46 protein-coding genes and 1 tRNA gene (1 of these 47 running past the window's edge) are annotated in these 57598 nt (G+C 73.1%); 25 read left to right on the top strand and 22 right to left on the bottom strand.

What is annotated here, in order from left to right; all coding sequences use genetic code 11:
- The 4 genes from AC5L34_RS26095 to AC5L34_RS26110 form a co-directional block, all read left to right on the top strand.
- Positions 1-429 carry the 3' portion of a nitroreductase family protein gene (locus AC5L34_RS26095; RefSeq protein ID WP_494827422.1) on the top strand. Its footprint begins 171 nt before the window's first position, so 429 of the gene's 600 nt are visible here — the last part of the coding sequence; its start codon lies beyond the left edge, outside the window; the stop codon is at positions 427-429.
- A gap of 230 nt (positions 430-659) precedes the next feature.
- Complete coding sequence (locus tag AC5L34_RS26100) at positions 660-1463, top strand: TIGR03084 family metal-binding protein (RefSeq protein WP_441177751.1); 804 nt, start codon at positions 660-662, stop codon at positions 1461-1463.
- Positions 1464-1740: 277 nt separating this feature from the next.
- Complete coding sequence (locus AC5L34_RS26105) at positions 1741-3318, top strand: GMC family oxidoreductase (RefSeq protein WP_357723136.1); 1578 nt, start codon at positions 1741-1743, stop codon at positions 3316-3318.
- 34 nt (positions 3319-3352) lie between these two features.
- Positions 3353-4537: an acyl-CoA dehydrogenase family protein gene (locus AC5L34_RS26110; protein WP_441177752.1), complete on the top strand. Its 1185-nt coding sequence runs from the start codon at positions 3353-3355 to the stop codon at positions 4535-4537.
- 516 nt (positions 4538-5053) lie between these two features.
- Here AC5L34_RS26110 and AC5L34_RS26115 read toward each other — a convergent pair.
- The 5 genes from AC5L34_RS26115 to AC5L34_RS26135 form a co-directional block, all read right to left on the bottom strand.
- The gene (locus AC5L34_RS26115; RefSeq protein WP_441177753.1) at positions 5054-6685 is read right to left on the bottom strand and encodes a DHA2 family efflux MFS transporter permease subunit; all 1632 of its coding nucleotides are present in this window, start codon (positions 6683-6685) and stop codon (positions 5054-5056) included.
- Positions 6669-7760 (bottom strand): carboxymuconolactone decarboxylase family protein, encoded by a 1092-nt coding sequence (locus tag AC5L34_RS26120; protein WP_494827424.1) that lies wholly within the window; start codon positions 7758-7760, stop codon positions 6669-6671. The genes AC5L34_RS26115 and AC5L34_RS26120 overlap by 17 nt, the downstream gene beginning before the upstream one ends.
- A gap of 255 nt (positions 7761-8015) precedes the next feature.
- The gene (locus tag AC5L34_RS26125; RefSeq protein ID WP_441177754.1) at positions 8016-9650 is read right to left on the bottom strand and encodes an FAD-dependent oxidoreductase; all 1635 of its coding nucleotides are present in this window, start codon (positions 9648-9650) and stop codon (positions 8016-8018) included.
- Positions 9647-10216 (bottom strand): DUF5987 family protein, encoded by a 570-nt coding sequence (locus tag AC5L34_RS26130; RefSeq protein ID WP_088999814.1) that lies wholly within the window; start codon positions 10214-10216, stop codon positions 9647-9649. The genes AC5L34_RS26125 and AC5L34_RS26130 overlap by 4 nt, the downstream gene beginning before the upstream one ends.
- A 323-nt stretch (positions 10217-10539) precedes the next feature.
- The gene (locus AC5L34_RS26135) at positions 10540-11601 is read right to left on the bottom strand and encodes an SDR family NAD(P)-dependent oxidoreductase (RefSeq protein WP_441177755.1); all 1062 of its coding nucleotides are present in this window, start codon (positions 11599-11601) and stop codon (positions 10540-10542) included.
- Between the two features lie 190 nt (positions 11602-11791).
- Here AC5L34_RS26135 and AC5L34_RS26140 point away from each other — a divergent pair, with 190 nt between their 5' ends.
- The 9 genes from AC5L34_RS26140 (at position 11792) to AC5L34_RS26180 (ending at position 24697) form a co-directional block, all read left to right on the top strand.
- Positions 11792-12865, top strand: a complete 1074-nt coding sequence (locus AC5L34_RS26140; RefSeq protein WP_494827393.1) for a carboxymuconolactone decarboxylase family protein — start codon at positions 11792-11794, stop codon at positions 12863-12865.
- A 112-nt stretch (positions 12866-12977) separates the two neighbouring features.
- On the top strand, positions 12978-13556 hold the full coding sequence (locus AC5L34_RS26145; protein WP_231926041.1) for a hypothetical protein: 579 nt from the start codon (positions 12978-12980) through the stop codon (positions 13554-13556).
- Positions 13553-14152 carry a copper resistance CopC family protein gene (locus AC5L34_RS26150; protein ID WP_494827395.1) on the top strand — a complete coding sequence of 200 codons (600 nt, stop codon included), beginning with the start codon at positions 13553-13555 and terminating at the stop codon, positions 14150-14152. Before AC5L34_RS26145 ends, AC5L34_RS26150 begins: the two co-directional genes overlap by 4 nt.
- A gap of 117 nt (positions 14153-14269) precedes the next feature.
- Positions 14270-15265 carry a DUF1702 family protein gene (locus AC5L34_RS26155; protein ID WP_494827397.1) on the top strand — a complete coding sequence of 332 codons (996 nt, stop codon included), beginning with the start codon at positions 14270-14272 and terminating at the stop codon, positions 15263-15265.
- Positions 15266-15482: 217 nt separating this feature from the next.
- A complete protein-coding gene (locus AC5L34_RS26160) occupies positions 15483-16445 on the top strand; it encodes a DUF1702 family protein (RefSeq protein WP_441177760.1) in 963 nt (320 codons plus the stop codon).
- A gap of 73 nt (positions 16446-16518) precedes the next feature.
- A complete protein-coding gene (locus AC5L34_RS26165) occupies positions 16519-22341 on the top strand; it encodes a type I polyketide synthase (RefSeq protein ID WP_494827399.1) in 5823 nt (1940 codons plus the stop codon).
- 3 nt (positions 22342-22344) lie between these two features.
- Positions 22345-22785 (top strand): acyl-CoA thioesterase, encoded by a 441-nt coding sequence (locus tag AC5L34_RS26170; RefSeq protein ID WP_088999821.1) that lies wholly within the window; start codon positions 22345-22347, stop codon positions 22783-22785.
- 20 nt (positions 22786-22805) lie between these two features.
- Positions 22806-23339 (top strand): flavin reductase family protein, encoded by a 534-nt coding sequence (locus AC5L34_RS26175; protein ID WP_441177762.1) that lies wholly within the window; start codon positions 22806-22808, stop codon positions 23337-23339.
- Positions 23336-24697 carry a cytochrome P450 gene (locus AC5L34_RS26180; protein WP_441177763.1) on the top strand — a complete coding sequence of 454 codons (1362 nt, stop codon included), beginning with the start codon at positions 23336-23338 and terminating at the stop codon, positions 24695-24697. The genes AC5L34_RS26175 and AC5L34_RS26180 overlap by 4 nt, the downstream gene beginning before the upstream one ends.
- Before the next feature lie 268 nt (positions 24698-24965).
- Here AC5L34_RS26180 and AC5L34_RS26185 read toward each other — a convergent pair whose 3' ends face one another.
- Positions 24966-25742 (bottom strand): helix-turn-helix domain-containing protein, encoded by a 777-nt coding sequence (locus AC5L34_RS26185; protein ID WP_363626466.1) that lies wholly within the window; start codon positions 25740-25742, stop codon positions 24966-24968.
- 400 nt (positions 25743-26142) lie between these two features.
- Here AC5L34_RS26185 and AC5L34_RS26190 point away from each other — a divergent pair, with 400 nt between their 5' ends.
- From AC5L34_RS26190 to AC5L34_RS26205, 4 genes are all read left to right on the top strand, one after another.
- Positions 26143-26838, top strand: a complete 696-nt coding sequence (locus tag AC5L34_RS26190) for a MerR family transcriptional regulator (RefSeq protein ID WP_284040366.1) — start codon at positions 26143-26145, stop codon at positions 26836-26838.
- A gap of 451 nt (positions 26839-27289) precedes the next feature.
- Entirely contained in the window at positions 27290-29194 is a 1905-nt protein-coding gene (locus AC5L34_RS26195; RefSeq protein WP_441177791.1) for a CRTAC1 family protein, read from the top strand.
- Entirely contained in the window at positions 29191-30246 is a 1056-nt protein-coding gene (locus AC5L34_RS26200; RefSeq protein ID WP_441177764.1) for an enediyne biosynthesis protein, read from the top strand. The genes AC5L34_RS26195 and AC5L34_RS26200 overlap by 4 nt, the downstream gene beginning before the upstream one ends.
- A gap of 95 nt (positions 30247-30341) precedes the next feature.
- Positions 30342-31283 (top strand): hypothetical protein, encoded by a 942-nt coding sequence (locus AC5L34_RS26205; protein WP_441177765.1) that lies wholly within the window; start codon positions 30342-30344, stop codon positions 31281-31283.
- Between the two features lie 46 nt (positions 31284-31329).
- Here the strand turns inward: AC5L34_RS26205 and AC5L34_RS26210 are convergent, their stop codons facing one another.
- From AC5L34_RS26210 to AC5L34_RS26240, 7 genes are all read right to left on the bottom strand, one after another.
- Positions 31330-32985 carry a CotH kinase family protein gene (locus tag AC5L34_RS26210; protein WP_441177766.1) on the bottom strand — a complete coding sequence of 552 codons (1656 nt, stop codon included), beginning with the start codon at positions 32983-32985 and terminating at the stop codon, positions 31330-31332.
- Positions 32985-33662 carry a DUF4956 domain-containing protein gene (locus AC5L34_RS26215; RefSeq protein ID WP_441177767.1) on the bottom strand — a complete coding sequence of 226 codons (678 nt, stop codon included), beginning with the start codon at positions 33660-33662 and terminating at the stop codon, positions 32985-32987. Before AC5L34_RS26215 ends, AC5L34_RS26210 begins: the two co-directional genes overlap by 1 nt.
- Positions 33663-33669: 7 nt before the next feature.
- Positions 33670-34590, bottom strand: a complete 921-nt coding sequence (locus AC5L34_RS26220; RefSeq protein ID WP_441177768.1) for a polyphosphate polymerase domain-containing protein — start codon at positions 34588-34590, stop codon at positions 33670-33672.
- Positions 34591-34755: 165 nt separating this feature from the next.
- Positions 34756-35424, bottom strand: a complete 669-nt coding sequence (locus tag AC5L34_RS26225) for a lysoplasmalogenase (RefSeq protein ID WP_441177769.1) — start codon at positions 35422-35424, stop codon at positions 34756-34758.
- A complete protein-coding gene (locus AC5L34_RS26230) occupies positions 35421-36272 on the bottom strand; it encodes a sterol desaturase family protein (protein WP_441177770.1) in 852 nt (283 codons plus the stop codon). Before AC5L34_RS26230 ends, AC5L34_RS26225 begins: the two co-directional genes overlap by 4 nt.
- A complete protein-coding gene (locus AC5L34_RS26235; protein ID WP_441177771.1) occupies positions 36269-36994 on the bottom strand; it encodes a FadR/GntR family transcriptional regulator in 726 nt (241 codons plus the stop codon). The genes AC5L34_RS26230 and AC5L34_RS26235 overlap by 4 nt, the downstream gene beginning before the upstream one ends.
- Positions 36995-37114: 120 nt before the next feature.
- A tRNA-Glu gene (locus AC5L34_RS26240) sits at positions 37115-37189 on the bottom strand.
- Positions 37190-37260: 71 nt separating this feature from the next.
- Here AC5L34_RS26240 and AC5L34_RS26245 point away from each other — a divergent pair.
- Both AC5L34_RS26245 and AC5L34_RS26250 read left to right on the top strand, forming a co-directional pair.
- The gene (locus tag AC5L34_RS26245) at positions 37261-37812 is read left to right on the top strand and encodes a PadR family transcriptional regulator (protein ID WP_441177772.1); all 552 of its coding nucleotides are present in this window, start codon (positions 37261-37263) and stop codon (positions 37810-37812) included.
- 26 nt (positions 37813-37838) lie between these two features.
- Positions 37839-39560 carry an acyl-CoA dehydrogenase family protein gene (locus AC5L34_RS26250; protein WP_441177773.1) on the top strand — a complete coding sequence of 574 codons (1722 nt, stop codon included), beginning with the start codon at positions 37839-37841 and terminating at the stop codon, positions 39558-39560.
- Positions 39561-39621: 61 nt separating this feature from the next.
- Here AC5L34_RS26250 and AC5L34_RS26255 read toward each other — a convergent pair whose 3' ends face one another.
- The 8 genes from AC5L34_RS26255 to AC5L34_RS26290 form a co-directional block, all read right to left on the bottom strand.
- On the bottom strand, positions 39622-41064 hold the full coding sequence (locus AC5L34_RS26255; protein ID WP_441177774.1) for a coiled-coil domain-containing protein: 1443 nt from the start codon (positions 41062-41064) through the stop codon (positions 39622-39624).
- A gap of 170 nt (positions 41065-41234) precedes the next feature.
- Positions 41235-42626 (bottom strand): pectate lyase, encoded by a 1392-nt coding sequence (locus AC5L34_RS26260; protein ID WP_494827406.1) that lies wholly within the window; start codon positions 42624-42626, stop codon positions 41235-41237.
- Positions 42627-42700: 74 nt separating this feature from the next.
- A complete protein-coding gene (locus tag AC5L34_RS26265) occupies positions 42701-44086 on the bottom strand; it encodes a pectate lyase family protein (protein WP_494827408.1) in 1386 nt (461 codons plus the stop codon).
- Between the two features lie 171 nt (positions 44087-44257).
- The gene (locus AC5L34_RS26270) at positions 44258-45502 is read right to left on the bottom strand and encodes a Gfo/Idh/MocA family protein (protein ID WP_441177777.1); all 1245 of its coding nucleotides are present in this window, start codon (positions 45500-45502) and stop codon (positions 44258-44260) included.
- Positions 45499-46989 carry a mannitol dehydrogenase family protein gene (locus tag AC5L34_RS26275; protein WP_494827410.1) on the bottom strand — a complete coding sequence of 497 codons (1491 nt, stop codon included), beginning with the start codon at positions 46987-46989 and terminating at the stop codon, positions 45499-45501. Before AC5L34_RS26275 ends, AC5L34_RS26270 begins: the two co-directional genes overlap by 4 nt.
- Positions 46980-48284 carry an enolase C-terminal domain-like protein gene (locus AC5L34_RS26280; protein ID WP_441177780.1) on the bottom strand — a complete coding sequence of 435 codons (1305 nt, stop codon included), beginning with the start codon at positions 48282-48284 and terminating at the stop codon, positions 46980-46982. The genes AC5L34_RS26275 and AC5L34_RS26280 overlap by 10 nt, the downstream gene beginning before the upstream one ends.
- Positions 48281-49705, bottom strand: coding sequence for a glucuronate isomerase (gene uxaC / locus AC5L34_RS26285; protein WP_494827412.1), 1425 nt, complete (start codon positions 49703-49705; stop codon positions 48281-48283). The genes AC5L34_RS26280 and uxaC overlap by 4 nt, the downstream gene beginning before the upstream one ends.
- A 30-nt stretch (positions 49706-49735) precedes the next feature.
- Positions 49736-51064, bottom strand: coding sequence for a Gfo/Idh/MocA family protein (locus tag AC5L34_RS26290; protein WP_494827414.1), 1329 nt, complete (start codon positions 51062-51064; stop codon positions 49736-49738).
- A 239-nt stretch (positions 51065-51303) separates the two neighbouring features.
- Here AC5L34_RS26290 and AC5L34_RS26295 point away from each other — a divergent pair, with 239 nt between their 5' ends.
- The 6 genes from AC5L34_RS26295 to AC5L34_RS26320 are packed head-to-tail and all read left to right on the top strand — an operon-like array spanning position 51304 to position 57205.
- Positions 51304-52431 (top strand): LacI family DNA-binding transcriptional regulator, encoded by a 1128-nt coding sequence (locus tag AC5L34_RS26295; RefSeq protein ID WP_441177783.1) that lies wholly within the window; start codon positions 51304-51306, stop codon positions 52429-52431.
- Positions 52432-52450: 19 nt separating this feature from the next.
- Positions 52451-53800 carry an ABC transporter substrate-binding protein gene (locus tag AC5L34_RS26300; protein ID WP_441177784.1) on the top strand — a complete coding sequence of 450 codons (1350 nt, stop codon included), beginning with the start codon at positions 52451-52453 and terminating at the stop codon, positions 53798-53800.
- A 27-nt stretch (positions 53801-53827) separates the two neighbouring features.
- Positions 53828-54808, top strand: a complete 981-nt coding sequence (locus tag AC5L34_RS26305; protein ID WP_441177785.1) for a carbohydrate ABC transporter permease — start codon at positions 53828-53830, stop codon at positions 54806-54808.
- Positions 54805-55701, top strand: a complete 897-nt coding sequence (locus tag AC5L34_RS26310) for a carbohydrate ABC transporter permease (protein WP_392567298.1) — start codon at positions 54805-54807, stop codon at positions 55699-55701. The genes AC5L34_RS26305 and AC5L34_RS26310 overlap by 4 nt, the downstream gene beginning before the upstream one ends.
- Complete coding sequence (locus AC5L34_RS26315; protein ID WP_441177786.1) at positions 55698-56336, top strand: hypothetical protein; 639 nt, start codon at positions 55698-55700, stop codon at positions 56334-56336. Before AC5L34_RS26310 ends, AC5L34_RS26315 begins: the two co-directional genes overlap by 4 nt.
- Complete coding sequence (locus tag AC5L34_RS26320; protein ID WP_441177787.1) at positions 56333-57205, top strand: DUF6807 domain-containing protein; 873 nt, start codon at positions 56333-56335, stop codon at positions 57203-57205. The genes AC5L34_RS26315 and AC5L34_RS26320 overlap by 4 nt, the downstream gene beginning before the upstream one ends.
- Before the next feature lie 170 nt (positions 57206-57375).
- On the opposite strand, the gene AC5L34_RS26325 is transcribed toward AC5L34_RS26320, so the two are convergent.
- Positions 57376-57598: hypothetical protein (locus tag AC5L34_RS26325; protein ID WP_494827418.1), on the bottom strand; the 223-nt coding region annotated here is incomplete at its 5' end.

Consider the following 57598-nt stretch of genomic DNA (forward strand, 5'->3'; position numbering starts at 1 on the left):
GCGGCCCGCAAGCGCCGGTTGCGGGAGGCCGCCGAGGCCGAGGAGCGCGAGTTCTACGCCCGGCGCGCGCCGGCGCAGTGGCTGGAGGCGCTCGCCCCGATCGGTACGGACTGGCACAAGCCCTTCCTGGAGGTGGCGCCGGTCGTGATCGTGGTGTTCGAGGTGCACCAGGGCCCCCGCACCCCGAAGCCCTACTACGTCAAGGAATCCGTGGGCATCGCGGTCGGCGTGCTGATCACGGCACTGCACCACGCCGGCCTGGCCACCCTGACGCACACGCCGAGCCCGATGCGCTTCCTCAACGAGGTGTGCGAACGGCCGCCGGAGGAACGTCCGTACCTGGTCATACCGGTCGGCTACCCGGCGCCCGACGCGACGGTGCCGGACCTGGTCCGCAAGCCGCTGCCGGAGGTGCTGATCCGGCGGTGACGGCCGGGCCCCGGGCCGGCGGCACCGCACGGCGGGAGAAGACGCCCGACGGACCCGGGCCACATAGTGGAGGCACGTCGCCGAACGGGCGTACGACGGCCCCGTGCCGGACCGGATGAGTGAGTCATCCGTCCCGAGCGGCGAGCGGACATCCACCGGCAGCCTGCGACCACCGTGGCGGCTCGCGGTGCCGCGCACTCCTCGTCTGGCCCCTCAGGAAGGACAGAGACGTGACCGCCTCCCAGAACGTGATAGCCGCCCTGACGGCGGACGGCGAAGAGCTCGACAGCCTGGTCGCCGGCCTCGACGCCGACGGCTGGGCGCTGCCGACGCCCGCCCCCGGCTGGACGATCAGCCACCAGGTGGCCCACCTCGCCGCCACGTTCCGCCTCGCCGGGCTCGCCGCCGGCGCCCCGGCCAGGTTCACCGCGATGCTCTCGCAGCTCGGCGCCGACTTCGACGCCAACGTGGAGCAGGCGTTGGCCGAGTTCCTGGCGGACCCGCCGGAGGTGCTGCTGACCCGGTGGCGGGCCGAGCGCGACAAGGCGATCGAGGCCCTGGCCGCCGTACCGCCGAAGCAGATGGTGCCCTGGCTGGTCAACCCGCTGCCGCCCGCGGTCCTCGCCAGCGCCGGGATGATGGAGCTGTTCGGGCACGGCCAGGACATCGCCGACACGCTGGGCGTACGCCGCCAGGTCACCGACCGGATCCGCCACCTCGTCGCGTTCGCCGTGCGGGTCTGGGACTTCGGTTACCTGGCCCGGGGCCTGACGCCGCCGGACGAGGAGTTCCGCTTCGAGCTGACCGCCCCGTCCGGAGCCCGGTGGGACTTCGGGCCGCTCGACGCCGAGCAGCGGATCACCGGCCCGGCCCACGACTTCTGCCTGCTGGTCACGCGGCGCCGGCACCGCGACGACCTCCGGCTCACCGCCTCCGGCGCGCTGGCCGACCACTGGCTGGACATCGCCCAGGCGTACCGGGGACCGGCCGGGGCCGGTCGTGCCCCGGGCCAGTTCGCCCTGGCCGGTCGCTGACCGCCTCCTGCCCCGGCAGCCCGCCGTCGTCGCCCCGGCCGTCCCGGTCCGGGGCGACGCACGCCCGACGCGTCCTCGACGACGCCCGTCGCGACGGCGACCGTTTGTCGTCGCCGTTGCCGAAATGGCCGTCCCGCCGCCTCCTTTCCCCATCGCGACAGGGCCGGAACAAACAATTCGGACGATCGGACGGACGTCCCGCAGGAAAGCATTCTCGGAGGCGAACTCGGCGGCCCGTCGGCTCATCCTTGACCCAGCGCATTCTAAGGAGGAGTGAATGTACGACTATGTCGTCGTCGGCGGAGGAACCGCCGGTTGTGTGCTCGCGGCGCGGTTGAGCGAGAATCCGGAGGTGACGGTCTGCCTCATCGAGGCGGGGCCGGCGGACAAGGCGCCGAACATTCACATCCCGGCCGCCTTCGGCAAGCTCTTCCGCACCCACCTCGACTGGGACTACGACACGCACGACGAGCCGTTCCTCGACCGCCGTCGCGTCTACCTCCCGCGCGGGCGGGTGCTCGGCGGCACCAGCTCGATCAACACGATGGTCTACATCCGGGGGAACCGGCTCGACTTCGACGGCTGGCGGCAGCCGGGCTGGAGCTTCGACGAGCTGCTGCCGTACTTCAAGCGCTCGGAGGACAACGAGCGGGGCGAGTCGACGTACCACGGGGTCGGCGGCCCCCTGGCCGTCTCCGAGGGCCGGGCGAACAACCCGATGTCGAAGGCGTTCGTGGAGGCCGCGGCCGAGGCCGGGCACGCCGTCAATCCGGACTTCAACGGCGCCGAGCAGGACGGGTTCGGGTTCTTCCAGGTCACCCAGCGGGACGGCCGCCGTGCGAGCGCCGCGACCGCGTTCCTGCACCCGGCGCTCGACCGGCCGAACCTGACGGTCGAGACGAACCTCCAGGTGCACCGGGTCCTGTTCGACCACGGGCGGGCCGTGGGGGTCGTCGGTCACCGCCTGGACGAGGAGATCACGGTCCGGGCGGACCGCGAGGTGATCCTCGCCGGCGGCGCCTACAACAGCCCGCACCTGCTGATGCACTCCGGCGTCGGCCCCGCCGACCTGCTGGGCGCGCTCGGCATGCCGGTCGTGCTCGACCAGCCGGCGGTGGGCCAGGGGCTCCAGGACCACGCCCTGGTGCCGCTGATCTTCACGCACTCCCACCCGATCAGCCTGCTCGTCGCCGGGGCACCGGCCAACGTGGAGCAGTTCATGGCGGAGGGCCGGGGACCGTTGACGTCCAACGGCCCGGAGTCCGGCGGGTTCGCCCGGACCCGGGACGACCTGCCGGCTCCCGACGTGGAGTACCTGGGCGCGCCCGTCATGTTCGCCGACAGCGGCCTCGGCACGCCGACCCACCACGCCTTCTCGTACGGTCCGTCGATCCTCACCCCGCGCAGCCGGGGCTACGTCACCCTGGCCTCCGACGACCCGACGGCGAAGCCGAAGATCGTGCACAACTACTTCGCGGACGAGGCCGACATGCAGGTCGCGATCGACGGGGTACGGATCGGTCTGGAGATCTCCCGGCAGAGCGCCCTGAAGCCCTACACGGAGGCGGCCTACCAGCCGCCGGCGTCGGAGTCGGACGACGACCTGCGCACCTACGTCCGCCAGTACGCGCACTCCATCTACCACCCGGCCGGCACCTGTGCCATGGGCACCGTCGTCGACGCCGAGCTGCGGGTACGCGGCGTGGACGGGCTGCGGGTGGTCGACGCCTCGGTCATGCCGACGCTGATCCGCGGCAACCCGAACGCCGCGGTGCTCGCCATCGCCGAGAAGGCGGCCGACCTGATCAGCGGGGCCCCGCCGCTGCCCGTGAGCACCGCCGCGCTCGCTGCCTGACCGTAACGACACGACTATCTCGAAGGAGGACCGGGTGGAGGTCACCCAAGCACCGTCCAGGACCGAACTGGTCAAGCGGGCCACCGAGCTGGTGCCGCTGCTACGCAAGCACGCCAGCTGGTCGGAGGAGAATCGACGCCTGCACGACGAGGTGGTCGACGCGATGGCGGAGGCCGGCTTCTTCAAGATGCGGGTGCCCACCCGGTACGGCGGATACGAGTCCGACACCCGTACGCAGGCGGAGGTCACGGCCGAACTGGCCCGTGGCGACGGCTCGGTCGGCTGGACCATGTCGGTCTGGACGATCCCCGGCTGGATGGTGGGCATGTTCCCGGACGCGGTCCAGGACGAGGTCCACGCCACGCCTGACGTCCGGGTGTGCGGCACGCTGAGCCCGTCCGCGATGGCCACCCCCAAGGAGGGCGGCCTGGTGGTCAACGGCCAGTGGGGCTTCATCAGCGGCGCCCAGCACAGCCACTGGCAGGAGATCATCGCCATGGCGCCGACGCCGGACGGCGCCGGGCTCTGGCCGGTGATGGCGCTGGTGCCCATGTCGGACCTGGAGATCGTCGACGACTGGTACACGGCGGGCATGCGCGGTTCGGGCAGCGTCACCACCGTCGCCCGGGACGTCTTCGTGCCCCAGGAGCGGGTGCTTCCGCTGCCGGCGGTCCTGCAGAACCAGTTCGCCTCCGTCCTGAACGCCGACCTGCCGATGTACCGCACGACGCTGCTCGGCGTGGCCGCCGCCTCCTCCGTGGGCACCGTGGTCGGGCTGGCCAGGGCGGCCCGGGAGGTCTTCTTCGAGCGGCTGCCCGGCCGGAAGATCACCTACACCGAGTACGACAGCCAGCGCGAGGCCCCGATCACCCATCTCCGGGTCGCCGAGGCCGTCATGAAGATCGACCAGGCGGAGTTCCACGCCCACCGGGTCACCGGGCTGGTCGACGACAAGGGCCTGTCCGGCGAGCCCCTGACGCTGGAGGAGCGGGCCCGTTCCCGGGCCGACGTCGGCGCCGTCTGCCAGCTCGGCAAGGAGGCCGTGGACATCTTCAACATGGCCAGCGGCGGCTCGTCCATCTACAACAGCGTGCCGATCCAGCGCATCGCCCGCGACACGCAGGTCGTGAACATGCACGCGCTGATGCTGCCGGAGACCAACTACGAGCTGTACGGCCGGGTCCTCTGCGGTCTGGAGCCCAACTCGCCGTACATCTGACGCACGGGCCCGACCGGTGCACGGCGCGGGCGCGGCGGACGACGAGGTCCGCCGCGCCCGCGCCGCTCGTGTCGGATCCGCCGCGGTGGCGCCCGCCGAACCCGTCGTCCGGGTCCGGCGGGCGCCCTTTCCGTGCGCCCTGGAAGCGTTAGAAGTGGCGGCCGGAGACCGCGCCTGCGGCCCTTTCCGGCTTCACGAACGACGGCTTCGCCTCACACGTGCGCGAATGCGGCGGGGATTCGTGTGAACGGGGTGGGGCTCGGCGGTTTCGCGCGACGGCGGACCGGACCCCGGAAACGCCGTCCGTGCGCCATTTCCGCGACGGCGATTCGTCGACCGCCGCGTCAGACAGCGCCACCGTGGAAGGGGATGGTGCGCGACGTCGTGCGCCTGGGGACGGCCACGCCTCCCGCCCCGCGCGCGCTCGACCTCACCACGGGAAGAACCGTCGGGCTCCCGGCCCGACGGTTCTCCCTGACAGTTTCCGGCCCGGCTGCGGCTCGCCGCGACCGGAGGTCACACCTCGTGAGATGGCGACCGTCGCAGGCGCAGCGCGAACAGGCTGCCGAGCAGCAGGACGCCCACCACCACGCCCAGCGCCGGCCGCACGGCCGGCAGGAAGGCGTCGGCGAAGGCGGCCTGCGCCGCCTCCCGGTACCGGTCGGCGAGCTCCGGCGGGGTCCCGGCCGGCACGACGAAGCCGCCGGCCTGGCCGGCGCCCAGCTTGACGCCCTCGCCGGCGGCCCCGCCGAATCCGTGCAGGAAGTCCGCCCGGGCCTCGGGAGGCAGCTGCGCCGCGCCCGCCCGGGCGGCCTCGGGCAGGGCGTCGGCCAACCGGTGTTGCAGGACGGCCCCGACGACCGCCGCGCCGAGCGCCCCGCCGACCTGGCGCGCCGTGTTGAGCACGCCCGCGGCGGCGCCGGCCAGGTGGGCGGGGACGTGGCGCATCGCCTCGGTGGTGGTCGGCGCGATGGACGCCCCCATGCCGACGCCGACGGCGATCAGCGGTACGACGAACGTGCCGGCCGTGGAGTGCGGCGTGACCAGCAGTGCCATGCCCAGCACGCCGAGCGCGTACACGGTGAGCCCGCCGGCGAGCAGCCGCCGGCCGCCGAGGCGGTCGGTGAGCCGCCCGGCGACCGGCGCGACGGCGCTGAGCACCACCGTCCAGGGCAGCGCGGCGAGGCCCGACTCCAGCGGGCTCATGCCGAGCAGCGCCTGCGTCTCGATGACGAAGACCAGCAGGAAGCCGTACAGCCCGAAGGAGCTGACGAGCGTGATCACCGTCGCCGGACCGAAGTTGGCGAGGCGGAACAGCGCGGGCGGGACGAGCGGCTCCCGCTGCCGGCGCTCGCGCAGCGCGAACACCACCGCGCACACCGCCGTGGCGACCAGGATCGCCGGGATGCCGACGGGCCCGTGTACCGTGCCCCAGTCGTGCCGTTCGCCCTCGATGAGGGCGTACATGAGGCCCACCAGCGCGGCCGTGGCCAGGAGCACGCCGACCACGTCGAGGTGACGCGGCCGGCGGGTACGCAGGTCGGGCACAAGCCACCAGGCCAGGGCGACGCCCGCCGCGCTGAGCGGCACGTTCAGATAGAAGATCCACTCCCAGCCGAGCTGGGTGATCACGAGGCCGCCGAGGGTGGGGCCGCTGACGGCGGCCACGCCGGCGACGGCGGTGAAGATCCCGAAGGCGGCGCCCCGCCGCGAAGCCGGGAAGATGCCGGAGATCAGGACCAGCGCCTGCGGCAGCAGCGCGGCGGCGCCCACGCCCTGCACCACCCGCGCGGCGATGAGCTGCTCCGGTGACTGGGCGGCGCCGCAGAGCACCGAGGCCACCGCGAACACCGCCATGCCGGCCATGAAGACGGTACGCGGACCGAACAGGTCGCCGAGGCGCCCGGCGACGATCAGCAACGACGCCAGCGCCAGCAGGTAGCCGTTGAGCACCCAGAGCATGCTGTCGATGCCGGTGTCGAGGGACCGCATCATGTCCGGCACGGCCGTGTTGACGATGCTCGTGTCGAGCAGGATCAGGAAGTTGCCGAGGCACAGCACCAGCAGGGCCGCCCACGGGTTGACGGGCCTCGCCCGCGGCGGCGTCACCGGGTCGACGGCCCGCCCCGGGTCACGCCTCGCCCGCACGCGAGGCCTCCTCCCCGACGGCGGCGTCGGCGCCCGGCCCGCCGGCCGGGGGTGGCCCGAGGCCGCCACCGGACAGCCGCGCCCCGATCCGGCGGGCCGCGGCCAGGCTCGCCCAGGCCGTGACCGCGACCAGCGCGGCGTCGTCGGCGCCGCCGTCGCGACAGGCGGCGATGTCGGCGTCGGTGACCCGGTACGGCGCGAGCGCGGTCAGCAGCGCCAACCGGGCGGCGGGTCGCTCGGGCGGCGACAGCTCGGCGACCACGGCGTCGAACCACCGCCCGCCCGGCTCCGGGGGCGGCGGGTCGGCCACGCAGGCCAGGACCCGCCGCCGGACGTGCTCCGGCAGGGCGGCCGCGCCGGCGTGACGAACGGCCTGGCCGGCCCGGGCGAAGGCGGCGGCCACGTGCGGCTGCCCGACGGCCCATGCCAGGTCGGCCTCCGGTGGCGCGGGCGGCAGCAGCTCCAGGGAACGACCGGGGGGCCGGCCGGAGCGGGCCAGCGCCCCCATGATGCGGGCGGCCGTGCGCCGGACGCCGGCGCGGACCCCGGCCGGCGTGGGCGGCAACGGGGAGTCCTGGAGGAAGACGCTCACCATCCGGTTCAGGTAGTGGAAGGCCACCGCCACGCCGATCAGTTCCGGTCCGTGCTCGGCGGGGAACGGCGGGGGCCGGCGGCGCGCGGGGCTGTCGTCCCCGCTGTGCCGGGCCCAGTCGGCCAGGGCCCGCAGCCGGGGGTCGCCGATCCCGCCGACCCCGGCCGTCAGCCACCCGCCCGCGTCGCCCAGCAGCCCGGCCGCCGTCGCGCCGTGCACCTCCACGCAGTACGGGCACCGGTTGCTCTCGGAGACGGCGGCGGCGACCACCTCCTTCGCGTCGCGGCCGACCAGCCCTTCGGCGAGCAGCGTCTCGCGCAGCATCAGCCAGCACGCGCGCAGCACGTCGGGGGAGGGGGAGTGCAGCAGCACCGGGGGCGCGAGGACGCCGAAGTCGTCGGCCATCTGCCCGTAGACCCGCGCGACGGGCCCGTCGGCGGCGTCCGGGGCGACCGGCGTCACGTGCCGGACGTGGGTCAGCATGGTGCGGCTCGTCACCCGAGCCAGTCGCCTGCCCATCGGTTTCCTTCCTGGTAGGGCGGGCCGGGGCCGGGGGCGGGGCGCGCCCCCGGCCCGTCGTGGACGTAGGGCGTGTGTCGAAGTCCCTGGCCGGCCTGCGGCGGGCCCAGGCGGCGCCCGGCGGCTTTGGAGATCGGTCCGGATACGACACCGGTATCCGGACCGATCTCCGCCTTGCCGGACGCCGCCTCGGCTCGACCGAGGACTTCGACACACGCCCTAACCGGGTACGACCTGGGGCACCGCGGTGACCGTCCCGTCGGGCAGCGAGCCGTGGTAGGTGACGTCTATGCCACGCTCCTGCGCCGCCCGGACGATGCCGGGCACGGCGCGTTCGGCCAGCGCGGCGATGGTGAGGGCCGGGTTGACGGTGAGCGCGCCCGGCACCGCCGAGCCGTCGGTGACGAAGATGCCGGGGTGCTGGCGCAGCTCGTGCCGGTCGTCGAGGGCCGACGTCGCCGGGTCGTCGCCGATCCGGCAGGACGACAGCGGGTGCACCGTGTACGCGCCGACCACGTCGTTGGTCCACGGCATCACCCGGGCCAGCCCGTCGCGCTCCAGGATGTCCCGGGCGTCCGCGTCGGCGGCGGCCCAGCCCCGCAGCGTGTTGGCGGTGGGCCGGTAGCGCAACGGACCCCGGCCCAGCATCTGCTGGGAGATGCGGTCCGCGTTGCCGGTCGCCGGCGGCGGCCCGAAGACGCCCTCGTTGTCGTCCTCCGACATCGTGAACAGCGTCAGCCACGACTGCCAGCGGCGCAGCATGTCCTTCTTGGCCAGGCCGAACCAGCTCGGGCCCTGCGCGTCGGGCACCTGGGCGAGGATCGTGCCCAGCCCCAGCGGGAAGAAGAGCTGTTCGAGCGAGTACCGCTCGTACTCGGGCAGGTCCGGGTCGAGCCGGTCCCACGTCGCCACCGTCGGCCCGCGGCCGATCTGGTTGGCGTCGTAGCCCCTGCCGTCGGGCCGGCTCAGGCCGAGCACCTCCCGGACCCGGTCGTCGTCGAAGACGGCCGTGTTGAGCCGCTCCCCGTTGCCGGAGAAGTACCGGCCGACGGCGGTGGGCATGGTGCCCAGGGTGGGCTCCGAGCGTTGCAGGATCACCGGGGTGGCCCCGGCCCCGGCGGCCACGATGACGATCTTGGCGTCGATCGTCCCGCTGTCGTGCAGGATCCGGTAGTCCTCCGCGTCGACGATGCGGTAGTGCACCCGGTACCCGCCGTCGTCGGTGCGGGAGAGGTGCTGCACCTCGTGCAGCGGCCGGATCTCGGCACCGTGCGCCAGGGCCGCCGGCAGGTAGTTGAGCAGCAGGGAGCGCTTCGCGTCGAAGCGGCACCCGGCCATCATCCAGTTGCAGTTGGTGCACTTGTCGACGTCCACCGCCGACGGCACCGGGTTGGCCGTGCGCCCGGCGTGCGCGCAGGCCGCCGCGAACAGGCCGCCGGCGTACGGCACCTTGTCCCAGCTCTGCATGGTCACCGGCAGCGACTCGCAGACCCGGTCGTACCAGGGGTCGAGCGTGGCGCGGGTGATGGCCGCCGGCCACATCCGGCGGCCGATGCTGCCCTGCCGCTCGAAGATGAACCGGGGCGCGCGCGGCATGGTGGCGAAGTACACGACGCTGCCGCCGCCGACGCAGTTGCCGCCGAGCACGCTCATCCCGTCGCCCACGGTGAAGTCGAAGATCCGGGTGTACGACGAGCCGAGCTTGAAGTCGTGGTCGAACTCCTCGCTGGACAGCCACGGGCCCCGCTCCAGGACCACCACGCGCGCCCCGCCCGCGGCCAGGTGGTAGGCGGGGATCGCCCCGCCGAAGCCGCTGCCGATCACCACGACGTCGGTGCTTGCGTTACTGGTCATGCCGGGCTCCCTGTGGGCGTGGTGTGCGGGTGCAGTCGCGACAGCGGGCGTCCGTACGAGTACTCGGGGAAGCGCCACAGCCCGTCGGCGTCGGGCTTGGTGATGCCGATCGCCAGCAGCCCCGGGTGCCCGGCGGCGAGGGCGTCGACGGTGTTCATGTGCGCGGCGCTGTCGTAGGCCATGTTGCTGAACAGGGCGAGCCCCACCCACATCTCCTTCTCCGGGTTGTCCGGGGCGAGCAGGTGGCTCAGCAGCGCGGTGCGGTGGTCGAACGCGAGCGCGACGAAGGGCGGCACGCTCGGATCGAGGGTCAGCCCGTTCGTCTCGGCGTACCCGCTCGCGTGGGCGTTGAGGGCCTCACTGAGCGTGCCCAGCATCAGCGACAGCCCGCCGGCCGGGTCCTCCATCAGGGCCAGCGCCCCGGACTCGACGGCGCCGCCGTCGGTCGAGACGCCCGCGATCGCCCGGTCGTCGGCGGACCGCTTCGCCCCGGGGATGATGGTGTCGGCGAACGCCTCCAGCGTCAGCACGCGCGCCTGCTGTTCCTCTGGTGTCTCCGGTTGCACGGCGGCTACCTCCTTTGGGGCGGGCGCGTCGGTTTCCGGTCCCGCCAAGACGTTTTTCGGGCAGCCTTGACCGCCGCCCGGTAAGCGACGGAATCAAGGAATGAAATGGTGGTCGCCCGGAGTTTTTCCGTGCGGTGTGGATGGTGCGTGAAGTTCTGCATCATCGTGGCGACCGACGCAGGTGGAACGCATCTTCCGTTTTGCTCAGGCCGAGGTCGCGATGGCCGCGGCGATTGGCGGAAAATTGCGCGCGGGAAGGGCGGGCTGCAATTTCCACGCGCGCGTCGTACGTGCGGCGGCCGGGCCGGGTTCCGGGCAGGGGGTCAGGCCGGTTCGGCGGCCCGGTGCGGCGCGGCGGCCGCCGGGAGCGCGGCGCGCCCGGCCTGGCGGCGGCTCAGCCGCCCCGTCCGGTGCAGCCAGCGCACGGTGTCGGCCAGCGTCTCGTCCAGCGACCGGCCCGCCGGCCCGAGCAGTTGCTCCGTCGGCGTGCCGTCCATCGGGCGGGCGGTGGCGCACAGGTAGATGGCGCCGTGCTCGGCGGGCAGGTGCACGGGCGACAGCCGCTGCGCCGCGCTGACCAGGTGCCCCATCGGCAGCAGGGCCCGCGCCGGCAGCCGCAGGGTGGGCAGGGCCCGCCCGGTGACCCGGCGCAGCGCGTCGACGAACTCGCGGGTCGTCACGTACCGGCCGGGGGCCGGGAAGCGGCGGGGGCCGCGCCCCGGTTCGAGCACCGCGGCGTGCAGCCGGGCCACGTCCCGCACGTCGCCGACGGGGAAGCCGCCGGTGGGCCACATCGGCATCAACCCGCGCAGCACGTTGCGTACCCGCGTCGTCTGGTCGCCCAGGTGCGGGTCGTCGGGCCCGAGCGAGGCGAGCGGGTACGTGACGACCACCGGCGCCCCGTCGTCCTGGTGCCGGCGCGCGACGTGCTCGGCGGCGGCCTTGCTGCGCAGGTACGCCTCCCGGGGCGCGCCGACCGGCGAGTCGACGGTCAGCGGCGAGCGCGCGGCCGGCAGCAGCACGCCGAAGGTGGAGACGTGGACGATCGGGTCGAGGCCCGCCGCCCGCGCCGCCCCGAGCACGACCTCGGTGCCGCGCAGGTTGACCGCCCGCATCCGCGCCCGGTCCCGGGAGTCGAAGCTGTACACGCCGGCCGCGTGCAGGGCGGCGGCGCAGCCGTCGGCGGCCCGGGTGACGTCGGCGGGGTCGGTGACGTCGCCGACGACCAGCTCCACCCGCCCGGCGTCGGCGCCCAACGCGGTCAGCACCCGTCGGGCGCGGGCCGCGTCCCGCACGAGCATCCGGACCCGGTGGCCGGCGTCGAGGATGGCCGCCGTCGAGTGGGAGCCGATGAATCCGGTGCCACCGGTTACCAGGACCAGCATCGCGACTCCCGCGGGTGGGGGACTGGGTCGTCGCCCATCATTCGCGGACGCCGCCGACCCCTCCTTCTCCCAGGGTGCTCAACCGGCGTCGATCGCGTTGCCCGCGCCCCCGCCTTCCCAATACTGGCATTGCCGCAGTCGTGGGAGCCGTCGTCGTGACCGCCCGGCGGCGCAGAGCAGGAGGCAGATCATGATCGCTCGTCGGGTGGCCTCGTCGGTGGTCCAGCGTCAGGTCAACTACGTCACGCCGGTGCCGCAGGGGTCCGCGCGGGGCCTGGTGGCGGCCGTCTACGCCCAGGTGGCGCAGGAGATGCAGCTGGTGGTGCCGCCGGCGCAGCTGCACTCCCCGTCGCCGGAGGTGCTGGCCGCGTACTGGATGGTCATGCGGGAGCCGCTGCTGCCGACGGAGAACGTGGACCGGGCGACGAAGGAGGCGGTGGCGGCCGCCGTGTCGGTGGCGAACATCTGCCCGTACTGCGTGGACATGCACAGCGTCGGGCTCTACGAGCTCTCCACCGAGCACGACGCGGAGGCGATCGTGGCCGACCGGCTCGCCGAGATCACCGACCGGCGCATCCGCGAGGCGGCGGAGTGGGGTCGTACGGCCCACCAGCCGCAGACCGCGCGCCCGGTCCTGCCGTTCGCGGAGCGGGACCGCCCGGAGCTGGTCGGCGTGGTGGTGGGCTTCCACTACGTCGCCCGCGTGGTCAACGTGTTCCTCGCCAACTTCCTGCTCCCGCCCGGGCTGACACCGCGGGCGCGGCGGCGCCTGAAGCGCGGTATCGGCTGGTTGTTGCAGGGGACGCTGCGCGACGCCCGGGAGCCGGGTCGCTCGGTGGAGCTGCTGCCGCCGGCGCCGCTGCCGGCGGAGGCGGCCTGGGCGGCGGGCAGCCCGCACGTGGCCGGGGCGATGGCCCGCGCCTACGCGGCGTTCGAGGCGGCCGGCGAGCGGGCGGTCCCGCCGGCGGTGCGGGAGCTGGTCCTCGAACGCCTCGACGCCTGGCGGGGGGAGGAGACCGGCCTGAGCCGACAGTGGTGCGAGCGGTTGATCGCGCCGCTGCCCGAGCCGGAGCGCGCCGCCGGCCGCCTGGCCCTGCTGACCGCGTTCGCCTCCTACCAGGTCGACGAGGAGGTGGTCACCGAGTTCCGCCGCCACCGGCCGGGTGACGCGGCCCTGGTCGACGCGGTGGCCTGGGCCAGCTTCGCCGCGGCCCGCCGGGTCGGCGCCTGGTACGCCCCCGCCGACTCGCCCGAGCCGGTCTGACGGATCCGCGACCCGAACTGAGCACGCAGGAAGACGCGCCGGCGTGTCGGTGTCGACACGCTGGGTGAGGGCGTGGCGTTCTCGCGCGCCCGTCACCCTTGGAGGAGGCAACGTGACCAGCTACCAGGCGACCCTGCCCGGATCGTCCGGGCGTTGGGCGGCACTCAACGGCACGCACCACCGGGCCGCCCTGAACGCGTTTCTCGTGATCGTGCTGGCGCACTGGGCCGAGCACCTGGTGCAGGCGTACCAGATCTGGGGCCTGGGCTGGTCGCGGCCGGAGGCGCGCGGCGTGCTCGGCATGCCGTTCCCGTGGCTCGTCAGCTCCGAGTGGCTGCACTACGGCTACGCCATCGTGATGCTCGTCGGGCTGTGGATGCTGCGCCCCGGCTTCGTCGGGCGCAGCCGGAGCTGGTGGACCGCCGCCCTGGCGCTTCAGTTCTGGCACCACATCGAGCACCTGCTGCTGCTGTTGCAGGCGCAGACCGGCCGGCACCTGTTCGGCAGCCCCGTGCCCACCAGTCTGCTCCAGGTCGTGATCCCCCGGGTCGAGCTGCACCTGTTCTACAACACGGTCGTCTTCGTGCCGATGGTGATCGCGATGTACCTGCACCTGCGGCCCTCCGCGGCGGAGGAGGAGCTGATGGCGTGCAGCTGCCGGCAGCCCGGGGCCGCCGCGCAGCCGGCATGACCAGCGTGGACGGTGCCCGCCCGCCCGCGCCTCCCGCGCCGGCCGGGAGGGTGCAGCGGGCGGCGATCGTCGTGGCGGCCGGTGTCGTGCTGTCGATCGTCGCGCTGCTGGCCTTCGGCAGCCCGGCCGCGAGCCGGCGGCTGATGCTCCAGCCGGGCGACGGGTCGGTCGTCGGGTCGGCGCCCGCCGAGGTGACGCTCACGCTCGGCGGAGCCGAGTCGGCCGGGGACCCGCACCTGGCCGTCACCGGACCGACCGGGGCGGTCGTCTCGACCAGGAGGCCGGCCGTCCGCGACGGCCGCCTGGTCGTGCCGGTACGCGACGCCGGGCCGGGCGCCTACCGCGTCGCCTACCGCGTCCGGTTGCCCGACGGCCGGCAGGTCGCCGGCCTGGCCGGTTTCACGGTGACCCCCGGAGCCGCACCGGCCGGGCCCGTCGCCACGCCGGTCGGGGAGGCGGCCGCCGGCCACGACCACGCCCGGATCGACGGCATCAACGGCGTGCTCCTCCTGCTGGACCTGGGCCTCGTCGGGGTGGCCCTGCTGTTGATGTTCCTCCGCCCGCAGCGGGGGAGAGGTCCCGTCACCGGCCCGTGACCCGGGGCGCGGGCGGATGAGCGCACAGCAGAAGAGGCGGCCCCGGCCGGCGCGAGGTGACGATGAAGTCACCCGCCGGCCGGGGCCGGCGTCGTCGTACCGACAGGGGGATCTGCCATGCCGACGGTACTGGGCTCCGTACGTCGACTGCTGATGGCGCCGACGCTCGCGGACGTCACCTTCGCGCGTCGGGGCTTCCCCGGCCCCGCCACGGAGGTCACCCGCCGGCTGGAGGCGGTTCCGCAGTCGGTGATCTGCGGATTCGAGTGGGGCATCGACACCCGCGACCCGTGGGAGCTGGAGCGCCGGCTCGCGCTCGTCGACCGGGAACTGCTCGGCTTCGCCTACGAGGGCGCCACGATGGCCTGCACCATCCTCGACGTGATGGGGCCCCGGCGCGGCACCCGCACCCGCGACCTGCTGCGGGGGCCCGGCGCGCCCCACCTCTTCCTCGCCTACATCGGCATCGGTTTCGCGATGGCGCGCCTACCGCGCCGCTTCTGGCGGCACGTCGTGCCCGACCTCACGGGCAACCCGTACCACCCGACGATGACCTGGCTGGCCGTCGACGGCTACGGGTTCGACCGCGCCTACTTCGACCTCGACCGGTGGGTGACCCGGCAGGAGCGGCTGGCGGCGTACCCGTGGCAGGGCCACGGCGACTACTTCCCGCGGGCCACGGACCAGGGCCTCGGGCGGGCGCTGTGGTTCATCCACGGCGCCCGCACCGCCGACGTGGCCGGGGCCGTGCGGACCTTCGCCACCGACCGGCACGGCGACCTGTGGAGCGGGGTGGGGCTCGCCGCCACCTTCGCCGGGGGTGCCGACGCCGAGGCGCTCGTCGCGCTGCGCGCCGCCGCCGGTCCGTGCGCGCCGGACCTGGCCCAGGGCGCGGTCTTCGCCGCCAAGGCCCGCAGCCACGCCGGCTACGTGCCGGCGCACAGCGAGGCGGCGATGCACGCCCTCGGCGGGCGCTCCGTGGCCGCCGTCGCGGCGCTCGCCGACGACGTGGCGGTCCGCGCGGAGGACGCCGGGCGGCTGCCCGCGTACGAGGTCTGGCGGCGCAACGTCCGCGCGCACTTCGAGCCGGCCGACGTCGGTCACGACCGCTGAGCCGTCCGCGTCGTCCGCCCGGCGGTACGCGACCCCGGCGCGGACCGGGCCTCGTCGCGCCCGCCGTGCCGGCGCGCGGCCGGCCTCGGACGTGAACGCCTCGAATAATTGCGATGAATGCGCAAGGGTGAAGAAATCAACCCTTCCCACTTTTGCCATCATCGAAATGGATGTCCATCCCGGCAACGAAAACACCGACCCTTTGGGGGAACGTGCCATGCAGAGCCTGCGTGATCTGCGGCGCAGAATCCTGACGCCAAATATCTCCGAGACGAAATTGGACGTGCGCGGCTTCCACGTGCGCGACGAGGAATCGAAGACGCTGCTCGAAACCGTCGGCGCCTCATTCCTGGCCGGTTACGGATACGCCGCCGAGGCGCCGACGACCGCAGCGGCCGAACAGCGTCTGGAAACGGTGCCGACGCGTTTTCGTGGCTTCGCGTACGAGGGCGCCGGGATGGGCTTCGCCGTCCGGGACGCGCTGCGGCCGGGCCGCCCCCGGCACGTGGCGAGCCTGCTCGCCGGCCGGGGCGACGCGCACGTCTACATGGTGTACGTCGGCGTGGGCTGGGCGATGGCCCGGGTGCCCCGGTTCCGCTGGGGCCAGCTGTACGCCCCGGACCCGCTGCTGCGGTGGCTGGTGCTCGACGGCTACGGCTTCCACCAGGCGTACTTCCACACCGACCGGTACGTGTACGGGCAGTACCGCCACCCGCGGTTCCCGTGGCCGGCCGAGGGCCCGCGCGAGTACGCCGACCGGGTCATCGACCAGGGCATCGGCCGGGCCACCTGGTTCGTCGGTGGCACCGACGTGGACCGGGTGACGGAGATCTTCGCCGCGTTCCCCGCGCACCGGCGGGCCGACCTGTACGCCGGGGCCGGCCTCGCCGCCACCTATGCCGGCGGGGCCCCCGAGGCGGACCTGCACCGGTTCCGCGACCGTGCCGGCGACTACCGCGTGGACCTCGCCCAGGGCAGTGCCTTCGCGGCCGGGGCCCGGGTACGCGCCGGCCTGGTCGCCCCGCACAACGAGGTCGCCACGCAGGTGTTCTGCGGCATGTCCACCGCCGAGGCGGCGAAGGTCACCGACGTGACGCTGCCCCGCGGCCAGGACGGCGCCACGCCCGCCTTCGAGCGGTGGCGCCAGGCCATCGCCGCGGAGTTCGAGGGGCGGTGCTGACCGTGACGCCCCTCCCACCGGCCGTTCCCGCGCCCCGGCGGTCCACCACCGCACGCAACGAAGGAGAGACCTCGTGACCAGGATCGCTGTCGTGGGGATGGCGTGCCGCTACCCGGACGCCACGTCACCCCGCGAACTGTGGGAGAACGCCCTCGCCGGGCGGCGGGCCTTCCGCCGGCTGCCCGCCGAGCGGATGAGTCTGGACGACTACTGGGATCCGGACCCGGCCACACCCGACCGCTTCTACGCCCGCAACGCCGCGGTCATCGAGGGCTACGAGTTCGACCGGATCGCCTACAAGATCGCGGGCAGCACCTACCGCTCGACCGACCTCACCCACTGGCTCGCCCTCGACATGGCGGCCATGGCGCTGGCCGACGCCGGCTTCCCGATGGCGGAGGGCCTGCCCCGCGAGCGGACCGGCGTGGTCGTCGGCAACACGTTGACCGGCGAGTTCTCCCGGGCCAATCAGCTGCGGCTGCGCTGGCCCTACGTGCGCCGCATGGTCGCCGCCGCGCTCAAGGAGCAGGACTGGGACGACGACCAGCTCACCGCGTTCCTCGACGAGTTCGAGGCGACGTTCAAGGGCCCGTTCCCGGAGGTCGACGAGGACACCCTCGCGGGTGGACTGTCGAACACCATCGCCGGGCGCATCTGCAACCACTTCGACTTCAAGGGCGGCGGCTACACCGTCGACGGCGCCTGCTCCTCGTCCCTGCTCTCCGTCGCCACCGCGTGCAAGACCCTCTCCGACGGCGAGGTCGACGTGGCGATCGCCGGCGGCGTGGACCTGTCCATCGACCCGTTCGAGATCATCGGCTTCGCCAAGACCGGCGCGCTGGCGCGCGGCGAGATGCGCGTCTACGACCGTGGCTCGAACGGCTTCTGGCCGGGCGAGGGCTGCGGCATGGTGGTGCTGATGCGCGAGGCCGAGGCCCGCCAGGCGGGGCACCGCGTCTACGCCACCATCGCGGGCTGGGGCATCTCCTCCGACGGCAAGGGCGGCATCACCCGACCGGAGGTCGCCGGCTACCAGCTCGCCCTGCGCCGGGCGTACGACCGGGCCGGCTTCGGCATCGAGACCGTCGGGCTCTTCGAGGGCCACGGCACCGGCACGGCGGTCGGCGACACCACCGAACTCCAGGCGCTGTCGCTGGCCCGGCGCACCGCCGACGGAAACTCCCCGCAGGCCGCCATCAGCTCGATCAAGGGCATGATCGGGCACACCAAGGCGGCGGCCGGCGTCGCCGGGCTGATCAAGGCCGCGATGGCGGTCCACCACGAGGTCCTGCCGCCCGCCATCGGCTGCGTCGACCCGCACGAGATCCTCACCGCCGAGCAGTCCGCGCTGCGCGCCCTGCGCAAGGCCGAGGCGTGGCCGCGCGGCGTGCCCGTACGCGCCGGCGTGACGGCGATGGGCTTCGGCGGCATCAACACCCACATCGTGCTGGAGAACGGGCAGCCGCGTCGCTCGTCGCGGCTGGACAGCCGCTTCCGCAACCTCGCCGCGTCGATGCAGGACGTGGAACTGCTCCTCGTCGACGGTGGCAGCCCGCAGGAGCTGCGCGAGCGGTTGCAGCGCCTCGTCGACTTCGTGCCCACGGTGTCGTACGCCCAGTTGGGCGACCTCGCCGCCACCCTGCACCGCGAGCTGCGCGACCTGCCCTACCGGGCGGGCGTCGTGGTCTCCTCGCCGGAGGACGCCGAGCGGCAGCTGGGCCGCGTCTGCGACGCCCTCGACGCCGGCGAGGCGCGCCTGTTCTCCGCCGACGGCCGCTGCTTCCTGGGTCACGTGAGCGGGCCGGGCCGCATCGGCTTCCTCTTCCCCGGGCAGGGCTCCGGCCGGGGCACCTCGGGCGGCGCGCTGCGCCGGCGCTTCGCCGACGTGGAGGAGGTCTACCAGCGGGCGGCGCTGCCCACCAGCGGCGACATGGTCGCGACCGCGGTGGCCCAGCCCAGGATCGTCACCGGCTCGCTGGCCGGCCTGCGGGCGCTGTCGCTGCTCAACCTCGACGCGACCGTCGCCGTCGGGCACAGCCTCGGCGAGATCGCCGCCCTGCACTGGGCCGGCGTGCTCGACGAGGAGGCCCTGCTGCGGGTCGCGGGGATCCGTGGCCGGACGATGGGGGAGCACAGCGCCTCCGGCACGATGGCCAACATCGGCGCCCCGCCCGAGCGGGTGGCCGGGCTCGTCGGCGACCTGTCCGTGGTGATCGCCGCGTACAACGGGCCGGAGCAGACCGTGATCGCGGGTTCGGAGGCCGCGGTGGAGGACGCCTGCGAGCGGGCCCGCTCCGCCGACCTGCGGACCACCCGCCTCTCGGTGTCCCACGCGTTCCACTCCCCGCTGGTCGAGCCGGCCGCGGACGCCCTCCTCGAGGCGCTGGCGGGGGAGCGGTTCGGGCCCGTCATCCGGCGGGTCGTCTCCACGGTCACCGGCGAGCCGCTCGCCCCCGACACCGACGTCGCCGCCCTCCTGCACCGCCAGATCACCGACCCGGTGCTGTTCAGCCAGGCCGTGGCTCTCGCCGCCAAGGAGGTCGACCTCTTCGTCGAGGTCGGTCCGGGGCAGGTGCTCTCCGGCCTGGCGTCGGCCAGCACCGACCTGCCGGCGGTGGCGCTGAACACCGACGACGAGTCGCTGGCCGGCCTGCTGCGCGTCGCGGCGGCCGCGTACGTGGTCGGCGCCGGCGGCGTGGAGGGCGCCCTCTTCCACGACCGGCTGGTCCGGCCGCTCGAGGTGGGCCAGAACTTCCGGTTCTTCGCCAGCCCCTGCGAGTCCGCCCCGGTGGTGAACCTGCCCAAGGGCACCGGTGTGCGGGCGACGGCTCCGCCGGTGGCGGAGGGGCAGCGGCCGGAGCCGGAGCAGCCGGCGGGCGAGTCGAGCCTGCAACTGCTGCGCCGGTTGGCCGCCGAGCGGGCCGAGTTGCCGCTGGAGATGGTGCACGACGGCAGTCAGCTCCTCGACGACCTGCACCTCAGCTCGATCACCGTCGGCCAGCTGGTCAACCAGGCGGCGCAGCAGCTCGGCGTGCCGGCCGCGCAGACCCCGACGAACTTCGCGACGGCCACCGTCGGTCAGCTCGCCGAGGCCCTGGAGCAGCTCGCCCGCACCGGCCGGGACGCCGACGCGTCCGGCCCGGCCTTCGTGCACGGTGTGGCCGACTGGTGCCGGGCCTGGTCGGTCGACCTCGACGAGGCGCCGTCCCCGGCCGCCGCGGGGACCGAGGCCGACGGGCCCTGGCAGCTGTTCGCCCCGGCCGGGCACCCGCTCGCCGAGCCGCTGCGCGCGGCCCTGCAGAGCGCCGGTGTCGGCGCGGGTGTGCTGGTGTGCCTGCCGCAGCCGTGCGCCGAGGCCGACCTCGAACTGGCCCTGCGCGGCGCGCAGGCGGCGACGGCCGCCGCCCCCGGCACCCGCTTCGTCCTTGTCCAGCAGGGGCCGGGCGCGGCCGGGCTGGCCAAGACGCTGCGGCTGGAGGCGCCGCACGTGCGGACCACCGTCGTGCACACCGCGCCGGTGCCGCAGGCCGTGGCGAGGGTGACCGCGGAGGTCGCCGCCACCGACGGCTTCGCCGAGGTCCACCTCGACGCCGACGGGCGCCGGCGGGTGCCCACCCTGCGCGGGCTGCCGGTGCGGCCGGCCGAGACTCGGCAGCCATTGGGCGCCGAGGACGTCCTGCTGGTCACCGGCGGTGGCAAGGGCATCACCGCCGAGTGCGCCCTGGCGATGGCCGTGGACAGCGGCGCCCGCCTCGCCGTGCTCGGCCGCTCGGATCCCGCCCAGGACGAGGAGCTGGCCGCGAACCTCGCGCGGATGGCGGACGCCGGCGTGCGGGTGCGCTACGCCCGGGCCGACGTGGCCGACGCCGCGCAGGTACGCCAGGCCGTCGACGGGCTGGTCGCCGAGCTGGGACCGGTCACGGCGGTGCTGCACGGCGCGGGCCGCAACGAGCCGGCGGCGTTGACGGGCCTCGGCATGGACGAGTTCCGCCGCACCTTCGCGCCGAAGGTCGACGGCCTGCGCGCCGTGCTCGACGCGGTCGACGCCGACCGGCTGCGCCTGCTGGTGACGTTCGGCAGCATCATCGGCCGGGCCGGCCTGCGTGGCGAGGCCCACTACGCGACCGCGAACGACTGGCTCGCCGAGCTGACCGTCGACTTCGGCCGGCGTCACCCGGACTGCCGCAGCCTCTGCCTGGAGTGGTCGGTCTGGTCCGGCGTCGGCATGGGCGAGCGGCTGTCCGTGGTCGAGGCGCTGACCCGCGACGGCATCACCCCGGTCACCCCCGACCAGGGGGTTGCGATGCTCCGGCGCCTGCTCGCCGACCCGCACGCGCCGTCGGTGGTGGTCGTCAGCGGGCGGACCGAGGGCATCGACACCGTCCGGATGGACCTTCCGGAGCTGCCGCTGCTGCGCTTCGTGGACCGGCCGCTCGTGCGCTACCACGGCGTCGAGCTGGTCACCGAGGCCGAACTCAAGCCGGTCGCCGACCTCTACCTGGACCACCACCGGCTCGACGGCAACCTGCTGTTCCCGGCGGTGTTCGGCATGGAGGCGATGGCCCAGGTCGCCGCCGCGGTGACCGGACGGACCGACACGCCGGTGGTCGAGCGGGCCGAGTTCCTGCGGCCCATCGTGGTGCCGCCGGACGGCAGCACCACCATCCGGATCGCCACCCTCGTGGTCGACGACGACGTCGTGGACGCGGTCGTCTACAGCGCGGAGACGGAGTTCAGCGCCGCGCACTTCCGGGCGCGGCTGCACTTCACCGGGACGCGACCGCCGGCCGGCCCGCCCGAGCAGGTGCCCGCCGGGCTGCCGGCGGTGCCGCTGGACCCCGCCACCGACCTGTACGGCGACATCCTGTTCCAGGGTGGACGGTTCCAGCGGCTGCGCCGCTACCACCGCTCGGCCGCCCGGCACGTCGACGCCGACGTCGTCACGGCTCCGCAGACGCGGTGGTTCGCCGACTACCTGCCCGACACCCTGCTGCTGGGCGACCCCGGCGTGCGGGACGCCCTCATGCACGGCAACCAGGTCTGCGTCCCCGACGCGACCCTGCTGCCGGCCGGGATCGAGCGGCTCCACCCGGCGGGGCCCCGGCTGACCGAGGCGGAGGAACTCCGCTACTGCGCCGAGGAACGCAGCCGCGACGGCGACACCTACGTCTACGACATCGCGCTCCGCTCCTCCGACGGTGCGATCGTGGAGCGGTGGGAGGGCCTGCGGCTGCGGGCGGTGCGCAAGAAGGACGGCCGCGGGCCGTGGGTGGCCCCGCTGCTCGGGTCGTACCTGGAGCGGACCGTGGGCGACCTGGTCGGCGGTGACGTCGCCGTCGCGGTGGAGCCGGCCCCGACGGAGCGGACCGGACGCGGCGAGGCGGCCGGGCAGGGCACGCCGGACGAGACCCGCCGGCGGCGGGCCCGCACCGCGGTGGCCGCCGGCCGGGCCGCCGGCGGACCGGTCGAGGTCGCATACCGGCCGGACGGCCGCCCCGAGCTGGCCGACGGCCGGTCGCTCTCGGCCGCCCACGCCGAGAACCTGACGCTGTGCGTGGTCGGCACCGGGCCGCTCGCCTGCGACGTCGAGGCGGTACGCGCCCGGGAGGAGTCGGTCTGGCAGGGGCTCCTCGGCACGCACGTCGACCTCGCCCGGCTCTGCTGCGCCGACGGCGGGGAGTCGCTGGACGCGGCGGCGACGCGGGTGTGGGCGGCGATCGAGTGCCTGCGCAAGGCGGGGCTCTCGCACCGGGCGCCGCTGGTCGCGGTGCCCTCGGACCGGGCCGGCTGGCTGGTCTTCGCCTCCGGCGACCTGCGGATCGCCACGCTCGTCACGACCGTGCGGGACCTGCCCCAGCCGATGGCGTTCGCGATCCTGACGGAAGGACGGGGCTAGGCGATGGACAAGTACTTCGAGTACCTGCACACGGTGGGCTTCGAGGAGACCAACCTCGTCGGCAACGTGTACTACGTCAACTACCTGCGCTGGCAGGGCCGCTGCCGGGAGATGTTCCTGAAGGAACGGGCCCCGGACGTGCTCGCCGACGTACGCGAGGACCTGAAGCTGTTCACCCTCCGCGTCGACTGCGAGTTCTTCGCCGAGATCACCGCGTTCGACGAGCTGTCCATCCGGATGCGCCTGGTGGAGCTGGCGCAGACCCAGCTGGAGTTCAGCTTCGACTACGTCAAGCTCGACCGGGACGGCGGCGAGACGCTGGTGGCCCGGGGCCGGCAGCGCATCGCCTGCATGCGCGGCCCGAACACCCGCACCGCGCCGGCCAGGGTGCCGGAGGCACTGGTGACGGCGCTCGCGCCGTACACCTCGGCGCGGCGCTCCTGACGGCGCGAGAAGGAGACGTCGTGGACGTACAGCGAACACTCACCGTCGGGACGCCCGACGTGACGGCACTGCGGCGGGCGTACGGCGCGTTCGCCACCGGCGTCACGGTGGTGACCGTCGGCGGTGCCACCCCGCACGGGATGACCGCCAACTCGTTCACCTCCGTGTCGCTCGACCCGCCGCTGGTGCTGGTGTGCGTCGACCGCAACGCGGTGATGCACGCCTGCCTCTCCCGGACGCGCGAGTTCGCGGTCTCGGTACTGACCGACGACCAGGAGAAGGTGGCCCGGTACTTCGCCGACGGGCGGCGGCCGCTCGGCGGCGAGCAGTTCGACCAGGTGGAGTGGCGCCCCGGCGCGACGACGGGCGCCCCGCTGATCAGCGGGGCCCTCGCCCACTTCGAGTGCGAGGTGTGGCGCTCCTACGACGGCGGCGACCACACCATCTTCCTCGGCCGGCTGCTCTCCCTGGAGCGCCGCACGGACGGGGAGGCACTGCTCTTCCTCTCCGGCCGCTTCCGTCAGGTCGAGCAGGAGCGGAGTGAGGCGGCATGACGACCATCCAGGGCGGGGCCCGGCGTACGCCGCCGGGCCCGCCCCGCCCCGCCGCCCTGCACATGCTGATCCTGATGGGCCGGGACCGGCTGCGGATGATGACCCTGGCGGCGGAGCGGTACGGCGACGCGGCCCGGCTGCCGGTCGGGCCCAAGCAGCTCTACTTCTTCAACCATCCCGACCACGCCAAGCACGTGCTGTCCGACAACAGCGCCAACTACCAGAAGGGCATCGGCCTGGTGCACGCCCGCCGGGCGCTCGGCGACGGGCTGCTCACCAGCGAGGGCGAGCTGTGGCGCAAGCAGCGCAGGGTGATCCAGCCGGCGTTCCAGAACCGGCGGCTCGCCCAGTACGCGGGCGTGATCGGCGAGGAGGCCGCGCTGCTGGTCGAGCGGCTGACGGAGCGGGCCGACGGCCCTCCGGTCGACGTGCTGGAGGAGATGACCACGCTGACCCTCGGGGTGCTCGGGCGGACCCTGCTCGACGCCGAGCTCAGCGGCTTCCACGGCGTCGGCGCGTCGTTCGCGGCCGTGCAGGACCAGGCGATGTTCGAACTGGAGACGCTCAGCGCCGTGCCGCCGTGGATTCCGCTGCCCCGGCAGCTGCGGTTCCGGCGCGCCCGCCGGCACCTCCAGCGGGTCGTCGACGAACTCGTCGCCGGCCGGGGCCGGGACGTGGACGGGCGCGACGACGTCCTGTCCCGCCTGATCGTCTCGACCCGGCTGGAGAAGGATCCGCGGGTGGCCCGCCAACGGCTGCGCGACGAGCTGGTCACGCTGCTGCTGGCCGGGCACGAGACGACCGCCAGCACGCTGGGCTGGAGCCTGCACCTGCTCGACCGGCATCCCGAGATCCGCCGGCGGGTCCGCGAGGAGGCCGTGACGGTGCTCGGCGACCGGCTGCCCGAGTACGAGGACCTGCACCGGCTGCGGTACACGACGATGGTGGTGGAGGAGGCCATCCGGCTCTATCCGCCGGTCTGGCTCCTGCCCCGCAAGGCCCAGCAGGACGACGAGATCGGCGGCTACCACGTGCCGGCGGGGGCCGACATCCTCATCTCCCCGTACACCCTGCACCGGCATCCCCGGTTCTGGGACGAGCCGGAGCGGTTCGACCCCGACCGCTTCGACCCGGCGCGCAGCACGGAGCGCCCCCGCTACGCGTACATCCCGTTCGGCGCCGGCCCCCGGTTCTGCGTGGGCAACAACCTGGGCATGATGGAGGCCACCCTCGTCCTGGCCATGCTGCTGCGGGACGTGCGTCTGGCGGGGGTGCCCGGCCGTCCGGTGGTGCCCGAGCCGATGCTGTCGCTGCGGGTGCGCGGCGGCCTGCCGATGACGGTGCACAAGGTTGACTGAATTCCGTGCCGGACCCGCGGGCGCCACGGCGCCCGCGGGTCCGGCACGCGCCCACCCGGCGGCCCGGGGCGGCCCCCCGCGCGGGGGCGACGACGGAGGCGCTCGCAGCACCTGGTCCCGCCGGGCCGCGCGTCGGGCCTCATGGCGGGACCCCGGCCGCCGGCGCCCGTCAGGGGCGTCGGCGGCCGGGGTCCTCGTGTCCGGCCCCGGGAGGCGGCGGTGCGCGGTGCCGCCCGGGGGGTACGCGGTGCTCCCGCCGCTGGCGGGGTCAGGCCGCGTACATCTGGGACCGGTTCTCCCGCTGGGCCTGGCGTTCGCTCGCGGCCTTGCGGCTGTCGAGCAGCGCCAGGAGGACCGGCGGGTCGATCTTGGACACCTGTTTGAGGTGGGCGTCGGCGGTCAGGGTCTGACGTCCGTGCACGACCAGCGGGCCCACCGCGGCCACCATCATCGTGTCCTGCTCGAGCCGGAGCACGTCGCCGGAGACCGAGTGGCACAGCAGGTACCAGGTGCCGTCGGGCACGTTGGTGAAGTGGTACGCGCCCGGCGACTCGAGGATGGCGCAGCGTACCGGTGGGCCCTCGGGGATGCGGTGCTGGAACAGGCCCAGGAAGATGAGCCCGGGCGCCGGCCCGCGTGCGGGCGCGGTGACCTGCCCGGTGATGGTGCCCTGCGTCTGACCCGTCGGACGCTGGGTGGGGATGCGGGGAGTGAAGCCGCCCATCCGCCGGTAGGTGGTGGGTGGCAGGCCGACGCTCCTCGTGAACCGGGTGCTGAAGGTTCCCACGCTGTTGTAGCCCACCCGCAGGCTGATGTCCGTGACGTTCAGCCTCGTCGTGGTCAGCAGCCGCTTGGCCTCCTGGAGGCGGATCGCGGACAGGAACCGTCCCGGCGAGATGCCGGTCACACGCTGGAAGATCCGTGTGAAGTGGAACTTGCTGAACATGGCTGCGCGCGCCATGTCATCCACTGTCAACTGTTCGGATAAATTGCTGCGCATGGTGTCGATGGCCCGTTCCACTGCCTGTTCTGCGCTGTCGTGCATTTGTCTCCCCCGGATTGCGGACAATCCCAATGAGTGGATGTGGTGAATCGACTGAAGTCAATAAGGATGCCAGTCGGTCACCATTCCCCGCTAACCGCAGTTGATGCTAGCCGAGCCCTGGCGGGCCGGTCAACACTTTCTGCGTTCGGAGCGTAGCGCGGAGTGACGGAGGGGGGCTTATCAATTCATGCGCAGAATCGGTGCGTGCCACTATCGGCCCAGGTGAAGATCGTTCGGATTGCTAATTGTATTGTGGAACTCGCCAGTATCTGTGCTGCCGGGCTGTCGATCCTTAGCGTACTTTTTCGGACATCGGTGGCCCGTTCCGATGCGTGCCGATCGAGGGGGCCGCGCCGTCGCCGCCGGCCCCGCCGATCCAGACGGCGACGAGTGTCGATCAATGGCTAATGATCGATCTCTATGGCAAGATTGCCCAAACGTTCGCCAGGGCGGAGGACGCGTGCGTATCTCGGAGCTCAGTAGACAGAGTGGCGTGTCAGTCCCGACGATCAAGTTCTATCTGCGTGAGGGTCTGCTCCCCGCAGGCCTGCCGACCGGTCGCAACCAGGCCGACTACAGCGAGCGGCACCTGCGGCGGATCCGGCTGATCCGGACCCTGACCGGCATCGCCGGGCTGGACCTGTCGTCCGTCCGGGAGATCCTGGCCGCCATCGACGACGAGGACCTCACCCTGCGCGACGCCTACCAGGTCCTCGATCAGGCCCTCTACCTCGACGGGTCCGAGACCCTGGGCCGCGAGGCGGTGGACTGCGCGCGCGAGGAGGTGGCGGACCTCGCCGAGGCGCTCGGCTGGTCGCGCGAGTCCAGCCTCTCCGGCGGGGAGGTACTGGCGCACGTGCTGGCCGGGCTGCGCAGCCTCGGCTGTGAGGCCGAGGTGTCCTTCTTCACCTCCTACGCCCGCGCGGCCGAGCAGCTCGTGGTGTCGGAACTCGACCTGGTCGCCGCCGAGGGCGGTACCGAGAAGGGCCCGGCGATCGTGCGCAGCGTCCTGTTCGGCGTCGCCCTGTCCGCCCTGCGCCGCATGGCGCACGAACACCACGTCGCGCTTCGATTCCCGTTGAATACGGTTGAGTGAGGGCGTCGAACGGGTGAGATGGCGGATCCGCCCCGCCCGAAACGCGCACGGCGCAGTCGGCCACTGAGCAACCTTTGAGAAGAACTCGGGCCGTGGTCCCGCCACGATAAGTGGGCCGGTGGCGACTTTCGCAGCCGGTTCGCCAGGCATCGTGAAGGGACGCACGACATGCCGCGATCGGCTGGGAATGGGCGGCGCCGGCAACGAACGCCGTAGCGCCGCGTGGAGGATGGCCCGTTCCGTCGGCAATGAACTGTCCATGAATGACAGGAAAAGAACGCGCCGCCGGACGATTCATTCATTTCTCAGTCGCCGACACTGCCCGTCGCCAGACCCGGCCGCAGCACGGTGAATCCGCCGCTGCGCGGCACGGGTGGTGGCCGAATCTGGAGGGGAACCCTTGCCATCCCAACCCGTCGGCGCGATCCGCCGAATCATTCCCGCTGTCTTCGTGCTGGTCCTCGTGGCGGCGTTCTTCGCCGTGGCCCGGCTGCCCAGCGCGTCGGCCGAGGAGCGTCAGACGCTGGCGTCGCGGTTCGGCTTCACCGAGCTGCCGATCGCGCTGCCGCCCGGCCTGCCGGAACGCAGCGTGCGGCCGGTGAACCCCGAGTACGAGCACATCCGCGCCTGGGTGTCCTCGGTCGGCGCCGCCGTCGCGGCGAACGACCTCGACGGCGACCTGATCGCCAACGATCTCTGCCTGGTCGACACCCGCAGCGACAGCATGATCGTCACGCCGTCGCCCGACGGGCCCGCCCGGTATGCGCCCTTCGTGCTGGACCCCGCGCCCCTGCCCACCCACAAGGCGATGGCGCCGATGGGCTGCGTGCCCGGCGACTTCAACGGCGACGGCCGCACCGACCTGCTCGGCTACTACTGGGGTCGGACGCCGGTGCTGTTCCTGCACCGCGCCTCCGCCACGGGGCCGCTGACCAAGGCGACCTTCCACCCCACCGAGCTGGTCGGTCAGCCGTCCTCCTCCAGCGGCGAGTACCAGGGCAAGCTCTGGAACACCAACGCGGTCGCGGTCGCGGACTTCGACGGTGACGGCCGGCCGGACATCGGCGTCTTCAACTACTTCCCCGACAGTCAGGTGCTCGACCCGGCCGGGCAGCCCAACGTCGAGATGAACCACTCGCTGTCCCGGGCGCAGAACGCCGGCGGGGCGCACGTGCTGCGCTGGACCGCCGCCACCAGCGGCGACAACCCGAGCGCCACGTACGTCGAGCAGTCCGCGATCCCGCCGGAGTACGCCACCGGCTGGACCCTCGGCGCCGGCTCCGCCGACATCGACGGCGACTTGCTGCCCGAGCTGTACCTGGCCAACGACTTCGGTCGGGACCGCTTCTTCCACAACGTCTCCACGCCGGGCCAGATCCGCTTCGCGATGGCGGAGGGCCGCCGCGGCGCGCTGACCCCGAAGTCCATGGTGGTCGGGCACGACTCGTTCAAGGGCATGTCGATCGAGTTCGGTGACCTCGGCGGTACCGGCAAGTTCGACATGTTCGTCAGCAACATCACCACCTCCTGGGGCCTGGAGGAGAGCAACTTCGTCTGGCGCAACAACTCGTCGAGCCTGGCCGACGCCCGCAAGCGGTTGAGCGAGGGCAAGGCCGTCTTCGACAACAAGGCCGCCGAGCTCAACATGGCCTGGGTCGGCTGGGGCTGGGACGCCAAGATGGCGGACTTCGACAACAGCGGCGAGATGTCGGTGGTCCAGACCGCCGGGTTCGTCAAGGGCGAGATCAACCGTTGGTCCTGGTTGCAGGAGCTGGCCATGAGCAACGACCTCATGCTCCGCAACCCCGGCATGTGGCCCAAGGCCGAGCCGGGCGACGACATCGCCGGCTCCGAGCCGTTCGCGTTCTGGGTCCGGGAGAAGAACGGGCGCTACGCGAACATCAGCGCCGAGCTCGGCATGACCGACAGCACCCCGAGCCGCGGCGTGGCCGTCGCGGACACCAACGGCGACGGGGGCCAGGACTTCGCCGTGGCCCGGCAGTGGGGCGCCCCGTCGTACTACCGCAACGACAAGCCCGGCAGCGACAACTTCCTGGGCCTGCGCCTGTGCCGGCCCGGCGAGGACGGCCGGGGCTCGCCCGCGTACGGCGCCCAGGTCCGGGTGAAGACGGCGGACGGCCGTATCCGCGTCGCGCAGCTCGACGGTGGCAGCGGCCACTCGGGCAAGCGCAGCTTCGACGTCTTCTTCGGCCTCGGCGACGCCGGCGACAAGCCGGTCTCGGCGGAGATCGCCTGGCGCGACCTCAACGGTGGCGTGCACAAGCAGACCCTCGACCTCGCCGCGGGCTGGCACACGATCATGCTCACGGACAAAGCCCAGGAGATGCCCAAATGACCGACGTCCGAGACAGCGCCCGTACCGGCAGTGACGTGCGGGGGGTGGGGGGCACCGCGGTCGCCGACGCTCCGCTCGGCCCGGCGCCGGCCGTCACGTTCGACCGCAACGCGTCGGTGGCGGCCACGCCCGGGGCGCCCCCGCGGGTCGACCGGCGGGACCCCCGCTACCTGGCCCTGCGCAACTTCGCCATCTCCATGAGCGTCTTCAACATCCTCGGGTACACGGTGCTCGGCTTCGAGCAGCCCTGGACCTGGCCGCTGCTCGCCCTGGCGGTCGGTTACGCCACCGAGATCGCGGTCGAGCTGGTCACCGCCCGGGCCAACAAGCGCCCGCCCGCCTTCCTCGGCAACGGCGCCTGGGGGATGTACACGTTCCTGCTGCCCACCCACATCACCGCGCTCGCCGCGAACATGTTGCTCTACGCCAACGACAACTTCTGGCCCATCGCCTTCGCGGTGGTCGTCGCCATCGGCCAGAAGGCGATCTTCCTGGCGCCGATCAAGGGCCGCATGCGGCACTTCATGAACCCGTCGAACTTCGGCATCACGGTGACCCTGGTGGCCTTCTCCTGGGTCAACATCGCCCCGCCGTACCACTTCACCGAGGACGTGCCGGACATGATCCGGATCCTCGTGCCACTGGTCATCCTGACGGCCGGCACCGTGCTCAACGGGGTGCTCACCAAGAAGATCCCGCTGATCGTGGGCTGGGTCGGCGGCTTCGTGATCCAGGCGCTGGTGCGGCACTTCATCTGGGACGTCGCGCTCTGGGCGGCCCTGCTGCCGATCACCGGTGTCGCGTTCGTGCTGTTCACCAACTACATGATCACCGACCCCGGTACGACGCCCACCTCGGGTCGGGCCCAGTTCATGTTCGGCGCGAGCGTCGCCGGCGTGTACGGCGTGCTGATCGCCTTCAACGTCGTCTACACGCTCTTCTTCGCCGTGACGATCGTCTGTCTCGCCCGGGGCCTGCTCTGGTGGGGCATCTGGCTGCGCGACCGCTCCCGGCGTGAGAGTGCGCCGCAGGTGCGGCCCGCCGTCACCTGACGACCGTCGGTCCGTCGCCGGCGCGACCCCGGGAGGGTCCGCCGGCGACGGACCTCGTCCCGACCGACCCACATGTCAGAGAGGAGAGCGAGGCGATGAGCGTGCACCACAGCCCGCAGGCCCCATTGCGAGGTGTGCCGCCGGAATCCGTACCCCGGCCGGTGGCCCGCCCCGGGCGGACGGCGGTGATCAGCGCCGCGGCGGGCGTGCTGCTCGCCGTGCTCTGGTCGTTCGAGCTGGTGGACTCGGTGATCGGCGACACCGTCGCCGACACCCTGCTGGGCCACGACGCGAAGGGCACCGCCATCACCGGCACCGCGGCGGGGCTGCTGTTCGCCTTCGTGTCCGGCTTCGCCGGGACCTTCACCGCCTGCAACATCGCGATGGCGGCCTCCGTCGGCCCGATGAGCCAGGCCGGCGCGGCCGGGCACCGCTACGGCGTACGGTCGCTGCTGCGTCCCGTCGCCTGGCTGACGGTCGGCATGCTGGCGGTGTCGGCGACCTACGGCGCGCTCGGGGTGCTGCTCGGCGAACGGCTGCCGCAGCTGTCCACCGACACCGTGGGCGGGATGCCCGTACGCCTGATCCAGTCGTCGGTGGTCTTCGGCCTGATCGGCCTCGCGCTGACCTACCTGGGGCTGGCGGCCCTGGGCCTGCTGCCGGACGTCTTCGCGCGCCGGCCGGTGGCGCGGGTGGTCGTCATGGGCGCCCTGGTCGGGGGGTTCCTGGTCGGTCGGCCGTACCCGCTGTTCAACAAGCTGTTCCACTGGGCCGTCGACACCGGCAACCCGGCGTACGGCGCGCTCGCCTTCGCCCTCCAGTCGCTGGGCAACGTGCTGATCGTCGCGGTGCTCTTCGCGGTCCTCATCCTGGCCAGCCGGGGCCGCTTCCTCGCCTGGATGGCGTCGCCGCGCCGCGCCGCGACGGTGACCGGCGCGCTGCTGGTCGCACTGGGCGTCTTCACCGTCGTCTACTGGGACCTGCGCGTGCCGGCGATCTTCGGGGTGGGGTGGTTCCCGACGATGCCCTACAACTGACCGTCGCGGTGGCGGGCCCGGCCACGCGTCCGGGCCCGCCACCGGGTCAGCCCCTCGTGATCACCTCGTCCGTGGCCAGGTGCGAGGTGCGCTCCCGGATCAGCGTGCGCAGCCGCTGCGCGTCGGTGGCGAGGCTCTGGGCGTCGTGCCCGTCGATGGTCGAGACCACTCCGGCCAGGTCGTCCAGCGCCGTGAGCGCCGTCGCGTCGGCGTAGATCTCGCGGTACAACTCGCGGTATGCCTCCTCGTAGCCGGCCTTGAAGGCGGCGCTGGCGAGAAAGCGCTCCTTGAGCCGGTGGCCCCCGCCGGGCCCGCCGCCGGCCCGATCCCCGTCGCCCTGCCCAGGCATGCGGTCCTGCGCCCGCGCGCCCTCCGGTGCCTGCCCGGCCTGCGGGGTCTGGCCGGCTTCCGGCGCCTGGCCGGCCTGTGCGGGCTGGCCGCCGGGTGGCCGGAACTGCCCACCCGGGAAACCGCCGCCCATCGGGCCCGTGTCGTGCGGCCCCTGGTCGGCACTGCCGCTGAAGGTCAGGTTGTAGTCCCAGCCGACAACCGTGAACTTCCTCGTCGCCAGGTCGTACCACAGGTAGTAGTTGCGCCCTGGGCCCGCCATGTCGTCGAAGTTGAGCAGGAGGTTCTGCGCCGCGACGTAGCGCGCGAAGGACTCGACGTCGACGTGGCCGGCCAGGTGCGCGTCGAACTCGGCGTCACTGCTGTCCGCGACCCACCGCACCAGGTCGATGACGGGCTGGAGATCCTGGTCGCCCTTGCCGGTGACCTGGCTGAAGTCGTCCTGGTACTCCGTGGGGTCGTCGCCCTGGTAGGTGAAGCTCCCGGTGGCCAGGGACTTGTAGAGCACGCCGTCGCCGTCGAGCCCGTCGGCGAAGGTGCCGTCCGGGTGCTCCACCACGAGCCGGGCCGTGGCCGGCCGGTCGTTGACGACGAACCGCGAGTACGCGTAGCCCTGGGACGCCTCCCCGGCCCCGGCGAGCACGCGCAGGGACACGGCCTCGTTGAGTACCGTCGACCCGCCGCCCATGCCGCCGACGCGCAGGGCGATCTCCCGGTGCCCCTGGTAGCGGCGGCCCTCGACGAACTCGTCGAACCGGATGAGCCAGGGCAGCGTCTCGGGCTCCTCGGTCCGGAGCCCGGTACGCGCGACGCCCCCGCCGGGTCGGGCCGGGCCGGCCGCCGGGGCGTCGCCCTGCCGCACCCCACCCGGGCGTGCGGCACCGGGCCCGCCCCCTGCCGGGTCGCCCTGCCCGCCGGGTCGTCCGCCGGCCCTGCCGATGCTCTCCCCGTCGCGGGTCAGCCCGGCCAGCGTCGAGTTGCCCTTGAGTCGTACCCCCACGCTCGGGATCGTGGTGCCGTCGATCGTCAGGTCGGCCTCCAGGTACTCCTTCTCGCCCTCCTTGGCGAAGGTGTCGACCATCCGTTCGTAGTCCGCGTCGCGGAACGTCAGGGCGATGCTGTGCGCGACCGTCGGATCGAACAGCTCCCGGGTGCCGGCGAGGTTCTGGGTCACGTCGTCGCCGGACCGGCCGCCGCCGCTGGTGACGTACGGCTGCACGCGTACCGTGCTGAACCCCACCAGCAGGACGGCGAGGAACGCGAGGCAGCCCGCCAGAAGCCGCCAGTAATGCCGGACGCGGACCGGGACCCGGCGTAGGAGGCGGCGACCCGGGCCGACGGGGGGTGCCGACATCACAGGTCCGTCTGGTCGTAGCCGGTCAGTACCGTCACCCGCTGGCCGGACGTGCGGGCGCTGAGCGCCGAGATGAGCTGGCCCGGCTCGTGGCCCTTGCGCAGCCGCACGGTGTACATCATCTCCGTGAGCGCGCCGCCGCGGATCGTCTCCATACTGACCAGCTCGAACTCGCTGGTGTGCTGGATCAGCACGTCCTGGATGGACGCGGTGTGGTCGCCGTCCGGCGGCACCTGCACCTTGACCACCTGCCGCTGCACCGAGGAGGCGAACCAGTTGAAGCGGTACATCACCAGGATGACCATGCCGATCGCGACGGCGGCGACGACGGCGAGGGTGTAGAAGCGGGTGCCGCAGGCCATGCCGACACCCATCACGAGGAAGATGAAGCCGACGTCGCGGGTCTCCTTGATGGCGTTGCGGAACCGCACCACGGACAACGCGCCGACCAGCGCGAAGGCCCGGGCGATGTTCGATCCGACCACCAACATGATCAGCGAGATGAGCATGCCGAGGACGACCAACGTCTGCACGTAGGACTGGCTGTAGGACACGTTGCGGTGGGTGAACCGGTAGACCCAGCCGATCGCGGCGCTGAGCAGGAAGGACAGCGACAGGGCGAGCGCGATGTCCGCGACGCTGAACGTGCCGGACAGGTCCTGGAAGGTGAAGTCCATGGTGGTCTCATGCCTCGCTGGGGACGGTGGTGGGGGACAGGTCGGCGGCGGGGTCGCCGTCGACGACGTGGAAGACGGAGCGGGGGGCGCGGCCGAATGCCTCGACGCTCTGGCAGTACTTGGACATCCGGACGACCGACATGTTCGACCGCGCGGCCAGGTCGGTGAGCCAGTACGGCACCCGCTCGTTGGCCTTGATCTCCAGCACCGAGAGCTTCGCCGGCACGATCAGCCGGTTCTGGGCGTCGGCACCCAGGTGGAAGTCGCGGTCGCGGCCCCGGACGCGGTGGTCGATGGTGATCCGCAGGCCCGCGTCGGCGTCCCGTCCGACGAACGCCTCGCGCTGGTAGCCGGTCATCGCGACCGGACGCAGGTCCAGCCCCGAGACCAGTTCGAGGACTTCCTCGACGAAGGCGCGCTGGGACTCGTCGTGGTCGACCGGCACGCGGCGGTCGCACAGCTCGCGGGCGAGCCGGTACGGCAGGGCGATGCGGCGTTTCTGGGTGACCCGGTTGACCCGCTGCTTGATCTCGACGTACACGGTGGTGTCGTCGGTGATGGTGGAGCGGTCGCCGTAGTGCCGGATCCGCAGCTTGCGACGGAACCGGAGACCCTCGATCTTCTCCCAGTAGAAGCGCAGCTCGGAGGTGTCGTAGTAGACGCTCCACACGCCGTAGCCGGCGATGCCAGCGTGGCTGTCGAGCTCCATCCGGCGGGCGAACTCGTCGCGCAGGGCCCGCGCGGTGCCGCTGTCGACGAGGTACTTGATCTCGTACCGGTTGAAGGCGTGCAGCCTGCTCGGCGCCCGCAGGGCGTGCCCGGCCCGGTCGGTGTCGCCGGCCGTGGCCGGCGGGACCGGGCGGCTGCCCGGATCCGGCGGCTCGTCGACGCCGGAGGGGGCGGGCCGGGCACGGAACGGAAGGCGCATGACGGGACCGATCTCTGAGGTGGACGGGGTCAGGCGCCAGCCAAACCCGCCGACCTGTGAGCGGCGTGTGGATGCCTTGTGAATCCCGGGTGGACGCCGGGTGTCCCGTACGGAGACGGCAGCGCCCGCCGGTCCGGGCAGGACCGGCGGGCGCCGTCGGATCGGTTACCGGACGCCGTCGGGCACCGGCCCCGGGCTGGCCGTGGGGCCGTCGACGGTGGCCGTGGAACGGTCCCGACGTGCGGTCACCGCCATCCAGCCGGTCGTGATGAGCAGCAGGGCCGCGATGTAGGTGGTCATCACGGCCAGGCCGTGGCCGGGGATCCGGGAGCCGGCGGCGCCCATCCCGATCAACAGGTCGGAAATCAGGAAAAGCCCTCCGCCCAGGGCCACCCGCCGGGAGACGCCGGCCGCGGCGGCGGCCATCAGGCTGAGCGCGAGGCTGTAGCCGAGCACCGGCAGCCGCAGTGGGCCGAGGGAGTTCCACAGCACCAGGTTGGCGGCCACCCAGCAGGCGAGATAGGCGGCGACCGCGACGACCGGCGGCCGCCGGTGGCGCAGGAAGGCGGTCAGGAAGGCCACCTGGGTGCCGAGGAAGCAGCCCATGCCGACGAGGAACGCCGTGTCGCCGGAGACCAGCAGCGCGATGTCGCCGCCGGTCGCGAAGACCAGGCCGACGGCCACGGGGTCGACGCGCCGGCGTACCCGCAGCAGGTGGACCAGCAGCACCGGCGCGAGCAGGGGCTTGGCCAGCCACTGAAGGAGGGTCGAGTCGGTCGCCACGCCGATCAGCTCGACGGCGGCCACCACGCCGAACAGCCAGAGGAGACTCATCGGGCCACCGCCGGGTGCGCGTGCGCGGCGGGCTGCCAGCCCGGTCGGCCGAGGACGTAGCCGAGGCGGTGCCGCCAGGACGAGGCGGCCCGGGCGTCGGCCCAGATCGCCCGGTACTCGTGCGTGGCCACCCGCAGCGGGTTGTACGTGTCGATGTTCTTGGTCAGGCCGTAGCGGACGGTGGCCCGCTCGGGCTCGAAGGTGCCGAACAGCCGGTCCCACACGATCAGGATGCCGCCGTAGTTGCGGTCCAGGTACTCGGCGTTGGCGCCGTGGTGCACCCGGTGGTGCGAAGGCGTGTTGAAGATCCACTCGATGGGCCTGGGCAGCCGGTCGACCCGCTCGGTATGCAGGAAGAACTGGTAGAGCAGGCTGACCGACTGCTGAAGGAAGATCATCCACGGCGGGATGCCGAGCAGCGCCAGGCCCAGCCAGAACGGTACGGACGTCATCGGGGTCCAGCTCTGCCGCAGGGCCGTGGAGAGGTTGAAGAAGACGCTGGAGTGGTGCACCACGTGCCCGGCCCAGAGCAGCCGTACCTCGTGGTGGGACCGGTGGAACCAGTAGTAGGCGAGGTCGTCGGCGAAGAAGAGCAGGACCCACGTCCAGACGCTGGTGGGGGAGAGTTGGATCGGCGTGACGGTGTACGCGGCGGCGTAGAGGCCGATCGTCGCCAGCTTCCACGGCACGCCGATGACCTGGCTGCCGGCGCCCATGGTCAGGCTGGTGGCGGTGTCGCGCAGCTCGTACCCGCGTTCGCCGTCGTCGGGGGCGAACCGGTAGGAGAGCGCCTCGACGACGATGAGGAGCAGGAACGCCGGTACGGCGTAGAGCACGGCGGGGATCATGCCCGGGCTTCCCTTCTCGGTGCTGCGGCGGGGGTGGTGAGGGGGGCGGTCAGCAGGGCCCGCGCCTCGCGGGCGGCGTCGGCGGCCCGGCCGGTGACGATGGCGTCGGCGAGCCGGCGGTGGCCCGCGACGTCGAGGAGTTCCGCGGCGCGCCGCTGCGGCGGCACCTCGCCGACGGCGAGCGCGCCGGCCACCAGGCTGTTGAAGGCCAGCAGGTAGGCGGTGTTGCCGGAGCCGGCGACGATGTGCCGCCAGAGCACGATGGTGGCCTCGCCCATCCCGGTGAGGTCCGGCGCCAGGCCCGCGTACTCCTCGACGGCCCGCAGGATCGCCGCCCGCGCGGCCGGGTCGCCGCGCTCGGCGCAGAGCCGGGCCGCGTCGACGCCGATGCAGGCCCGCATCTCGAGCATGTCGCGGACCAGGGTGTCCACCGGCAGGGTGTCGTGGAAGCGGGTGAGGGACAGGGCGAGGTCGAGCCCGGCGTGCACCCGCCAGTCCAGCACCCGGGTGGCGTCGCCCTGGCTGACCCGCACCAGGCCGAGCTGCTGAAGGCGGCGCAGGGCCTCCCGCACGGCGTGCCGGTTGACCCCGAAGGTGGCGGCCAGCTCCCGCTCGCCGGGCAGCGCCTCGTCGGGGCGGTAGACGCCGCTGACGATCGCGTCGCGGATCTGGCCGAAGACGTGGTCGGAGACCGAGGAGCGGGGGACGGGAGCGAACGCCATGCCGAGCAGTGTGGCCTGGCACACATCAACCCGTCAACTGGTTGGACCAGTCGGTGCCGCCGGCCGGCAGCAGGCTCAGTCGTCGATCGTGACGCTGGCGATCCAGGACGGGGGCTGCGGCGCGGACGGGCCGGATTGGAACCGGCGTCTTTCTCCTTGAGGGGGAGACGCGACGACCTCTGCGCTACCACCCGCCGCGGGACGGTGTAGGGCACCTCACGCGCCCGAGCTTGCTATGCAACTCGTTGCATAGCAAGATGGCGGGCATGGCGCTGGAACACGCGATCCTGGTCTCCCTGCTCGAACGGCCGGGCTCCGGCTACGAGCTGGCCCGGCGCTTCGAACGCTCCATCGGCCGCTTCTGGACCGCCACCCACCAGCAGATCTACCGGGTGCTCAAGCGGATGGAGGCCGACGGCTGGGTCACCGCCGAGGAGATCGGCCAGGAGGGCCGCCCGGACAAGCGGTCCTTCTCGGTGGCGCCGGCCGGCCGGTCCGCGCTGGTGGGCTGGCTGCGCGCACCCGTGCAACCCGAGGCGGTCCGGCACGAACTGGCCGTCAAGATCCGCGGAGCCGCCTTCGACGACGCCGCCGGTCGCGCCGCGCTCGTCGCCGAGGTCGAGCGCTACCGCGCCACCCACGAGGAGACGCTCGCCCGCTACCTCGCCGGCGAGCGGCGCGACTTCCCCGACCCCGCCGCACCCGACGCCGCCGCGGCGCTCCAGCACGTCGTGCTGCGCGGCGGCATCGCGTACGAGCGGATGGTGCTCGCCTGGCTCGACGACGTGCTGGCCACCCTGCGCACCCTCGACCACTGACCCACCCCACCGAAGGGAGTCCCGCCGTGGCGGACTCGCTCCTGCTCGACCCGCACACCTATGACCCCGCCCACCTCGACGACACCTCCCGCCGGCTGCTGCGGGCCACCGTCGACTGGTTCGAGGGCCGGGGCAAGAAGGCGCTGCTCGACTCCTACAACCGGCACGAGTGGTACGCCGACTTCGTGGACTTCGCCGCGAGGGAGGGGCTGTTCGCCGCCTTCTGCACGCCCGCCGCCGACGGGGGAAGGGACCCGGCGAAGCGCTGGGACACCGCGCGCAACGCGGCGCTGAGCGAGATCCTGGGCTTCTACGGCCTCGGCTACTGGTACACCTGGCAGGTCACCGTGCTCGGCCTCGGCCCGGTCTGGCAGAGCGACAACGCCGCCGCGCGCGCCCGCGCCGCCGCGCTGCTGGACGACGGGCACGTGATGGCGTTCGGCCTCTCCGAGCGCGCCCACGGCGCGGACATCTACTCCACCGACATGCTGCTCACCCCCGACGGCGACGGCGGGTTCCGCGCGAGCGGCGCCAAGTACTACATCGGCAACGGCAACGTCGCCGGGCTGGTCTCGGTCTTCGGCCGCCGCGCCGACGTCGAGGGGCCCGACGGCTACGTCTTCTTCGCCGCCGACAGCCGGCATCGGGCCTACCACCTGGTCCGCAACGTGGTGAACGCGCAGATGTACGTCAGCGAGTTCCGGCTGGCGGACTACCCGGTGCGCCCCGAGGACGTGCTGCACACCGGGCGGGCCGCGTTCGACGCCGCGCTCAACACCGTCAACGTGGGCAAGTTCAACCTCTGCACCGCCTCGATCGGCATCTGCGAGCACGCCATGTACGAGGCCGTGACCCACGCCCACAACCGGGTGCTCTACGGCCGGCGGGTCACCGACTTCCCGCACGTGCGCCGCGAGCTGACCGACGCGTACGCCCGCCTGGTCGCGATGAAGCTGTTCAGCGACCGCGCCGTCGACTACTTCCGCTCGGCGGGCCCGGACGACCGCCGCTACCTGCTGTTCAACCCGATGACCAAGATGAAGGTCACCACCGAGGGGGAGCGGGTCGTCGACCTGCTCTGGGACGTCATCGCCGCCAAGGGCTTCGAGGCGGACACCTACTTCGACAAGGCGGCCCGGGACATCCGCGGGTTGCCCAAGCTCGAGGGGACGGTGCACGTCAACCTCACGCTGATCATGAAGTTCATGGCCAACTACCTGTTCCACCCGGCCGAGCACCCGCCGGTGCCGAGGCGGCACGACGCCGCCGACGACGAGTTCCTGTTCCGGCAGGGCCCCGCCCGGGGCCTCGGCGCGATCCGGTTCCACGACTGGCGCGCCGCCTACGACACCCACGCCGAGGTGCCCAACGTCGCCCGCTTCCGCGAGCAGGCCGACGGCTTCTGCACGCTGCTGGCCACCCACGCCCCGAGCGAGGAGCAGCAGGCCGACCTCGACTTCCTGCTCGCCCTCGGCCAGCTCTTCGCGTTGATCGTCTACGGGCACCTGATCCTGGAGCAGGCCGAACTGACCGTCCTGGACCGCGACGTGCTCGACGAGATCTTCGACGTCCTGGTGCGCGACTTCTCCGCGTACGCCACGGAGCTGCACGGCCGGGCGGCGACCACCGGGGAGCAGGCCGCCTGGGCGTTGGCGCACATCCGCCGGCCGGTGGCGGACCCGCAGCGCACGGCGCGGATGTGGGCGCGGGTGGCGGGGCTCAGCGGCGCGTACGAAATGCGCCCCTGACCGGCGCGGGCCGTGCCGGCCGTCGCCCGCCGGGCGCGGGGACGGCCGGCCGGCGGCCGGGTCAGCCGGCGGTCACCACCTGGTTCGCCGGCTGCGGTGCCGGCGCGCCGGCCGGGTTCCGCTCGGCGTCGCCCGGTGCGCTGGCCGCCGCGTCGTCGGTCCCGCCCGGCGTCGCGGCGTCGGCGGCGCCCTCCGCTGCCGGGGGCACCGGGAGGGCGCGCCTCGGCCGGGCCGCCACCTGCGGGTACTCGGCGGTCTCCGCGCCGCCCGTGGCGGCCGCCATGACCGCCGCGGCGGCCAGGTCGGCCACCCGCTTCGCCTCCCGCTTGACCCGGGCGCGCACCTCCTTGGCGTGCTGCTCGGCGGAGTCCGCGGCCCGGCGCGCCTCGTCGAGGCGGCGCAGCTCGTCGGTCAGCTCCTGCCGGGTCTCGTCGAGGCGCTGCCGCAGCTCGGCGAACTCGTGCTCGATGCTCGCGCTCTCCTGCCGCGCCTGGGCCAACTGCTGCTGGGCGGTGTCCAGCTCGGACTGCATCCGGGCCAGCGCCTCCCGTCGGTCCCGGATGCCCTGCTGCGTCGCGGCGAGCTGCTGCTGGTGGGTCGCGGCCTGCTCGTCCACGTGCTGGCGTACCTTGGCCGCGTACTGCTGGGCCTCCGCGATCAGCGTCGCGATCTCCTGCTCGGCCGCGGTGCGCTGGGCGCCGAGCTCCCGCTCGGCGGACGCGAGCTGCTCGGCGATCTCCTGCTCGGCGGCGGCGCGCCGCTCGTTGATCTCCCGCTCCACGCCGGCCTGCCACTGGCCCAGCTCCTGCTGGGTCTTGGCGCGGGCGGCCTGCACCTCCTGCTGGATCTGGGTACGGGCCGAGGCGAGGAACGCCTCGGACTCGGCGCGGGCCTGCTCGACCTGCTGGGCGGTCTGCTCGTCGATCCGCTTCGCCTCCTGCAACGCGTGGTCGTGGGCGGCCTCGCCGGCCGCCCGCAGCCGCTCCGCCGCCTCCCGGATCCTGGTGAGTTCGGCCTGGGCGTTGGCGCGGCGCTCCTCGTGTTCCCGGTCGTGCTCGTCGCGCCGCGCGGCCGCCTCCTCCGTCAGCTCCCGCAGCGTCGTGGCGGCCTGCTCGCGGGCCTCGGTCAGCACCCGCTCAGCCTCTGCCTCCCGTTCGGCGGCCCGCTGCCCGGCGGCGTCGGTGATGACCCCGGCCTGCTTCTCGGCCAGGGCCAGGATCTGGTCGACCATCGGGCCGAGGTCGCGGAAGGACGCCCGGTCGGGCGGGGCCGGCCGGTCCCGCAGCTCGGTCGTCTCCGCCCGCAGCCGCTGCACCTCGACGGTCAACTCGCGCAGCTGAACCGAGGCCCGGTCCCGCTCGGCGGCCAGCGCCGACCGTTCGCCGTCGACCTGTTCGACGTAGCGGTCCACCTGTCGCTTGTCGTAGCCGCGCAGCGCGAGGTCGAAGCTCGGCCGTGGGACCGCGTCCTCGCGTGCCGCGAACGGGTCGTCGCCGTGGGACATGCATCCTCCTCCGTACGATCGCGGGCGCCGCGCCCGCGGGAGTCCGCGCCACGGGCCGTGCCGTGGCGCCACGCTACCGTCGCGGCCGTGCGCGCCCGCGAAAAGGGTGACCCCACGCGACGGCCCCGCGGAACCGGTGGTCCGCGGGGCCGCCGACGCCCTGGTACGGGCTATCGCCAGGTGATGTCCGACGCCGAGTAGAGGCAGTTGGTGCCGTCGGCGCCCTCGCCGATCTCGCTCGGCTCGCTGCCCTTCGGCACGCCCTTGTACTTCACGCAGATACGGGTCGTGCGGTTCGGATCGTTGAGGATGGTGATCCGGCTGAACCGGGCGGTGTCGCCCCAGTTCGTGTTGATGCCGGCCAGCATCTTCGTCGACGTCGCGGTCACGTTGTCCATCACCACGTGCCGCTGGTACGAGGTCGAACAGTTGCCGCAGGCCCGGTAGAGCTTGCCGGAGGCCTCCACCCGGAAGTTGCGGATGTGGACCGTGCCCGAGCCGTTGTGCTGGAACACCTTGTCGCTGGCGGAGCGGGCACCGCCACCGTCCACCGTGTACGTGCTGCCGCCGCGGAAGGTCGCGGCGTCCTCGCCGACGTCCTCCCACCAGACGTTGACCAGCGTGCAGTTGCCCTCGCAGTGCACGCCGTCGCCGGCCGGGGCGCCGATGATCACGTTGCGGAGGGTGGCGCCGGGGGCGAGCACGAACATCGGGTCCTGGCTCTCGCCCTGCCCACCGTCGCCGATGCCGTAGTAGCGCTTGAGCCCGCCGTCGAGGCTCACCGGGACGTCGATGGTGGCGTCGACCTTCACGTTGGCCGTCGGCGTGGGCCAGTTCGCCGGCGGGTTCGTCGGCGGCGGCGTGGTGGGCGGGGGCGTCGTGGGTGGCGGCGTGCCCGGCGGCGCGGTGGTCGGCGGCGTGGTCGGGGTGGACCCGCCGGAGGTGTCGACCGCGACGTCGTCGAAGCTGCCGCTGGCGTACGAGGTGACCAGCCCGATCCGGCCGGCGGAGGCCAGGCCGCTGGTGCCGGAGCCGACCTGCGTGCCGTCGACGAAGCCCCGGACGGTGCTGCCGGCGGTCTCGATGCGCAGCGTGTACCAGCTGCCGGCGGCGGCCCCCACGGAGGCCGAGCCGAGCGAGGTGACCTGGCTGCCGTTGACCGCCTGCAACTCGGCCCGGCCGGAGCCGAGCAGGGCCAGCCGGTACATCCTGGTGCTGCTGGCCGAGCGGGCGGCCAGGGCCACCAGGCCGCTCGACGAGCCGAACGACAGCGGCTTGACCCGCGCCTGGACCTGGTAGTCGGTCCAGCTCGTCTGGCCGGCGAACTGCCGGGCCAGCTCGCTGTCCGCGCTGGACTGCCGGAACACGCCGGAGCCGTCGCCGGCCACCGACCAGGTGCCGCCGGACTTCGACCAGCCGCCGGCGTCGCCGTCGTTGAAGTCGTCCGAGAAGACGGTGGCGGCGGAGGCCGAGGAGCCCAGACCTGCGGCCAGCACGACGGCGGTCGCCCCGGCGGTGAAGGCCGCAGCCACGGCCCGTCGATGGGTGCGTCTCAGATGCACGATGTTCTTCTCCTTGCCGGGGGTTGGTGTGGCGGTCCGCGGTCCGTGGCCCGAGGAATTGCAGCCCCGACGACCTACCGGGGCAGCCGGTCGGCGCCGGCCAGCGCCGCCACGACCACCGGCACCGCGGGTGCCGGCAGCACGGGGCCGCGTCGAAGGGTCGGCGTCCAGCCGGCGTCCGGGGCCAGGTCCGGTTCGTGCGTCGCGTTGTACGCGCCCACCAGGTGGACCGGGCGGGCCCGGTCGCCGGCGGCGCGGACCCAGTTGCCCCGGGTGGTGACGGCGGTGCCGCCCCAGTCGTACAGCAGCTCGTCGGCCGCGACGCCGGCGCCGAGGCTGAAGAAGTTGTTCTCGGCGACCACGGCCGACTGCACCCCGACGCCGATCGCGTACGCGAACCCGTCGCCGCCCAGCCGGTAGTGGTTGTTCCACACGTCGACCTGGCCGAAGCGCACCCGGGGCAGCCGCTGGAGCACCCCGTCGAAGAGGTTGTGGTGCAGGCTGACCTTCAGCCGCCCGACGTCCGGGCCGACGGTGTTGGACGAGCCGATCAGCATGACCTTGTCCCGCCCGACGAACCGGTTGTACGAGACGGTCACCAGGCTCGCGGTGTGCGTGACGTCCAGCGACCCGTCGTGCACCTGGTACGGCCGGCCGAAGTGCACGGGCTGGCCGCTGTCCGGGTTGTCGCCGTCGGTGAAGGTGTTGTGGTCGATCCAGACGTGCTCGCTGCGGCGCACCGAGATCTGGTCGTACTGCGAGTTCCAGTTGCCGGCCTCGCCGTCGGTCGGCGACCAGGCGGGGAAGCAGTCCCGGGCGTCGTCGAAGGTCAGGTTCCGCACGATCGTGTTGTGCGCCCCGTCGAGCATCAGCGTCAGGCCGGTCAACCGGGCGCCGCCCAGGCCGACGATGGTGGTGTTCGGGCCGACGTTGATCTGGGTCTGCCGGGTCTGGTTGGTCACCGAGCGCACCCGCGCCGCCTCCAGCGGTCCGCTCGGCGCCACCCGCCCCCAGACCGCCGGGTCGTACGCCGCGAGGTACGCCGGCAGCGAGTACTCCGGATCGGCGAGGTCCGCGCAGTCGAGCGTGCTCCCGTCGGGCCCCTCGAAGCCGTCGACCTCACCCCGGACGTAGATGATCTTCGGGGTGGCGTTGCCCCGGTTGGTGGCGTTGTCACCGCCGAGGGCCGCGACCAGCTCGGCGCGGCTGGCGACCACGTGCACCTGCTCCGGCGTCGCCGCCGAGCCGCCGGTGGTGCCGGTCCCCTCGGCCGCCCAGCCGTCCCCGGCCGGCAGCGCCTGCCGACCCAGGTGCCGGGCGGCCCAGGAGAGCCCGCCGGTCGTGGCGGCCGCGCCGTCCGGAGCCGGAGCGGCCGCGCCGTCCGGGGCCGCCGCCGCGCTCCCGGACGTCGCCGCGAGCGCCACGGCGATCGTCGCCGCGCCCAGTGTCTGCTTCCACATCTATCGGACCACCTGTTCATCGCCTGTTCGATATGGGGCAACGGTAGGTTTGACGATTTATGCGAGTCAATGAGCAACATGTGCAGAAGTGTTGCAGTTGATCCGATCGGCCGGCATCATCCCGACCACCGTGGGTCGGGATGACCCCGCTATATCCGATATGGACCCGCGTCAGGCAGGCGGTTCAGTTGCAGTGCGTTGCGGTCCCTCCTGCCCGGTCAGGTCCCTGCGGTGCGGCGCCACCGCCCACGGCACCGCCAGCTCCGACAGCAGCGCCCCCTCCTCGGCCGCCCGGCGCAGCAGCCGGTTGATCCCGCGTACGGTCAGCACCCGCTGCGGGCCGTCGCCCGTGGCGCTGACCAGCTCGCCGCCGAGCGGGGTCGGTTCCGGTGCGGTGGTGACCGCCTCCAGCACCGTGGTGAACGGGGCGGTCCGCGCCAGCGGCGCGATCAACGGCACGCCCGGATCGGCGCGGTGGTCGAGGAGGTTCTCCAACAGCCCGCGCCGGCCGGGCACCTCGCGTGGCCCGGCGTCGCCGGGCAGCAGCAACCGGTCGGTCGGGTACTCCAGCACCGCCCGGCCGGCGGTGCCGGTCACGATCACCTCGCCGGCGACGAAGTCCTCGCCGGCCAGGGTCACCGCCGCGACGATCGGCGGTCCCGAGCGGGACGACACCCGCAGGGTCGCGGTGTCGTCCACCTCGATCGGCCGGACCCGGTAGCGCTCCACCTCGATCCGCGTCGGTCGCACCGGGGCGTCCCCGGCGGCCTCGGCGACCGCGAGGCACTGCATGACCGCGTGCGCCAGCGGGTTGGCCAGGGCGCCGTCCAGCACCGGCCGGCCGTGCAGCGTCCGCCGCCCGGCCCACGGCGCCCGCGCGTAGTAGGCGTCGGGGCGTTGCCAGGCCGCCACCGTCGCGATGCCGTTGACGGTGCCGAGCCGCCCGGCCCGCACCGCGTCGACCAGCTCCGTCAGCGCCGCCGAACCGAGCGCCTGGAAGCCCACCTGGCACGCCCGGCCCGTCGCGGCGAGGGCGGCGGCCAGCTCCCGGTGCTCGGCGGCGGAGAGCACCGGAGGCTTCTCCAGCAGCAGGTCGGCGCCCGCGGCGAGCACGTCCAGCGCGATCGGCAGGTGGGTGTGCGGCGGCGTGCAGACCACCACCACGTCCGGCCGGGCCGCGCGCAGCATCTCCCGATGGTCGGTGTGGACCGCCGTGCCGTCCGGCACCGGCGCCGCCGGGTCGTCCTCGATCGGGCGTACGTCGACCAGGGCGACCAGCCGCAGCCGCCCGGCGGCGTGCAGGGGCGCGACGACCCGCCGGTGCCAACGCCCGTGCCCGTTGGCCCCGACGACGGCGACCCGGGGCACCGCGCCGGCCGGGGGCGACCCGGCCCGTCCCGGCGCGGCGGCCGTCACCGGGCACCCGCCAGCGTCGCGGCCACCCCGTGCCGCTCCAGGGTGGCCAGCCACCCCGCCACCTCGGCGCGTACGTCCTCGTCGGCGGCCACCTCGGCGGGGAAGACCTCGCGCAGCCCGAACACCGCGTCGACCGCCCCGGCCGGGGTACGCGGGGCGGCGGCGAGCGCCGCGCGGATCTCGTCGGCCAGCGGATCGGCCAGCGGCAGGAGATGGCCGTCGTCGGCGTGGCCCTGGACGAAGCGCAGCCAGGCGGCCACCACCAGCGTCGCCCAGTGCGCCGACCGCCCGCCGGCCCGCAGGTCGGCGATCGTGTGCAGCACCCGCTGCGGCAGCTTCTGCGAGCCGTCCATCGCCACCTGGAGGGTGCGGTGGCGGATCGCCGGGTTGGCGAACCGCGTCAGCACCTCCTCACCGTACGCGACGACCGAGACCCCCTCGGGCGGGTCGAAGCTCGCCGCCACGTCCTCGGCGACCAGGTGCCGCAGCACCGTCGTCAGGTGGGGCAGGGCCAGCGCGTCGGCGATGGTCTCCCGGCCCGCCAGCGCCCCCAGGTAGGCGGCGGCCGAGTGCACGCCGTTGAGGGCGCGCAGCTTCAGCCGCTCCCAGGGCCCCGCGTCCATGGTGAGCACCGCGCCGGCCCGCTCCCAGGCCGGCCGGCCGCCCGGGAAGTCGTCCTCGATCACCCACTGCCGGTACGGCTCGGCCACCACCGCCGCCAGGTCGGTCACCCCCAGCGCCCGCTCGGCGTCGGCGAAGGTCTGCGCCGTGCTGGCCGGCACGATCCGGTCGACCATCGTGCCGGGGAAGCTGACGCACTCGCGTACCCAGTCGGCCAGTGGCTCCGGCACCCCCGCGTACGCCACCGACTGCTCGACCAGGCCGCGCAGCCGGCGGCCGTTGGCGGGCAGGTTGTCGCAGCTGACCAGGGCCAGCGGCGGTCCCTGCGCGGCGGCGCGGGCGAGCAGCCCGCGCAGCAGTAGGCCCGGCACGGTGACCGGCGCCCGGTCGGTGCGCAGGTCGGTCGCGACCTCCGCGTCCGGGCGCAGCCGCCCGGTCACCGGGTCGAGCTGGTACGCCTTCTCCGTCACGGTGAGGGTGACCACCCGGATAGCCGGGTCGGCCAGCAGCGCCACCACGGCGGCCGGGTCGCCCGCAGCGTGCCGTGTGCCCGCCAGCGCGCCGACCACCCGGGTGTGGCAGCCCTCGCCGCTGCTGGTGGTGACGCTGAACAGGTTGTCCTGCGCGGCCAGCGTCGTCACCACGTCGGGATTGCGCGGCGCCACGCCGACGATGCCCCAGTCGCCCCCGGCCCGCGCCATCGCCTCCTCGGTGTAGACGGCCTGGTGGGCGCGGTGGAACGCGCCCAGCCCGAGGTGGACGATCCCGGCGAGCGCGCTGCCCGGGCGCAGCAGCGGGCGGCTGTCGGTCGGCACCCGGCGCAGCGTGCCGAGACCGAGCCGGGCGGCGCCGGCGGTCACCGCCACACCGGCCCGTCCGGGAAGCGGAACTCGGCGATCGACTCCGGCTTCATGGTGGAGCTGTAGCCGGGGGCCGTCGGCAGCAGGTAGCGCCCCCCGCGGGTGCGCACCGGGTCGACGAAGTGCTCGTGCAGGTGGTCGACGTACTCGACCATCCGGCCGTCGAGGCTGGTGCCGACCCGCAGGTAGTCGAAGACCGCCAGGTGCTGCACGTACTCGCACAGGCCCACGCCGCCGGAGTGCGGGCAGATCGGCACCCCGAACTTCGCCGCCATCAGGATCTCGGCGAGGACCTCGTTGACGCCGCCGACCCGGCAGGCGTCGATCTGCATCACGCCGATCGCCTCGGCCTGGAGCAGCTGCTTGAAGATGACCCGGTTGGCGGCCACCTCGCCGGTGGCGACCCGGCACCGGCCGTCGGTCAGCCCGGTCACCGCGCGCGCGATCCGGGCGTGCCCGAGGATGTCGTCGGCGTGCGTCGGCTCCTCGATCCAGTACGGGTCCACCTCGGCCAGCGCGGCCATGTTGGTGATCGCCTCGTCGACGTCCCACACCTGGTTGGCGTCCATCATCAGCAGCGCGTCCGGCCCGATCTCCTCCCGGATGATCCGCGCCCGGCGCAGGTCGTCGGCGGGCGGACCGCCGACCTTCATCTTCATGGCCCGCCACCCCTCGGCGTACGCCTGCCGGGTCAGCGCCCGGACCTTGTCGTCGGGGTAGCCCAGCCACCCCACCGACGTGGTGTACGACGGGAAGCCGTCGCGCTCCAGCCCGGCGCGGCGCTCGTCCAGCCCGACGAGCCCTTTGTCGAGGATGGCCGCCGCCTCGTCCGGGGTGATGGCGTCGGTGATGTGGTGGAAGTCGACGCTGGCCACCAGCTCCTCGGTGGGCAGCTCGGCGAGCAGCTGCCACATCGGCTTGCCGGCCAGCTTGGCCCGCAGGTCCCAGACCGCGTTGACCAGCGCGCCGGTGGCCATGTGGATGACCCCCTTCTCCGGGCCCAGCCAGCGCAGCTGCACGTCGGCGCTGAGCGAGCGCCAGAACGCCACGGGGTCGGCGAAGATCTCCTCGACGGTACGGCCGGTCACGTGGTGGGCGAGGGCCCGGATCGCCGCGCAGGTCAGCTCGTTGCCGCGACCGTTGGTGAAGGTGAACCCGGCCCCGGTGACGCCGGCGTCGGTGCGCAGCTCGACGTAGCTGGCCGAGTAGTCGCCCCGGTTGATCGCGTCCGATCCGTCGCCGGCGGCGGCGGTCGGGAACCGCACGTCGTGCACGTCGACGGCGGTGACGGTGACACTCACAGGACATCTTCTCCGATCTTGAAGACCTTCTTCGGCAGCCGGTACGCCAGGTCGACGATGGTCTCGGCGGCCTCGTCCTCGCCCAGGCGGTGCTCGGTGACCAGCCGGGCCAGGTAGGCGGCGTCGACCCGGCGGGCCACGTCGTGGCGTACCGGGATGGAGCAGAACGCGCGGGTGTCGTCGACGAACCCGGCGGTGTTGTAGAAGCCCGCGGACTCGGTGACGGACTCGCGGAAGCGGCGCAGCACCTCCGGCGAGTCCAGGAACCACCACGGCGCACCCAGGTACAGGGCGGCGTACCCGCCCGCCAGCGGGGCGAGTTCCCGGCTGAAGGTGTACTCGTCGAGGGTGTAGAGCACCACCCGCAGCCGCGGGTCGTTGCCGTACGCGTCCAGCAGCGGGGTCAGCGCGTGCAGGTACTCGGTGGCCTGCGGCAGGTCGCCGCCGACGTCGCGGCCGTGGCGGGCGTACAGCCAGCGGTTGTGGTTGCGCACCGCGCCGGGGTGCAACTGCATGACGAGCCCGTCGTCCAGCGACATCCGGGCGAACTCCAGCAGCATGTGCGCCCGGAACGTCTCCGCGTCGGCCGCGTCGGCGAGCCCGCGCAGGCCCTTGTCGTACAGGCGCGCCGCCTCGTCCGCGCCCAGCGCCAGGGTGCGCGCCGTCGGGTGGCCGTGGTCGGTCGAGGTGGCGCCCGCCGCGATGAAGGCCTCCCGCCGTTGGCGCAGCGCCGCCAGGTAGCCGGCGTACGTGCCGGTGTCCTCGCCGGTGATCTCGCCGAGCCGGGCGACGTTGCCGGCCCAGCCGTCGAACTCCATGTCGGCCACGTTGTCCGGCCGGAACGTGGTGATCACCCGTCCGCCCGGCCCGCCCCAGCCGTCGGCGGCGAGCTTGGCGTGCTGGCCGAGGTCGTCCAGGGGCGACTCGGTGGTGGCGAGCACCTCGATGCCGAACCGCTCGAACAGGGCCCGGGGCCGGAACTCCGGCTCGGCGAGGCGGGCCGCGAGCTCGTCGTAGACGGCGTCGGCGGTGGCCGGCGAGAGCGGAGTGCGCACCCCGAACACGTCGGTGAAAGTCTGCTCCAGCCACAGCCGGGAGGGGGTGCCCCGGAACAGGTGCCAGTGCGCGGCGAAGCGCCGCCAGATGGTGCGCCCGTCGGGCTCCGTGGGGCTGCCGTCGACGGTGGGCACGCCCAGCTCCGCCGGGGGGACGCCCTGGCTGAGCAGCATCCGGGTGAGGTAGTGGTCGGGCACGATGAGCAGCCGCGCCGGGTCGGGGAACGGGCGGTCCTCGGCCAGGATCGCCGGGTCGACGTGTCCGTGCGGGGAGATGATCGGCTGGGGCGCGGCGAGCGCGTACAGCCGGCGGGCCACCGCGCGCTGCGCGGGGTCGGCGGGGAAGAGCAGGTCGGTCGTGGGCACGGATGGGGCTCCTCGGAAGGTGTGCGCGGCTCAGGGGAGGTCGAGCAGGTCGGCGACCCGGACCGGGGCGCCGGTGGTGAAGGACCGGTTCGCGGCCAGCCCGGTGAGCAGGGCGAGGGCGCCGTCGCGGGCGGTGGCGGCCCGCCCCATCGGGTCCGCTTCGCCGCCGATCAGCACCCGCGCCATCCGGGCGTCGGCGCCGCCGTGCCCGGAGCGGGTGTGCCCCACCACGGGTACGACCCGTGGCGGCGCCCAGAACGGCCGCAGGGTCAGCGTGGCGGAGCCGGCCTCGGCGGCGGCCTCGTCGCCGTGCAGCGCCGCGCCCTTGAGCGCCCCGGCGGACGCCGGGCTGACGTGGTCGCTCTCCACGACCTCCAACTCGAGGCGGCCCCGGCTGCCGTTGACCATCACCCGGTAGCCCTCGTAGGGGGCGTACGCGGTGAGGTGGTAGGTCATCGTCGCCCCGGTGGAGTAGCGCGCCATCACCGCCATGTCGTCCTCGATGTCCACGCCCGGGGCGAAGACGTTGCGGTCGCGCCGGTAACCGTCCTCGGCCTCGGCGTCGAGGTAGAGCTCGCGCAGCTTCGGGTGCGCGTCGAGGCGCAGCGCGAACGGGTCGTCGGCGGCGGCGGGGGAGCCGTGCGCCCGGTCGTAGTCGCGCGCGTAGCCGTGCCGGCGGCCGGCCTCGCCGTAGAAGAACAGCCGGCCGGACGCGTAGACCTCGACGGGGGTGGCGTCCAGCCACCAGTTCACCAGGTCGAAGTGGTGGCCGGCCTTGTGCACCATCAGCCCGCCGGAGTGCGCCTTGTCGCGGTGCCAGCGGCGGAAGTAGTCGGCGCCGTGCCGCACGTCGAGCAGCCACTCGAAGTGCACCGAGCCCACCTCGCCGACGGCGCCCTCGGCCAGCAGCTCGCGCAGCCTCTCGTGCAACGGGTTGTAGCGGTAGTTGAACGCGACCCGCACCTGCCGGCCGGTGTCGGCGACCGCGTCGAGGATCCGCCGGCAGCCGGCGGCGTCGACGGTCATCGGCTTCTCGGTGATGACGTCGCAGCCGGCGCGCAGCGCCGTGTCGATGTGCCCGGCGTGGGTGTCGTCCACGCTCGTCACCACCAGCACGTCGACGCGCTCCCTGCCGAGCATGGCGGCCAGGTCGTCGGCCCGGTACGTCGGCACCGGCGGGTGCCCCAGCTCGCCGAGCCACCGGTTGTGGGCGTCCATGCGGGCCTGGTTGACGTCGGCGAACGCGACGAGTTCGGCGGTGTCGGCGTGGTCGCGTACCAGCGCCCGGACGAACATCTCGGCGCGCGAGCCGGTGCCGACGAGGGCGTGGCGGACCCGCTGACCGGTGCTGGACGACATGGCGACCGCCTCCCGTGTTGCTGCAAAGGTTTGCAGCGAAATAACCACGAGCCGCCTGGCGACGTCAACGATCGATGCCAAACCAGCGGCATAGATCCGATTTGATACGCATTTGAGCGCATGGTGGGAGCGTGGCCGAAACGGATCCGTAACCATCGGCCGTTGACACCGGCACAACCGTTTGCATTAATTGGCGGCACCTGACGTGACCCCAGCCACACTGGACGAAGGGCCCCGCCGTGCCAGCCACCATCCGAGACGTCGCCCGGGCCTCCGGCGTGCACATCTCCACGGTCTCCCGCACGTTCTCGGCCCCGCACCTGGTCAACCCGGAGACCCGGGGCCGGGTGCTGGCCTGCGCCGAGGAGCTCGGCTACCGGCCCAACCGCGCCGCCCGCGCCCTGATCACCGGCCGTACGCACAACATCGGGCTGATCATCGCGGACATCGCCAACCCGTTCTTCCCGCCGCTGATCAAGGCGGCGGAGAGCCAGGCCCGCCAGCGCGACTACCACGTCTTCGTGGCCGACACCAACGAGGACCCGATCGCCGAGGAGGAGCTGGTCCACGCGCTGGCCAAGCAGGTGGACGGGGTGCTGCTGTGCAGCCCGCGGATGAGCAACAGCATGATCGAGCAGCTCAGCCGCGAAGTGCCGCTGGTGGTGATCAACCGGCAGGTCGCCGGCCTGCCGTGCGTGACCATGGACGTCGGGCAGGGCGCCCGGTCGGCCGTCGAGCACCTGCTCGGCCTCGGCCACCGGAGGATCGCGCTGCTCAGCGGGCCGCGCGGCTCGTGGACCAGCCGGGAGATCCGCCGGGCGGCCGGCGTCGCGGCGCGGGCCGGCGGCGCCGAGTTCACCGTGCTCGGGCCCAACCAGCCCACCGAGACCGGCGGCGCGGCCCTCGCCGAGCAGGTCCGCCGCAGCGAGGCCACGGCGGTCCTCGCCTACAACGACCTGATGGCGATCGGCCTGATCGAAGGGCTCGACACCCTCGGGTTGCGCGTCCCGCAGGACGTGAGCGTCGTCGGCATCGACGACATCGCCCTCAGCCGGCTCACCCGGCCCAAGTTGACGACGGTGGCCACGCCCAACGCGGCCGCCGGCCGGACGGCCGTCGACATGCTCCTGCAACACGACACCGTCGCCGCCCGCGGCTCACGCGGCGGTCGGGGTGTCACGAGCGACGACCGTCGTACCACCGCACAGGTAATGCTCCAGACCGAACTGGTCATCCGCGACTCGACCGCCGCCGCGCCGGCGGACGGTCGGAACCGTCCCGACGCCGGGTTGGTCGTCCCGGGCCCGCATCGCCTTGCGGGCCCGGGTCGCCCGACCGCGGCCACCGGTGGCGTCGTCGCCTCCTAACGCCAAGGAGTGAGCGCACATGCACCCCGCAACGCCCCCCACCACTGGCACGCAGGCCGTGCCCGTTCACCGTACCCCCGTCCGCCGACGGCGGTTGATCCGCGGCATGCTCGCCGCGGTCGTCGCCCTGCCCCTGGTCCTCGGCGCCGCCGGCTGCGGCGGCGACGAGGAGGTCAGTACCGACCCGAACGCCCCCGTCAAGCTCTCGGTCTTCTGGTGGGGCGGTGAGGCCCGGGCCAAGCTCACCGAGGAGGCCCTCGCCCTCTACACCAAGAAGCACCCGAACGTCACCTTCGAGAAGACCTGGCAGGCCAACCAGGGCTACTTCGACAAGCTGGCGACCCTCACCGCCGGCGGCAACCCGCCGGACCTGTTCCAGATCGACGACAACTACCTGGCCGAGTACGCCTCCCGCAGCACCACCCTCGACCTGACGCCCTACAAGGACTCCGGCGACCTCGACGTGTCGAAGTTCCCGAAGAGCCTGTGGCAGTACGGCGTGGTCGACGGCAAGCTCGCGGGCCTGGCCTCGGGGGAGAACACCCAGGGCCTGGTCTACAACAAGACGCTGCTGACGAAGAACGGGCTGCCCGAGCCGACCACCGGGATGACCTGGGAGGAGCACATCGCCTGGGCCGAGCAGGTCGCGAAGAAGACCAAGGTGCCCGGCACCCAGGACCCGAGCGCCGACTACAAGGCGTTCTGGGTGTGGCTGCGCCAGCAGGGCAAGGACCTTTACAAGGGCAGGGAGCTCGGCTTCACCGCCGAGGACGTGACGAAGTGGTTCGACCTGTGGAAGGGCGCCCGGGACCGCGGCGCCACCCCGACCCCCGACGTCATCCACGAGGGCAACGCCACCGACATCACCAAGCAGCTCGTGGTCACCGGCAAGGCCGGCACCAGCTGGGTCTGGGTCAACCAGATGCCGGAGCTGAAGAAGAACACCAAGGACGAGCTGGGTGTCATCGCCTACCCGGGTGACCCGAGCGCCCAGTGGGCCCGCGCCTCCATGTACTGGTCGGTCTTCAAGGGCAGCAAGCACAAGGACGTCGCGGTCGACGTGATCAACTTCCTGGCCAACGACCCCGAGGCGGTCAAGATCCTCGGCACCGACCGGGGCCTGCCGTCCAACCTGGACCTGCGCCGGGTGGTCAGCGACGACGTCACCGACCCGGCGATGAAGCAGTCGATCCAGGTGGAGTCCGACCTGGCGCAGAAGTTCGGCGAGGCGCCGCAGGTGCCGCTCAAGGGGCACAGCAAGGTCCGCGCCGAGCTGATCAAGGCCGCCGAGAACGCGCAGTACGGCCGGATCAGCTCCGCCCAGGCGGCGGAGCAGTTCATCGCCGCCTGCAAGTCCGCCATCGCCTGACCTGACGCTACGGAGAGGAACCGGCTCGTGGCTCTGACCACGGCGCCCGACCCGACCCGACGTACCGGATCCGTCCCGACCCCCGCCGACAGGCGCGGGGTCGGGCGGGCCCGGCACGGCGACGGTCTGGCCGGCTACGTCTTCCTGTCGCCCTGGCTGCTCGGCCTGATGGCCGTCACGGCGATACCCATGCTCCTGTCGCTCTACCTGAGCTTCACGAACTACGACATCCTCACGCCCTTCTCCGAGGTGGAGTGGGTCGGATTCGCCAACTACGAGCGGATGTTCACCGCCGACCCGTCGTACTGGCACTCGGTGCGGGTGACGCTCACCTTCGCCCTGGTCGCCGTGCCGCTGAAGCTGGCCGCCGCGCTCGGGGTGGCCCTGCTGCTCAACCGCGCCTGGCGGGGCGTCGGGCTGTTCCGCGGCCTGTTCTACCTGCCGTCGCTGCTCGGCGGCAGCGTCGCGCTCGCCATCGTCTGGGTCAACATGTTCAACCGCGAGGGCGCGTTCAACTCGCTGCTGGCCGTCTTCGGCATCGAGGGCAAGCCGTGGGTCAACGACCCCGACTGGGCCCTGGAGACCCTGATGGTGCTCGCCATCTGGCAGTTCGGCGCGCCCATGGTGATCTTCCTGGCCGGTCTCAAGCAGGTGCCCACCGAGCTCTACGAGGCCGCCTCCGTCGACGGCGCCGGCAAGTGGCGGCAGTTCGTCGCCGTCACCCTGCCGATGCTCTCGCCGGTGATCTTCTTCAACCTGGTGCTGGAGACCATCAACGGCTTCCAGGGCTTCACCGCCGCGTTCGTGCTCAGCAACGGCACCGGCGGCCCGGTCGACTCCACCCTGATGTACACGCTGAACCTCTACATCACGGGCTTCACCGACCTGGAGATGGGCTACGCCTCGGCGATGGCCTGGGTCTTCCTGGTCGCCATCGCGATCATCACAGCGATCTTCTTCAGCACCGGGCGGTTCTGGGTGCACTACTCCGACGGGGAGGACCGGTGACGGCGACGGCAACCCCGGTGACGCCGGCGGCGACCGGCCCGCGGCGTCCGCGCCGCGCGGGCGGCGGACAGGCCCTGCGCCTGCTCATCCTGATCGCGATCGTCGCGGTCGTGCTCTACCCGCTCTTCTGGATGATCGGTACGTCCCTGAAGAGCCAGGAGGAGATCGTCAACAACATCGGCCTGCTGCCGAACGAGTTCACCCCCGGCAACTACGCCGACGGCTGGACCAACTTCGACTTCAGCTTCGGCCGGTTCTTCCTCAACAGCGCGATGGTCAGCCTGCTGACCGTGATCGGCAACGGCGTCTCCTGCCTGCTCGCCGCGTACGCCTTCGCCCGGCTGCGGTTCCGGCTGCGCGGCGTCTGGTTCGCCGTCATGATCGGGACGCTGCTGCTGCCCGGTCACGTGCTGATCGTGCCGCAGTACATCCTGTTCCGCAGCCTCGGCCTGGTCGGTGGCGAGTGGCCGTACCTGCCGCTGCTGATCCCGCAGTTCCTGGCCACCGAGGCGTTCTTCGTCTTCCTCATGGTGCAGTTCATGCGGGGTATCCCGCGCGAACTCGACGAGGCCGCCAAGATCGACGGGGCGAACGCCTTCGGCATCTTCCGGCACGTGATCCTGCCGCTGAGCCGGCCGGCGCTGGTCACCACGGCCATCTTCTCGTTCATCTGGACCTGGAACGACTTCTTCCGCCAGCTCGTCTTCCTCTCCGACCTCGAGGACTACACGGTGCCGGTGGCGCTGACCCTGTTCATCGACTCGACGAGCCAGAGCGCCGTCGGCCCGATGTTCGCCATGTCGGTGCTGTCGCTGCTGCCGGTGTTCCTGTTCTTCGTGGCCTTCCAGCGCATGCTGGTGGAGGGCATCAACACGAGCGGGCTCAAGGGATGAGGCCGCACCCCGACGCCGGGCCGGGCCCGGACGACGCGCCGGCCCGCCGCGACTGGCGCGACGTGCTCACCGACGCCACGGACCTGGCCGTGCTCGGCATCGCCCTGACCCTGGCGGCGCTGCCGGTGGTCACCGCGGCGGCGTCCGTCGCCGCGGCGAGCGCGGCGGTGCACGACCGGTACAGCACCGGATCCTGGCCCTCGGCCCGGCAGAACCTGACCCGCTACGGCCGGGCCCTGCTGCCCGGTGCCGGGGTGAGCCTGCTGGCGGTCGCCGCCCTCTGGCTGCTCGCCCTGGACGTCGCCGCGCTGGCCGTCGGCCGGGTTCCCGGCGGGGCACCGCTGCTCCTGGTCACCGTCGGTGTGGCCGCCGCCCTGGCCGGGTACGCCGCGCTGGTCGTGGTCGAGGTCGGCCGCCGCGGCGGCCACGGGTGGCGCGCCGCCGCCCGCGCCGCAGCCGTCGCCTGCCGTGCCCGCCCCGGCACCTGGGCCGCCGCCGGCGGGGTCGGCGTCGTCGCCGCGCTGCTCGCGGTGATGGTCACCCCGGTCGCGGTGCCGATCCTCGCCGGGTACGTGGTCGCCGCCCTGCACGCGGTCGCCCGGCGGACCGTGCTCAGCCCGGTGGGTCAGTCGTGACCGGGCGCGTCGGCCCCGCCGGGACCGAGCCCGACCGGCAGCTCAGCGTGGACGGCGTGCCGGTGGCCCGGTACGTCGTCGACCCGGCGGTCGACCCCCGGCACGGCCCCCGCCCGTACCTGCACCCCGTACGCACCCTCGGCGGAACGGTGGTCACCGACGCGTTTCCCGCCGACCACGTCTGGCACCTCGGCGCGTCCCTGGCCGTGCAGGACGTCGACGGCACCAACCTCTGGGGCGGGCGCACCTACGTCCGCGACGCCGGCTACACGTGGCGCGACGACCACGGCCGGATCGCGCACACCGCCTGGGACGTCCGCGACCCGCGACGGCTGGCGCACCGGTTGGAGTGGCGTGACCGGGACGGCTCGGTGCTGCTCACCGAGCGGCGGGAGCTGGCCGCGCGGCGGGTCGGCGAGCGGGCCTGGGCTCTCGACGTCGACTACACGCTGACCGCCCCCGTCGACCGGGAGGTGAGTCTGGGCAGCCCGGCGACCAACGGGCGCCCGGGCGGCGCCGGTTACGGCGGCTTCTTCTGGCGGGCGGCGAGCGCGACACCCGCGCGGGTGTGCACCGCCACCGCCGAGGGGGAGGAAACGGTAAACGGCAGCGCCGCCGCGTGGCTGGCCTTCTCCGGCACCGCCCCGGACGGGGCGGCGTACACGCTCGTGCTGGCGGGGCTGGGGGAGGGCGACCGGTGGTTCGTCCGCACCGCGATGTATCCCGGCGTGTGCGTGGCGTTCGCCTTCGAACGACCGCGGGTGATCGGCGCGGGTACGAGCCGCGTCGGGCGGCACCGCGTGGTCGTCGCGGACGGTGCGCTCGACCGGGCGGAGGCCGCCGCGTTGGCGGCCGGCGAGGCGGTGTGACGGGGGCCGCCCGCCCCGGATTTGACGATCTTGTCGCGTGGGCGTAACTTTCTCTCTGTCAGCGCGGAACGGACGAAACGGGGCGATGCTCCGGGAGGCCGGGCGCGGCAACGAGCTTCGGGCCCGGGGGTGTCGCACCCGCCGGTGCCCGGAACGGGCGGTGCCCCGGATCAGCCGCGAGGCGGATTTGGTGAGGCGGAACCGACCGGGTAAGGTTCACGGTCGGCAGGGAGCCGGGCGAGCTCGCGGGCAACCGCGGAGCGGCCGGTCTGCCGAACTTCCCGAAAATCGTCGGTGAGAACCGGCGTTGTCGGGATGCCCGGAAATGGGATTGAAGTGGTGCGGATCGCTGCGAAGCGGTTTGACGCGGCGGAAGTCACCGGGTAACGTAGT

It is taken from the genome of Micromonospora sp. ZG13 (assembly GCF_059359355.1).

Coding starts and splice junctions, on each gene's coding strand:
- AC5L34_RS26180 (WP_441177763.1), top strand. CDS start 23,336: ATGACGACCATCCAGGGCGGGGCCCGGCGTACGCCGCCGGGCCCGCCC.
- AC5L34_RS26190 (WP_284040366.1), top strand. CDS start 26,143: ATGGCTAATGATCGATCTCTATGGCAAGATTGCCCAAACGTTCGCCAG.
- AC5L34_RS26235 (WP_441177771.1), bottom strand. CDS start 36,994: ATGGCGTTCGCTCCCGTCCCCCGCTCCTCGGTCTCCGACCACGTCTTC.
- AC5L34_RS26315 (WP_441177786.1), top strand. CDS start 55,698: ATGAGGCCGCACCCCGACGCCGGGCCGGGCCCGGACGACGCGCCGGCC.
- AC5L34_RS26105 (WP_357723136.1), top strand. CDS start 1,741: ATGTACGACTATGTCGTCGTCGGCGGAGGAACCGCCGGTTGTGTGCTC.
- AC5L34_RS26255 (WP_441177774.1), bottom strand. CDS start 41,064: ATGTCCCACGGCGACGACCCGTTCGCGGCACGCGAGGACGCGGTCCCA.
- AC5L34_RS26160 (WP_441177760.1), top strand. CDS start 15,483: ATGCAGAGCCTGCGTGATCTGCGGCGCAGAATCCTGACGCCAAATATC.
- AC5L34_RS26125 (WP_441177754.1), bottom strand. CDS start 9,650: ATGACCAGTAACGCAAGCACCGACGTCGTGGTGATCGGCAGCGGCTTC.
- AC5L34_RS26290 (WP_494827414.1), bottom strand. CDS start 51,064: ATGTCGTCCAGCACCGGTCAGCGGGTCCGCCACGCCCTCGTCGGCACC.
- AC5L34_RS26265 (WP_494827408.1), bottom strand. CDS start 44,086: ATGTGGAAGCAGACACTGGGCGCGGCGACGATCGCCGTGGCGCTCGCG.
- AC5L34_RS26225 (WP_441177769.1), bottom strand. CDS start 35,424: ATGAGTCTCCTCTGGCTGTTCGGCGTGGTGGCCGCCGTCGAGCTGATC.
- AC5L34_RS26200 (WP_441177764.1), top strand. CDS start 29,191: ATGACCGACGTCCGAGACAGCGCCCGTACCGGCAGTGACGTGCGGGGG.
- AC5L34_RS26220 (WP_441177768.1), bottom strand. CDS start 34,590: ATGCGCCTTCCGTTCCGTGCCCGGCCCGCCCCCTCCGGCGTCGACGAG.
- AC5L34_RS26140 (WP_494827393.1), top strand. CDS start 11,792: ATGATCGCTCGTCGGGTGGCCTCGTCGGTGGTCCAGCGTCAGGTCAAC.
- AC5L34_RS26215 (WP_441177767.1), bottom strand. CDS start 33,662: ATGGACTTCACCTTCCAGGACCTGTCCGGCACGTTCAGCGTCGCGGAC.
- AC5L34_RS26150 (WP_494827395.1), top strand. CDS start 13,553: ATGACCAGCGTGGACGGTGCCCGCCCGCCCGCGCCTCCCGCGCCGGCC.
- AC5L34_RS26210 (WP_441177766.1), bottom strand. CDS start 32,985: ATGTCGGCACCCCCCGTCGGCCCGGGTCGCCGCCTCCTACGCCGGGTC.
- AC5L34_RS26185 (WP_363626466.1), bottom strand. CDS start 25,742: ATGCACGACAGCGCAGAACAGGCAGTGGAACGGGCCATCGACACCATG.
- AC5L34_RS26230 (WP_441177770.1), bottom strand. CDS start 36,272: ATGATCCCCGCCGTGCTCTACGCCGTACCGGCGTTCCTGCTCCTCATC.
- AC5L34_RS26135 (WP_441177755.1), bottom strand. CDS start 11,601: ATGCTGGTCCTGGTAACCGGTGGCACCGGATTCATCGGCTCCCACTCG.
- AC5L34_RS26155 (WP_494827397.1), top strand. CDS start 14,270: ATGCCGACGGTACTGGGCTCCGTACGTCGACTGCTGATGGCGCCGACG.
- AC5L34_RS26245 (WP_441177772.1), top strand. CDS start 37,261: ATGGCGCTGGAACACGCGATCCTGGTCTCCCTGCTCGAACGGCCGGGC.
- AC5L34_RS26205 (WP_441177765.1), top strand. CDS start 30,342: ATGAGCGTGCACCACAGCCCGCAGGCCCCATTGCGAGGTGTGCCGCCG.
- AC5L34_RS26120 (WP_494827424.1), bottom strand. CDS start 7,760: ATGCTGACCCACGTCCGGCACGTGACGCCGGTCGCCCCGGACGCCGCC.
- AC5L34_RS26170 (WP_088999821.1), top strand. CDS start 22,345: ATGGACAAGTACTTCGAGTACCTGCACACGGTGGGCTTCGAGGAGACC.
- AC5L34_RS26300 (WP_441177784.1), top strand. CDS start 52,451: ATGCACCCCGCAACGCCCCCCACCACTGGCACGCAGGCCGTGCCCGTT.